Source organism: Variovorax multivorans, from assembly GCF_051216835.1.
Taxonomy (GTDB): Bacteria; Pseudomonadota; Gammaproteobacteria; order Burkholderiales; family Burkholderiaceae_C; genus Variovorax.
On the sequence record NZ_JBPJZL010000024.1, the window covers coordinates 1 to 56,423 of the forward strand.

Below are 56,423 nucleotides of genomic sequence, written 5' to 3' on the forward strand. Positions count from 1 at the left end.
CCACCGTTCACTGCGATGGCCGCGCATGGCGCGTGGCGTTCGCTCTGCTTCAGAACGTCACCGACATCACGCCCTAAACCATCCAGCCGTCAACAACGGCCTCGAGCGGACTATTACGATGGACAGGGCCAGATCGACCGAATCAAAAGATCATTCACTCCTGTGATCGTGCTAGTCTAGGGCCCGTGATTGACCGCTGCTCGAATCTGAGGAAGAACCCCCTGCGGGGTCCCCTTGTCTGAGAATGCGTTGAACAGTATTTCACGGAGCCAGCGGATCGCGGGGTCGTTATGAACTCTCTTGCTCCAATGAAGGTGCGTCTCAAACACAGGTGATCTAAATGGCAAATCGAGCCGGATCAACTGCTTCTTCTCCGAAAACGATTCCGCCAATGCCTTCGGGACGGAGGCCAGCATATCGGTCTGCGAAATGAGTTCAGCGATGCACATGAAGTGGGGGGTGGTAAAAACAATGTGCCGCTCAATTCCTCGCTGCTGCATGTAGCGCTCCAAAAGCCCCTGTGTTCGCCCTGGCGCCTCGACCACAACATGTCGAGCCGCGCAGTACGTCTTGAGGTTGAACGCGTTTATTAGACGCTTGTTGTCTGCACTGCAAATGCAGACAAAAGAATGTTGTCCAACTTTGCGACGAACAAATTCACTGGCGACCAGATCTGGCAGATAGCCGAGAGCCAGATCGACTTGGCCTTCAGACAAGGCTCGTTGAAGCTGAAGTTGGGGGAGTTCCACGGATCGCAGCCGAACGTGCGGGGCAGCAAGGTTCACAGCGTTCAACACGCGCGGCATATAGATCGCTTCAGCCACATCAGACAGTGCGATTGTGAATTCACGTGTGGCAGTCCATGGATCGAAATCGGACCTACCAAGAATTCGTCGATCAATGCATACGATCATTTCGCGTACGGGGTCGATCAGCTCCCGTGCACGGGCCGTCGGTTGCATACCCGTGCTGGTGCTAATGAAAAGTTGGTCGTCCAGTATCACCCGCAGTTTGGCGAGGGTTGTGCTGACACCCGATTGACTCATGCGCAGAGTGCGTGCTGCCAGAACGACACTCCCTAGGTCGTACACCGCTGCAAAAATTTTCATCATCACGAGGCTGAAATTGGCTGGCATATGCGATCCCACACGATGGCTTGAGTGTTGACCGAGCGGTGATCAGAGCTGCCTAGGGTTACCTCTTAGAAATCAGAAATTGAGATTTTGCTTATCGTGTTTTACGAGACAAGGCGACCTTAGAGTCATGGCAACGAAGATGAAAACCGTCGAATGCCAAGGGGTGGTAGTCCGAAAGCAGACCCCTGCTATGGCCCCGCTAGCACGCCAATCAGCGCTACGGCGCGGTCGGCAGGTCGCGCGGACTACTCGGTGAGTAGAACCCCGTCTGCTCTCGGACGTCGGGGAGCGAGGTAGAGCAAACCGCTTGTATCGAGAAAGTCTGTCTCGTGAGGCTTTGCGAACCGGCTGAAAGACAGAGGATGTAGCGAGATTCCACCTCAGAGGTTTGACCTCATTTCTGCACAGGAGACGCAGTGGATACCAGAACCAAGAATGCTTCGCAGGACATGGATGCCAACGAGTACAAGCTCATCAAGGTCGAACCCCTGACCGGCGTTATGGGCGCTCAGATCGGGGGCGTTGATCTCCGGTCACCGATCGAACCCAAGGTGTGGAGAGAGATCAGGCAGGCATTCGGGACGTATCAGGTCATCTTTTTCCGCGACCAGAAGATCTCGGACGAGGAACATCTCGCCTTCAGCAGGAATTTCGGCTCTATCCTGCGCGTGCCGCAGTTGCACGGTGTTGAAGGGCAGCCTGATGTTCAGATCATTCGTCGCCTGGCCAGCGACACCGGCCGAGTGGTCGGCGAGAACTGGCACGCGGACAGTACCTATCTCGAGGAACCACCAGCGGCTGTCGTGATGCGCGCAGTCGATGTTCCGGCTTTCGGGGGCGACACCGGATTTCTGAGCATGTATGCGGCATATGAGGCACTGTCGCCTGGCCTGAAGGAAATGATCGACCAGATGCAAACGGTCCACAGCGCGACGCGCATCTTTGGCTCGGCATACCTTGCTCAGGGAAGAAAGTTCAGTTCCGTCAGCGCGAAAACCGATCTGGGAGTCGAATTGGGTGATCGTGAGCAACTACATCCATTGGTCTGCACCCACGAATTCACCGGGCGCAAGTTCCTGTATGTGAACAAGACTTATGTCCAGAGGATCCATGGACTTACAACAGAGGAAAGTTCCCCAATCCTCGCTTATCTATACGACCACTGTGCACGGTTTGATTTCACCAGTCGCGTCCGATGGGAGAACGATCAAGTCCTTGTTTGGGACAACCGGTCCACCATGCATCGTGCCATACCTGACTACGCAGGCAAGGACCGGTATCTCACGCGTGTGACCATCGCGGGCAACCGGCCCGTTCGCTGAGTGAAGGAGAAAACAATGAAGCGACGAAGCTTGTTGAAGGTGCTCTCGCTAGGTGGCTTACTCGGTCAAACGGTGGCCCGTGCACAGGAATTCCCCAGGACGGGGAGACCGATCAAGGTGTTGGTCGGCTTCGCCGCTGGCGGGCCGACTGATCTCCAGGCACGATCCATTGTTCTGGAGTTGGCGAAGGTTTTGGACACCGTCGTGATCGTGGCGAACAAGCCGGGAGCCAGCGGCGCGCTCGCAGCCGCGGAGGTTGCTCGAGCTGAAGCCGATGGCCACACGCTGCTCTATACGGTGGATGGGCCACTAACGCAAACGCCTCATTTGCTCAAGCAGTTGCCCTATGACGCCTTAAGGGACTACAAGCCAGTTATCCGTTCCGCTGTTGGAGGCGTGGTTCTCGTCGTGCATCCGTCGATTGGCGTGAACAACGTCAAGGATCTGATCGCATACGGCCGTGCCAATCCCGGCAGGCTGAGCTATGGCTCATTTGGGGCCGGCACGGTGTCGCACATTTACGGCGCAGTGCTTGCGCAGAAGACCGGCATCGACCTGGTGCACATTCCCTACAAGGGCTCGTCGGATGCAATGCGCGACCTGATCGCCGGCCGTGTTCAGATCATGTTCGATGCGCCATCGGTCGTGTCTCAATATGCAAGCGATGGCAGGCTGAAGCTGCGTGGAGCGACAGGTGCGACGCGCCGCTCGACCATGCCCGAGGTGCCCACGCTGCTCGAACAAGGATTGGTGGGTTTCGAGTTGCGCAGCTGGAACGGATTTTTCGCGCCTGCCGCCATCCGCCCGGACACACTGCAAAGGCTTCACGATGCCATTCGCACGGCGCAGCGGACAAGCTCTGTTGCGGACGTCTACCGAAATCTCGGCTTCGAAGTGCCGGAAGAATCGCAGAAGCAGTTCGCCGACCTCGTGCGCCGCGATTACGAGGCTTGGGGAAAATATGTCGATGCCCTAGCCATCAAGATCGAATGAGCATCCATACGAGGATCAACAAAATGCGAGAGTTCAAGCTTCTGATCGATGGTGTCCTGGTTCCCGGTACCTCGGTGATGGCAGTATTGAATCCTGCAACGGGAGCGGTCATCGCTGAGTCGCCGGTTGCTGACGAGGCGCAGCTAGACGGCGCCGTGTCAGCGGCTGGGCGGGCTTTCAGGACCTGGGCTGCGACCTCGTGGGCGCATCGTCAGCGGTTGCTCGGATCGCTCGCGGATGCACTCGATGGACGGGCCTTGGAGTTCGCGGAACTGCTCACCTCCGAGCAGGGCAAGCCGCTCCGGAATGCCAAGGCTGAAGTAGCGGGAAGTGCGAAGCGCATTCGCGAACTTGCAGGCCTCGAGATTCTTGAGCAAGTACGTGAAGCCACGTCGGCATCGCGCATCATGGACCAGGTTCTTCCGCTCGGTGTGGTTGCGGTCATCACACCGTGGAATTTCCCTCTCGCTCTGCTCGTCAACAAGCTGGCGCCGGCCCTGGTCGCAGGTAACTGCGTGGTGATAAAGCCAGCCCCAACGACGCCGCTCACAACGCTGCTGTTGGGGGAACTCTGCAGCGCGATTTTTCCTGCTGGCGTGGTGAACGTTATTGCGGACCGAAACGACCTAGGCCAGCGGATGACGGAGCATCCCGACATTGCCAAGGTGAGCTTCACTGGCTCGACGGCGACCGGCCGTCGCGTCATGGCAGGTGCTGCGGGGTCGATCAAGCGCATCACGCTGGAACTCGGCGGCAACGACGCCGCGCTGGTGCTGGAGGATGCGGATGCCAAGGATGCGGCGGGCAAGGTGTTCGCCGGTGCCATGGTGAATTCCGGTCAGGTCTGTGTGGCGATAAAGCGCGTCTATGTTCCTGACAGCCTCTATGAGGAGTTCAACCTAGAGCTCACGCGGTTGGCCGATGCGACGGTGGTCGGCGACGGGATGGATCCGGCGTCGCAGTTGGGCCCGGTTCAGAATCGAGCCCAGTTCGAGCGCGTGAATGCCATGATCATTGCAGCTTCGAAGCATGGCCGAGTCCTCGCCGGTGGCGCGCCGCTGGATCGACCGGGCTACTTTATCCCGCCGACGATCGTTGCCGAACTGGATGACAGCTCTTCTCTTGTCTCCGAGGAGCAATTCGGCCCAGTCCTTCCCGTGCTTCGCTACGGCAAACTGGACGATGCGATTGACAGGATCAACAGCAGTCCTTACGCGCTGGGCGCCACCATCTGGACGACCGACCCTGCGTGGGGCGCAGAGGTCGCTTCCCGCGTGCACGCCGGCACCGTGTGGGTCAACCACCACATGGCGATGCGGCATGACGTGCCTTTCCGCGGGTTGAAGCAATCCGGCTTCGGCGCCGAGTTGGGTATGGAAGGGTTGGAGGAGTTCGTGCAGCACCGCATCGTGAACGTGCGGTTGTAGTGAATGCGGTCTACCGCAGCCGGACATCAGAAGCACACAACGGAGACTCTATGAAAAACAAGATCTATCTATTCGCCATCTGGATCTGCGCTGCGCTTGGTTCGTTTGCGGCGCATGCGCAGGACTTCCCTCTGCCGACAAAGCCGATCAAGATCATCGTCCCCTATCCGTCAGGCGGGCCTACTGACGCCCAGGCACGCGTGCTGGCCAAGGAACTGAGCTCGGCGATGAGTGCCGTCGTGATTGTGGACAACCGTCCGGGTGCTGGTGGCGCGATCGGCGCGGCGGAGGTCTCGCGAGCGCCAGCGGACGGCTATACGCTGCTGTACACGGTAGACGGCTTGGTCACGCAGACGCCGCATGTCATGAAGAGCTTCCCGATCGATGCCCTGAAAGGGCTCACGCCGATTGCGCGCGCGGCGAAAGGCTCGTTCGCATTGCTGGCGCGACCGGGTTTACCAGCCCAAAGCATGAGCGCATTCGCGACTTACGCCAAAGCCAATCCGCGCAAGCTGACCTATGCTTCAGCCGGCATCGGTACGGGGTCCCACATCTACGGTGAGGTGTTGAATCAGGTGGCTGGAATCGACCTGGTTCATGTCCCATACAAAGGCAGCGCGGCCGCCCTCTTGGATCTTCTCGGAGGACGCGTCGATATCATGTTCGATTCGCCAATGACGGCCATGAACTACGCCCGTGACGGGCGCCTGATGCTGCTGGCGGCCGCGGCACCCCAGCGTTTCTCTCAGTTTCCTGATGTGCCGACCCTGGGAGAAGTCGGCCTGAAGGGGCTCGACCAGGGCAGTTGGCTCGGCCTGTTTGGCCCGGAAAACCTCGATCCCAAGGCGCATGCCAAGTTACAACAGGGCGTAGGCAAAGTCACCCGAAGCACGGTCTGGAAAGAGACCGTTCAGGCGATGGCGCTCGAGGCCATTCCCGAGGAGCCGGCCAATGCGTTCGCAGCCGCGGTGAAGAGCGAGAACGAGCGCTGGCAAAGGTACATCATCAAGGCGAACATTCAGACGGACTAAGCCTGCCCAGAGGGCCAGCAACATTGGGCTCCTCGTAAGGGCCTCGCATCACAAATGAAGAAGAACGATGATCGAAACTACGCACCCTATGCTGATCGGCAACTATGGACCGATTCAGGAAGAGCTGAATGTGCCGGACCTGCGGGTTGTGGCTGGCGTGATCCCTAAGGGCCTCTCAGGCGCGCTCTATCGAAACGGGCCCAATCTGCTGTTTCCTCCCTTGGCCGACAAGCATCATTGGTTCATGGGGGAGGGCATGATTCATGCCATCCATATCGGCCGCGGCCGCGCGTCCTACACAAACCGCTGGGTGAGGACAGAGCAGTTCAAGGCACAAAAGGTCGCAGGGCGCCGTTTGGTGCCAACGTCCTACGAGGAAGTGTTCGATGCGGCAGTGGCGACGGTGATGCTGCAGGACAGGGGAAAGCCTGCCACCGAGAAGCCGCAGAAGCTGCCCATGCAGTGGGCCGGAACGAATGCCGTGTGGCACGGCGGCCGGCTCTATGCCTTGGGCGAGACCAACTTCCCGGTGCTGCTCGATGGTGATTCGCTCGAGACGCTCGGTACGACCGACTTCGACGGTCGCTACACGGGCCCCATGACAGCGCATCCCAAGATTGATCCCGAGAGCGGCGAGATGCTCGCGTTCGGGTACCAGGCGGCAGGACCGGGAACGCGAGAAATTTCCTACTCGGTCATCGATCGTGACGGGAACTTCGTTCGCCAGGAGAGATTCGAGGCTCCCTATTGCAGCGCAGTTCATGACTTCCTCGCGACCCGCGAGCACATCGTTTTTCCGGTCTTTCCCGCGACCATCGATCTGGAGCGCGCGGCTGGAGGTGGTCCCATTTGTGCTTGGGACCCACGTTTGCCTACTCGGATCGGCATCATGCGGCGCGATGCCGGCGTCGGGTCGATGCGATGGTTTAGCGGTCCCCCGTGCTTCGTCTTTCACCCGATGAATGCATACACGGCGAAACGCGACGGCCGCACCTTCGTAGTCGCCGACGTGATGAAATTCGAGAAGCTGCCACTCTTTCCGGATGTCTCCGGTGGCAACGTGCCACCTTGGATCAAGGACGGCATGGCCAAGCTCGTGCGCTGGACGTTCGATATGGATGCCGAAAGCGAAGGGTACGTCGAAAAATCTCTCTGCGGCGTCGAGGGAGAGTTTCCTCGAATCGACGAGCGATTCTCGGGCCTGGCTTACCGGCACGCCTTCTACGTCGCGCGGATCGGTGCCTACACCCCAGGCTGTTCGTTCGATACGCTGGTGCATGCGAATGTCGAGACCGGCGAGATTCGCACATGCACGCCGCCTGGCGATCTCGGCCTGCTCGAGCCGGTCTTTGTGCCGCGAACGCCTTCCAGTCCCGAAGGCGAGGGCTGGATTCTCACGATTGCGTTCGATCCCTCACGAAACGTCAGCGATCTGTTGATCTTCAATGCTCTCGATATCGAGAAAGGGCCTATAACGCGTGTTGAGTTGCCAACGCGGGTGCCTTACGGTTTTCACGGAGGATGGCGTTCGCATGCGCAATGATAAGAGGGGGCGGCGGTGCACGAAGGAGCATGAGCCGATTCTGGAAATGAACTGCTGACCAAGGCGCCGGCAAATTCATGGAGCCTCGATCTCGTGGTCGGAGGCCGGGTTTTGCGACAGAGGTCTCTCGCTGGACAAGATGGGCTGTTCGTCGCCTTTGTGCCGCGCTTGGCGATCTGCATCGTGATGTGTTCGCCCAGTGCAGCGGCGCGTAGAACACCTCATACAGGTTCACCGTCGTCGGCTTGTTGCGTCCGCCCACATCGCGCAGTGTTGGCTCGATCTCAGCAAGCATCTCTCGATGGATGTCACTGGCATATTCGTTCTCGTCATTTGGGCATTGCCTGTCCTCGAGAGATCGCATAGCCCCTTCAGCGTTTGGCGGCGCAGTGGATGCTCGTTATCGCCTGCATCGTTTTGCCAGTGACGGCGCGGGTGTTTCGGGCAGCACTGCCTCGTCAAGTAGCCAAGAGCGAAACGCCTGAACGATGGGCCGCTCTAGAGCCGGGAGTGTGCAGACGATGTGGTATTTGAAAGGGCATGGCATTGCGTGGTCCCAGGCAACCACAAGCTTTCCAGCATCGAGCGCCGTCTGTACTATCTGTTTACTGGCAAGCAAGACCCCCTGGCCGGTCATTGCAGCTTCGAGCGCGAGCAGTCCGTTTCCGAACCGTTGCTCACGCAATCCTTCAGGTATGGGAAGTCTTGCCTGGCGGAACCATTCGGTCCAACCGAACCGTTCCGGTGAGCGATATATCGTGCTGTCGCTCAACAGCGGTTGATTTAGCAAGGCCGAGGGCGCTCTGTCTGAAAGGGACTCGCACAGGCTCGGCGCGCACACAGGGACGAACGTCACCTCCAGGAGCTTTCGGCTGTCCAAGCCAACGTACTCTCCGTAGCCAAAACGCACCGCCAAATCGATGCCGGCGCGTCGAAACGTTGCGGCGCTTGCCGGGCCGCCTCTGACCGTGTCCACAGAATTGAGGCTGGCTTGCAGCCGAACCTCGGCGTCGGGGCAACCGGCATAGAACCGATGCAGGCGGGGAACTAGCCACTTGGTCGCGAACATCGGCTCTGCACAGACGGTGATGACCCACTTGGATTCGCTGTGCGAACGCAACTGTTCAACTGCATCGGCGAGTGCGGAGAATCCGTCCTGCAGTGTCGGCAGAACCATTTGCGCCGCCGGCGTCAGATTGACCTTGCGATGTTGGCGCACGAACAACTCCACCCCAAGAAGCTCTTCCAGTGATTTGATCTGATGGCTGACAGCTGCTGGAGTCACATGAAGTTCTTTGGCGGCAGCCACAAAGCTCTTGGTTCTGGCCGCGACTTCGAAATAGGAGAGCGCAATCAGCGATGGCAGGCGTCGTGCACCATCCGTCATGAGACGGGATCGCGCCGACGTTTCCGCGCAATGATCCATTCCGTCAATGGCAGATGGCGTGTTGCATGACGGCGGCGCTACCTGCTGTTCGACGGGCGGTGAAGGTAAGAGGGGTTGCTTGGCCATGTAAAGGCCTGCTAGTGTGCGTGGGCGACGGCGTGAACTTGCAGCATGCGGGCATAGCTTCGGAGCACTGGCTTTTCGATCAGCTTTCCCTCGAAGACCAGCAGCCCACCATCGCTCTTCGCAAAGGCGTCCAGCACTCGCCTCGCGTGCTCGACGCTGGCGTCATCTGGCGCGAAGCATGCGTTTATGTCAGGAATCTGTTTGGGGTGGATTGCGCCTTTGCCGGTGAAACCCAGTTCGGCGGACAGCGCGGCTTCGCGCAACATGCCTTCGCGATCGTTCAGGTCCAGGTACGGCACGTCGATCACATCCAACCCGGTGGCGGCTGCAGCGTGGACGATGCGTGATCGCGCGTACTGCAGGGCCATCCAGGTTGATTTGCAGCGTAGATCAGCGGCCATGTCGACACCTCCAAAGAACAGGGCCTCGATGCGCTCACTGGAGCGCGCAATCTCATGGGTCGCCTCCAGGGCTTCATTGGTTTCGATGATGACGTGCAGCCGAGTCGAAAGCTTGTATTCCGTGAGAAGGTCGCTGAGATTGCGGATCTCTTCCGGCCCCTTGACCTTCGGCAGCATGATTGCGGGGATGGGCTCTGCGGACGTGAGCAAGGCTTGTACATCTTTCATGCCGTCCACCGTGCGAAGGCAGTTGATCCGGATAATGCGTTCGACGCGGTCTGGACCCTCTGCTACGGGAAGTTGCGCGAACGCATGCTGTCGGGCCTGTTGCTTTTCCTGGGGCGCCACGGCGTCTTCCAGATCGACACAGACGATGTCGGTACCGCAGCACAGTGCCTTCGGGAACATGTCTGGACGCGTGCCGGGTGCAAAGATGAAGCTGCGCCGGGCGCGGATTTTTCGTTCAATCATGCTCAAGGGATTACCTCTAAAAAAACTATACAAAAGCCACATCTTGAGGAGTTCCTCCGGCCGCTGGCAGTTTTAGCTACCGCCACCTGTTGCGATCGGGAATTCTCATCGGTTCATGTCAAGTGGCGTGCAGTGGGTGAACACAAGCTGCCAGTCTCCGTCTTGCTAGTGCGACGTCGACTGGGCGGCTCCCAGGCCGGTTTGGGCGCGCACCCATTGGGCATCGAATGCCGCTCGTTCGCTTCGGGCCCGTGCACTTTCGTCGGACTTCGAGAATAGCCATGCGCAGATGAAAGCCAGGGGCATCGAGAACAGCGCCGGATGTTCGTAAGGAAAGATTGCCTGTGCGTGATGCAGGACATCAACCCACACGGCTTTCGAAAGTACAACCAGGAGCAGTGCCGACCCAAGGCCGGCTATGCCTCCCGCCAGAGCGCCGTGTGTTGTCAAGCCTCTCCAGTAGATCGCCAGCACCAACACGGGAAAATTGGAAGATGCCGCGATGCCGAAGGTCAGGCTGACCAAGAAGGCTACGTTCTGGTTCTCGAACAGAATCCCCAGCCCGACAGCGACGACACCTAGTGCGAGGGTCGCCCAGCGAGAGACTTTCATCTCTCTCTTCTCGTCGGCATTGCCGCCGCAGAGAATGTTGCCGTAGATGTCGTGCGCGATGGCGGATGCACCGGCCAGGGCCAATCCGGCCACGACGGCCAGGATTGTTGCGAAGGCCACTGCCGACAGGAAGCCGAGGAACAGACTTCCGCCCACCGCAGAGGCCAGATGCATCACCGGCATATTGCCTCCACCGAGCAGCTTCCCGCCGATGATCCCGTTTTCATAGAACCGGGCGTCGTTTCCCACAATCACGATGGCACAGAGTCCTAGCAGACACACGATCAGAAAGAAGAAGCCGATGAGCCCGCTGGCCACGAAGACACTCTTGCGGGCCTCTTTGGCGTCGGACACCGTGAAGAAGCGCATCAGAATGTGCGGCAGTGCCGCCGGGCCAAACAGAAGGCCTAAGGACATGGAGACGGCTGAAACGGGATCGGCCATCAGGCTGCCCGGCCCCATGATCGCGAGGCCATCGCGGTGAACGGCCACAGCCTGCCGGGCAAGTTCCTCAAAGTTGAAGCTGAACCTCGACATGGCCAGCAGCATGAGGGTGACTCCACCGGTCAGCAGGAGCGCCGCCTTGATGATCTGCACCCATGTGGTGGCGATCATCCCGCCGAACGTGACGTACACCACCATCAACACCCCGACGACCAGCACCGCATATTGGTAGTCCAGTCCGAACAGAAGCTTGATCAACTGGCCGGCGCCTACCATTTGAACTACCAGGTAGAAGCACACGGTAGTGAGCGAACCCAACGAGGCGAACAGACGTACCTGAGTCTTGTCGAGCCTCGACGAGACAATGTCGGCAAAGGTGTACCGTCCCAAGTTACGAACTGGTTCGGCGAGCAGGAATAGGATGATGGGCCAACCGACAAAGAAGCCGATCGTGTAGACGAATCCGTCAAAGCCCTTGGCAAAGACGAGGCTCGACAATCCGAGCAAGGTGGCGGCCGACATGTAGTCGCCCGCGATGGCCATGCCGTTCTGGCCTCCGGTGATGCCGCCGCCAGCGGTGTAGAAGTCCGACGTCGAGTGGGTGCGCTTTGCGGCCCACCATGTGATCCCCAGCGTCCCAGCGACGAACAGAAGGAACATGAAGATGGCGGGAAGATTGATGGGCTGGCGTTCCACCAAGCCGACAGTCGGGGCGGCGGTGGCGATCCCGGTGCCTGCCGTGGTGGCGAAAACCACGGCGGTCTTGAAGGTGTCGGCGTACTTCATGGCTTCACCTCGGCGAGCAGCCTGACGGTGATGCCATCGAAGTCCCGATTGGCGCGGTAGACGTAGAGCCCTGTCAACAGCCACGACAGCACGATCACGGATACTCCGATGGGCCACGCGATGGTGCTCACCCGACCGGCGTCGAGTGGGATGCGCAGCAGTCCGGGCAGCAATGCCACCGCCATCATGAATCCATAGTAGGTAACCAAAACAGTGCCGGAAAGCAGTAGCGCGAAGCGTGTTCGCCGTTTCACCAAGTCGCGGAACAGGGGGTGTGAAGCGATGCGGATGTGATGAGGGATCGTCATGTTGTCTCCAATTTTTGTGTTGTTCACGGCTCTTGGCGCGGCCGAGTCCGTGCGATCAATGGCCTGAGGCAGGGACTTTCTCCTTCAGTTGTCTGCGAAGGGCAAACTTCTGGACCTTTCCGGTCGAAGTCCGCGCCAAGGGGCCGAAGACGAATTTCTTGGGCACCTTGAAGCGCGCCAGGAGATCCTTGCAATAGGTGGCAAGGTCCGCTTCGCATAGAACCGCGTTGCCACGGAGTTCGACGAATGCAGCCGGAACCTCTCCCCACTTCTCGTCGGCCATGGCGACGACGGCGGCCGACTGGATTGCCGGATGACGCTGCAGAACTTCCTCTACCTCCAGCGACGAAATGTTCTCGCCCCCAGAGATGATCACGTCCTTTGATCGGTCCTTGATCTTCAGGTAGCCGTCCGGCTGCACCACAGCCAAGTCGCCAGAGTGAAACCAACCACCGGCAAAGGCTTCTTCCGTGGCTGCCGGGTTCTTCAGATAGCCCTTCATCACGATGTTCCCGCGGAACATCACTTCGCCGATGGTCTGGCCGTCGAACGGAGTGGGCTCCATCGTCAGGGGATCGAGTACTGCAACGGCTTCCTGCAGGTGATACCGTACCCCTTGGCGGCTGTTGCGCTCCACGCGGTTGCTCAGCGGCAGGTCGGCCCATTCAGGCTGCTTGGCGCACACGGTTGCTGGGCCATAAGTCTCTGTCAGACCATAAACATGGGTGAGATTGAAGCCGATGTGTTCCATGCGTTCAAATACGGCAGCAGGCGGAGCGGCACCGGCGATCAAACCGTTGACCTTGTGGGTGATCCCAGCTCGGCTCTCCTCGGGTGCGTCGGCCAGCATGGCGTGCACAATCGGAGCCCCGCAGTAGTGGGTCACGCGGTGCGTCCTGATCTGGTCGAAGATGAGTGCCGTGTCAATGCGCCGCAGACAGACGCTGGTTCCAGCGACCGCTGCCAGCGTCCAAGGGAAACACCAGCCGTTGCAGTGAAACATTGGTAGGGTCCACAGGTAGACGCAGTGCGACGGCATCCCCCAGGACAGCACATTGCTGACGGCGTTGAGATAGGCGCCCCGATGGTGGCTGACAACACCCTTGGGGTTGCCCGTGGTGCCTGAGGTGTAGCCCAGCGCAATCGCATCCCATTCATCCTCTGGCAACTGCCAGAGAAATTCGGGATCGCTCTCTACAAGAAGTTGCTCGTACTCCACTCCTTCAAGTGACTTTCGACCGGGGATGGTTGCGGCCGACACGAGGATGACGAAAGGCTTCGGCCCCTTCATGGCAGACAGCGCATGTGAGACCACATCGGCGAACTCGGGATCGGTCAGCAGTACCATCGTCTCGCTGTGATCGAGCATGAAGGCGATGGCTTCGGCATTCAATCGGACATTCATCGCGTTGAGAACGGCGCCAGTCATCGGCACACCAAAATGAGCCTCGTACATGGCGGGCACGTTGGGCAGCATGGTCGATACAGTGTCGCCTCTCCCCACGCCGACGCGGCGCAAGGCGGAGGCCAGGCGGCGGCATCGTTCGTACGTTTGTGTCCAGTTCCACTGGCGGTCGCCGTCAATGAGTGCGAGCTGGTTTGGATAAACTTCGGCGGCACGCTGCAGGAAGCTCAGCGGGGACAGCGCAGCGTGATTTGCTGCAGTCTTGCCGAGGCCCTGTCGGTAGGGGTTGGTTTCTTTCATTGTTTGGTCTCCTCTGTACGTATAGTGGGAACTACCAAGCACTCAGGCGTGCGTCAACGTCAGGAGCGCCATGTAGGCTGGCGCTTTTCCAGGAACGCGTCGATGCCCTCGCCAGCGTCCTCTTCCATCATGTTGCGGGCCATAGCGTCGCTGGCGTATTCGTACGCGTCAGCCAAGGCCATTTGACGTTGCCGATAGAACATCGACTTGCCATAGCGCACCGCAGTCGGACTCTTGGAAAGGATCTGGGAGACCTTCTGCGCGATGGCGGCATCAAGTTGGTCTTCGGGCACTGCCGAGTTGATCAATCCCCAATCCACGGCGGTGGCGGCGTCGATGAAGCGCGCTGTGACCAGCATGTCGAAGCTTCTTTTAGGCGAGACGTTTCGGGACAGCGCTACCGACGGTGTCGCGCAAAATAAGCCAACGTTGATGCCGGAGACCGCAAACTTTGCTGTTTCCGCACCGATGGCTAGGTCGCAGCTGGCGACCAATTGACAGCCTGCCGCCGTGGCGATACCTTGCACACGCGCAATGACTGGCACAGGCAAAGCCTGTAGACCTTGCATCACGCGGCTACATCGGGCGAACAGGGCCCTGTAGTACGCCAGACTTGGCTGCGCACGCATTTCTCGCAAGTCGTGGCCGGCACAGAAGGCCTTGCCGGCGCCGGCCAGAACGACACAGCGCACGGACGGATCCGCTGCGATGGCATCGAACTCGTGTTGCAGCGCATCCAGCATGGCTTCGGAAAGCGCATTGAATTGCAGCGGACGGTTCATGCGCAGGGTGGTCACGCCGTGGCTGTCTTCGCGCACTAGCAATGCCTCTTGGATGGAAGGTGGCGGCATCCCCCCAGCCTCGTCAATCGATGCGTGCATTGACATGGTTCACGCCGTGACCTCATCGGTCACCACGCTCACCTTGGCGGTGATCGAGTTGCCAATGAAGCAGTTCTTGTGCGCGCCGGCATGCAGCCGAGCCAGCGCAACTGCATCGGGGGTTTTGTCACCGCTGAACGTAATCTTGGGCGACAGATCGATGTGGGTGATGGCCATGCCGACGCCCTCGACTTTTTCAAGGTAGCCCACGGCATGGTCTTGATAGGTTTCCACCCGGTACTTCTGAAATTCCGCGATGGCCAGGAAAGTCAGCATGTGGCAGCTCGCCACTGCGCTGACCAGCATCTGCTCGGGATCCGCGCAGACCGGATCGCCTTTGAACTCCACGGAGGCTGAAACGTTGACGGATTGCTCACCTGCGAGCGATGCCACGTGGTTGCGCGAGTAGGTGCGTTCGTCTTGCGGGTGGGGCGACCGCTGCCATTGGATAGCGGCTGAGTGTTGGGACATGAAGGCTCCTCTTTGGTGTCAAGAAAATCGATACTTGCCGGACGCAAAGAACTCACGTCTCAGTCCGGCAAATCGTAGAAGGAGGCGCTCCCTACGTAAAACGATGTTTTTTGAGCCCATGGCTTAGCCGAAGTAAGCCAAAGATCTTGGGTGACTCGGCTTCTACCGGAGTGCTTCTTACTGGCGAGCTCAGTTATGTTTGGCCACTTGTCCCAAACGGCTTTCATTTCGCAGCGAGCGCCTGCATTTCCGAAGCGCCATGGCTAGACGGTCTCGCCGCGCCGGTTGCTCCGCAACGGTGCCATGCATCACGCAGATGCGGCCCTGAAGCGCGCAATGCCCTTTTGCAGGTCGGCGATCAGGTCGACCGGATCCTCCAGGCCGATGTGCAGGCGGATCAGGTGGCCTGGCTCGTTCCAGACGGTGGCTGTGCGGATCTTGCGGGGATCCACCGTCAACGCGAGGCTTTCGAATCCACCCCAGGAGTATCCCAGCGAGAAGAAGGAGAGGCCATCGAGCATGGCCTGCACGGCCTTGAATGGGGCCGCCCTGGTCACGAAGGAGAACAGGCCGCTCGCCCCGGAAAAATCACGTTTCCACAAATTGTGACTGGGGTGCGAGGGCAGGGCTGGATGAAGCACGCGCGCGACTTCTTCTCGACTCTCAAGCCAACGCGCGATTTCAAGTGCGCTCTGCTGGTGCCGCGTCAGACGAACCTCCAGCGTGCGCAGGCCTCGCAGCGCGAGATTAACATCGTCCGGCCCTACGAACATGCCGAACTGGAAGTGAAATGCCTTGAGCTTTTCCCAGGCGCGGGGTCCGGCCGCGACCGTGCCGAGCATGGCGTCGGAATGACCCACGATGTACTTCGTGGCAGCCATCAGAGAAAGATCGACACCGGACGGTATGGCTTTGAAGAACAGGGGGGTAGCCCACGTGTTGTCCATGATGACGAGCGCCGCGTGTCGACGCGCCACTTCGGCGATCGCGGGAATGTCCTGGATCTCGAACGTGTGAGATCCCGGCGACTCGGTGAACACCGCTTTGGTGTTGGAGCGAAACAGGACTTCGATGCCTGCGCCAATCGACGGGTCGTAGTAGGTCGTTTCGATTCCGAATCGCTTGCCAGCGGTCTCACAGAAATGACGCGTGGGCGCGTAGACACTGTCAGGGACCAGGAGGTGGTCCCCGGCACCGGCGACGGCCAGGATCGCAGTGGTGCACGCCCCCAGACCTGAGGGGCAAAGCACCGTGCCCTCGGCGCCTTCCAGCGTCGTGATGGCTTCGGCCAGTGCGGCAGTCGTTGGATTGCCCCACCGACCGTAGCCAAAGCGCTGGGTGCCGCTCTGCATGGTAGCCACGTCAGGAAATACTACCGTCGATCCGCGGTAGCTCGGAGGATTTACGAAGCCGTGATGGTCTTCAGGGTGGATTCCGGCATGCGCGAGTACCGTGCCGGCACCTAGGCCGGAGTCGTCCAAGGTCATTTCAAATCTTTCAGAGGTTGGTTGTGAAATGCGTCGATCAGTTCAGCAAGGACCGACGTCGCGCATAGCTGAAATAGACCGCAAGACCGATGACCAGCCAGACTACAAATGCCACCCACGTCATGGCCTCCAGATATGTCATCAGGGTCACGCAGAAGGCGATTGCCAGCAAGGGCACGGCAGGTACCCAGGGACAGCGAAACCCGCGCTTCAGATCGGGACGCGTGCGGCGCAGGATCATCACGGCGATCGAGACGAGGGTGAACGCGGCCAGGGTGCCGATGTTGATCAACTCGGTCAGCACGCTCAGCGGGACCAGTGCCGCAATCAATCCGATCGTCAGGCCTACCGCCCAGGTGGTGAAAAAAGGAGTCCGATGCTTGACGTGGATCGAGGACAGCTTCAATGGCAGGAGACCATCCCGCGACATGGCGAACACGATGCGGGTCTGTCCATAGAGCATCACAAGGATCACTGTGGTCATTCCCAGAATGGCGCCCAGATCCACGAACCCAGCGACCCAGTTCTCGCCGGCGTGTTGCAAGGCCAAAGAAATGGGATGGTCCACGCCCAGGAACTTCTGATACGGAACGATGCCGGTCATAACCGCCGATACAACGACGTAAAGGACTGCGCATACGAACAGCGATCCGATGATGCCGACGGGCAGATCCCTCTCGGGACGTTTGACTTCCTCCGCCGCAGACGTGACCGCATCGAAGCCGATGAAAGCGAAGAAGACCAGCGCTGCAGCGCTGAGAACTCCCTGATGGCCGAACGGCATGAACGGCTGCCAGTTCTCGGGTCGCACATGACGCGCGCCAACCGCGATAAAGAGCAATACCACGCCGACCTTGATAGCAACCATCACGTTATTGATGCGGGCAGACTCCCGCATGCCGAGCGAGAGCATGGTTGTGAGCACCAGCACGATGAGCAGCGCGGGGAGGTTGAACCAAGTCTTCACGCCAGGCAAGGCGCCTGGGGCGGCTGTCAGTACGGTGGGCAGACTCGAGTCAAAGCCGGAGATCAATGACTGGAAGTATCCCGCCCAACCGACTGCGACGGCGGCAGCGGCCAGGCCGTATTCGAGCATCAGGTCCCAGCCGATCATCCAGGCCACCAGTTCTCCCAGCGTGGCATAACTGTATGTGTAGATCGATCCCGCGATCGGAACGGTCGAGGCAAACTCGGCGTAGCAAAGTGCGGCGAAACAGCAGGCCAGTGCCGCTATCACGAAAGAGATCGTGAGTGCAGGGCCGGCGGTGAGCGCACCCGTGCCGGTCAGAACGAAGATGCCGGTACCGACAATGGCTCCGATGCCCATCAAGACCAGATCGAAAGGGCCCAGGACCTTCTCGAGGCCCCCTGGAGCACGACTGGCTGCAACCATTGCATCCAGGTTTTTTGTTCTAAACATGCTCATGCGCGTCTCCGTTTTCTTATGAGAGTTGAGTGGCCGGTGCGAACCGTAAGGACCTCTTTGGCCGAACTTTGCTGATGGCTGGCGTTGGCGCGAAGATGCAAATCGCTGACCTCGGTAGTCGATAAGTATCATTGCCGGCGCGAAAAATAGGATTAACGTAGTTAGCCAATATCAGGGAGTCAAGGAAATATAATTAGTCAATTGGCCTTGTTTTTGTTGATCTGGAGAGCTTCTATGGAGCTAGACGAAATCGATCGCGCCATCCTGCAGATCCTGCAGACGGATGGCAGGTTGGCCAACGCGGAGATCGCGGGTCGGGTTTCGCTATCGCCACCTGCATGCTGGAAACGGCTGAAGCGATTGGAGGAGCACGTCATCCTTGGCTACCATGCCGCGCTCAATCCGCAGGCGCTGGGGTTGGGGTTGTTTGCATTCATCAGCATCTCGCTCGACAGCCACTCGGAGAAGGCGATGCGAACCTTTGAGGCGGGAGTGATGGCCTTGCCCAGCGTCGTTGCCTGCCACAACGTGTCCGGCAAATACGACTACCTTCTGCAGGTTGTTGTCAGGGACATGGAGGCGTTCCATGAGCTGGCGATGCACCGCATTCGCACGCTCGGCAACATCAAGGAGATGTACACCGGGTTTTCGCTCAGGGAAATTAAACGCTCAGCAAGTCTGCCCGTGTAGTGCGAACCCGCTTTCTGCGGTGAAGGGAGATGTTGAACACCAGGTGCCAGTTGACCCCCTTTGAGCATTGTTTCGCCATCGCGCCAACCAGCGCCGCTTCCCGCGTCGAGATCTGAGGTCCCGTCGCCGGTGCCTACGACCACGTGTCAGAGATCGCGTTCGGGATCCTGAGCTGGGTGAGTAGCTGGACCGTTCTTGACTTGCGGAATTCAGAGATGGTTAAGGCTCTTCGAGTAACTTTGCTAGCTTTGCTTGGCGAGAATGACGAAAGTGCTCGCGGGGGCGGCAGTGAGTGCAGCTGTCTTCCTGGTGCTCTCAGTATGGAAGGCTCGCCTCCGGCGATGGATCGCGATCATTGTCCTATTGCTTGTTCTGGCCTGGGCTGCAATGGCCAAGGGAGTCCAGCTCTCTACGACATGCCGTGTCAGTAGGCGACATTTGATGGTCGGCCTTCTAGTTTAACTAAGCTAGGTTCATTTGATCGACCAGTATGGATGGCGATCTCACGTTGGCGCGGCCGACGTGGAGGGCCGCGGTTCCATTGGGGCCCCGGCGTCTCAGGGCGCCGGGCGGGCGGCCGCGCTCAGGCGCGGCGCAGTTTCATGCTGAAGCGGAACTTGTCTGCCGGATAGAGGTTGACCGACAACTCCGCGATCTTGCCTGCTGTCGTCAGGTAAGTTCGCGTCACCTCGACGACGCTCGAATCCGGTTCGACCTTCAAGCCTTCGGCGAGCGCTGCTGGCACCACGCGCACGCGCAGCGTCTGCTCCACTTCGACCAATCGCTCGCCGTACATGTCTTCGATGAGCCGCCAGATGGGCCCGCGCTGACGGTTCATCATGCGTTCGACGCCAGCGAATTCGGCAGCGACGAAGACCTCGGTCCAACAGATAGGGGGCGTGGCAGGTTCGTCGCCCAGGCGAAAGCCCTCCAGTCGCAGCCAGCGCTGCTTCGGCGGCAGCTCGAGCGCCTCGGCGGCCACGTCCTCGCTGGTGACGACATTGGTGCGCTCGACCACGTAGCGGCTCGCGGCGGCGTAGGCAATCAACTCGTCGATGGAGGCGACGCGGTGCACGTTGAAGGGCGTGCTCGGCTGCGGCGGCATCACCGTCGTGCCGGAGCCCTGGCGTGAAGCGACCAGGCCATCGGTGCGCAGTTGGCGCAAGGCCTCGCGCACCGTGTGCCGGCTGACTGAGAAGCGCTCTGACAGCTCGCCCTCGGTTGGCAACTGCGAACCCACCGGGAAAAGGCCGCGCATGATGTCCGCCCGCAGCGACTGCACGACTTGTCGGTACAAGGGCTCGCCGGCAGCCGGAGAGAGCGCCGGCAGGACGCGCGCACGTGCGCGCTTGCGTGCGGGCATCGCTTTCGATGCGGGGGCTTGGACCTTCTTTGCAGTTCTGGGCATGCGAACGATTCTGCATCACGTGCAGTTGTCCGTACCCGCAGCCCGCGCCAGGCCCTCGGGCTTTTGAAAAGCGACTCAGTCCTCGATGCCGTGGCCACGCTTGGGCACCAGCACGGTCCGCTCGAAGCTGATGACCTCGGTGCCGTCTGCCTTTATTCCGATGGTCTTGACGGTCACGATCCCCTGCGTAGGCCGGCTGGCCGACTCGCGCTTGTTGAGCACGCGCGACTCCGCATACAGCGTGTCGCCGCAAAACACCGGGCTCACCAGCTTGATGTCGTTCCAGCCCAGGTTGCCGATCGCCTTCTGGCTCACGTCGCTCACACTCATGCCGACCACGATGGACAGGGTCAGGCAGCTGTTCACCAGCGCCTGGCCGAACTCCGACTTGGCGGCATAGGCGTTGTCGAAGTGCAGCGGGTGCGTATTCATCGTCATCAGCGTAAACGCGATGTTGTCGTTCTCGGTGACGGTGCGGCCGGGGCGATGCTCGTAGACGTGGCCGATCTCGAAATCCTCGAAGTAGCGCCCGAAGCTCTCCCGGAAGCGGCCAGGGGAGATTTCGACGACGGTGCGGGTCATGGCGTGGGTTCTTTCACAAGTGCGTGGTGTTCGTCGAGCCGCGGCGACGCCAGACAGGGCGTGGACGGCTCGTGGAGAAAGCGGATCGGACTGGCGATGTGCCGACGGCCTTCCGCGTCTAGCAGCACCATGCCCCGGGCGACAACCTGCGGGTCCTGGAAGGCCTCGGGCAGGCTGTTGATGGCGCCGAAGCACACGTCGAGCTTGCCGAGCCGCTCCTCCCACTCCGCGCGCGTGGCCTGCAGAAAAGTGTGCGCCAGGAAGTCGACCACGGGCCGCTGATGCAGGCCCGGCCCACGCAGGCACAACGGGGCCAGATCGGGCCGGTCGAGCGCGCCGAGCAGCGCATGGATGAACTTCGGCTCCTGGCCGGCCAGCGCGATACGCCCGCCATCGCGCGTGCGATAGATCCGGTAGAAGGCGCTGCCGCCGGTGGTGCGCTCATGCTTCGGATTGGGCTGGCGGCCCTCGGCAAAGGTCGGTCCGGTCACGTTTCGAAGCGCGCCGACCATGCAGTCCAGCATCGAGATGTCGATGCAGTCGCCCCGCTTCGTCGTCTGGCGGCGCAGCAGGGCCATCAGCACGCCGTTGAGGCCCTGCAGACCGCTCAACAGGTCGGCCACCGGGATGCCGGGTATGGCAGGACTGTCATCGTCGCCGAGCGTGAGGCTCAACGTGCCGCTGAGGGCTTCCACGGCGAGGTCGTGCGCCGGCCGGTCGCGGTAGGGGCCGGCCTGGCCGAACGCGCTGATCGAGCAGTACACGATGCCCGGGTTGCGCGCTGACACGGCTGCGTAGTCCACCCCGAGGCGCTTGGCCACGTCGGGACGAAACGACTCGACGAAAACATCGGCCGTGGTGGCCAGGTCGAGCAGGGCCGCCCTGTCCGCGTCGTTCTTCAGGTCGAGCATGACGCTCTTCTTGCCGCGGTTGAGGTTGCGGAAGAACACCGTGTGCGGCCCGTCGGCAACGCCGATGTGGCGTCCGGGATCGCCTTGGCCGGGTTGCTCAATCTTGACGACCTCGGCGCCATGATCGGCCATCGCGAGGGTGAGGTAGGGGCCCGGCAGGAAGTTGGACAGATCGAGGACGCGGATTCCCGTGAGCTTCATGGCGCGCTTCCCTCGATTGTCATGGCCGAAAGGATTTCCTCCGTATCGGCGCCCAGCGCGGAGCAGGCCCGCAAGGAGGGGCGCTGCCCGTTGAACTTGAGCGGGTTCGCGAGCACCCGGAGCTGGGGTTTGGCCGGATGCTCCACTTGTGCCAGCATGCCGCTTTCGCGGACGAAGTCGCTCTCCAGCGCCTCGGCCAGACCGCGCACGGGGGCGACCGGAAGCACGCCCTCGAGCCTGGACAGCCAGTAGCGGGTCGGCTGGCCGGCGAACTCCGCGTCCAGCAGGGCGCTCAGTTGCGCGCGGTTCCTGTGACGTGCGTCGGTGGTCTCGAATTCCCGCAGCGCGCGCAGGTCCTCGCGCCCGATCGCCCTCAGCAGCGCCTCCCAGAACTTCTGGGTCATGCACATGATGAAGATCCAGCCGTCGGCCGTGGGAAAGGTCTGCACCGGCGAGACGGATTGGTGCCCACTGCGCTCCTGGCGTTGCGACACGTGCCCTTCGTTGAGGTACCACGTGGCCGCATAGCCCAGCTGGTGCAGGGTGACGTCGAACAGGCAGGTGTCGACGTCGCAGCCTTCGCCGGTTTCGCGTGCGCGCAGCAAGGCGGCCAGCAAACCGATGATCGACGTGATCCCCGTCATGTGGTCGACGATGGAGGGCGCGCCGATGCGCGCGGGCGGCGTGTCCGGCTCGCCCGTCAGGTGCATGAGCCCGCTCTCGGCCTGCATGAGGTAGTCGTAGCCCGGCCACGACGCGCGACTCGTGGCGCGGCCGTAGGCCGAGATGTGCACGCAGACCAGCGCCGGATTCAGATCCGAGAGCGCGGCGTGGTCCAGTCGCAGTTTCGCGGGCTGGTCGCCGCGCAGGTTGTTCAGCACGACGTCGGCGTCGCGCGCCAAAGCTTCGAATGCCGCGCGGCCCTCGGTCGACTTGAGGTCCAGCGTGACGCTGCGCTTGTTGAGGTTCCAGCCCTGGAAGTACTGGCTGTCGTCCGGGCCGAGCAGATGGGGTCCGGTGCGCCGCGAGGGGTCGCCCTGGCTCGCGGGGTTCTCGACCTTGATGACGTCGGCGCCAAGGTTTGCGAGGAACATGGTGCCGTAGGGGCCGGCGCCGAACTGTTCGACCGCCAGGACCCGCACCCCCTGCAGCGGAAGGTGTGCTGGCCGCGGTGCGCCGCGGGCCCGCATCGCGTCGTGCGGCGCGCTCATTCGGCCGGGTTCCGCTTGATCCACTGTTTCGCGATGATGATGCGTTGCATCTCGTTGGTGCCCTCGCCGATGCAGGTGAGGGGTGCGTCACGGTAGAGCCGTTCGATGTCGTATTCCTTCGAATAGCCGTAGGCGCCATGGATGCGCATCGACTCGGTGCTGTTTTCCAGCGCGGCTTCCGAGGCGAAGTACTTCGCCATCCCGGCCTCCATGTCGCAGCGCTCGCCGCGGTCGAAGATGGCCGCCGCATCCAGCGTCAGCAGGCGCGCGGCGCGTGCGCGGGTCGCCATCTCGCCGAGCTTCAGCGCAATGGCCTGGTGTTCGGCGATCGGCTTGCCGAAGGTGTGGCGTATCTGCGCGTATTGCGTCGCGAGGCGCAGCGCGCCTTCTGCGAGGCCCACGCCGCGCGAGGCGACGTTGATGCGCCCGAGCTCGAGGCCGCCGGTGGCCTGGTAGAAGCCCTGGCCTTCCTCACCGCCTATCAGGTGGTCGGCGCCGAGCACGTAGTTGTCGGCGATCAGCTCGCCGGAATCGATCGCCTTGTAGCCCAGCTTCTCCAGCCTGCGACCACTTGTGAAGCCCTTGCCCTTGGGGGCGATGAAAAGACTCATGCCTTTGTGGCGGGGTTGTGCCCCGGGGTCAGTCTTCACAAGCAACGCGAAACAGCTGCCTTCCACCGCGTTGGTGATCCAGGTCTTGGCACCGTTGATGACGTAGCGGCCGCCCTCGCGGCGGGCTGTCATGCGAATGCCCTGCAGATCGGTGCCCGCGTCGGGCTCGGTCAGCGCGAGGCCCCCTCGCACCTCGCCCGAGGCGAGCTTCGGCAGCCACTCGTCTTTCTGAGCCGCTGTTCCAAACTTCTCGATCGCCAGCGCGAGCATGAGGTGCGAATTGAAGATGCCGGTGATCGACATCCAGACCGAAGAGATGCGCATCACGATCTTGGCGTACGTGCTCGCCGGCAGGCCCAGCCCGCCGTATGCGGTGCTGACGGTCGCGCCGAACAGGCCCAGTTCCTTCATCTCTTCAACGATCTGGGCCGGATAGCGGTCAGCATGGTCGAACTCGCGGACCACTTCCGGCTTGAGCGAACGCTCGATCCAGCGGTCGATGGCGGTGATGAAGGCTGCTTCGTCTTCGGCCGAGATGGTGCGTTGGTGTTGCGTGATTGTCATTCGAGGCCTCTTAGATGTACGTACAACTATAAAGAATGAAGAATGAGCTTGTCAACACACAATGTTGTTCTGTCTCGCGCTCGCCAAAGTCGGATTGCCAACGAAGAAGCGATGCGAGATTTAGGTGTTAACCCGGGCCTTTTGCACGTGCTGATCTGTTAGATTATGTTGTCCGTACAAATAGTGCGATGCAGCATGAGAAGCTTCGTGCCAGTCGAAAGGAGTTCGTTCGTGACAACACTTGCAGATGCGCCTTCCAAGGCGTCGGAACTTGTCTTCTCGATGCGCAACCTGCCCCTGCTCGAGGGCGGCGCGACCATGGAGCTGCTCGGCCTGGCGCCGATGCTCTGGGCGCACTCGAAGGTCTATTCGAGCGGCGGCGAGAACGCGCTTCATAGCCATGACATCGAGGACCACGTCTTCCTGGTGCTTCAGGGCGAGGCAAGCTTCTCCTTCGGAGATGGCAGCACGTCCTCGGTGCGGGCCTTCGAAGGCGTAATGGTGCCGCGCGGCACCCAGTACCGCTTCCACGCGAACGAGGCGGGCGGCAACCTTGTGATGTTCAGGGTCGGCGCGGGGCCGGTAAAAGATTCCACCGATCTCGATCCGAGGTTCTCGATCCCGCGCGAGGCGTTGAAGAGCCGCAAGGACCCTGGCGGTCAGTACGCGGCAGGCGACGCCAAGGCGAACGGCGTCGCTGCACAACCGACGGTGTTCAAGGCGGGCGCGTTCTTCGCTCCCGACTGAGACCTGCACACAACTGGAGACAAGACAATGGACCGTCGCACCTTCTTGCAGGCAACGGGGCTCGCCCTCGTCGCACCTTCGGCCGGGCTGAGCTTCGCGCAGGCCTTTCCTTCGCGCCCGATCACGCTCGTCGTCCCGTATGCCGCCGGTGGCAACGCCGATCTCACGGCGCGCCTCTTCGCGGATGCGCTGTCCAGGACGATCGGGCAGTCGGTCGTGGTGGACAACAAGGGCGGCGGCGGCGGCGCCGTCGGGGCGACGCACGTGGTCGGCTCGCGCGCGGATGGTCACACGCTGCTGTTTTCTGCGCCCAGCGTCTTCTCTGTCACGCCGCACCTGGTGAAGGTGGGCTATACCTTGTCCAACGTCAGGCCCGTGTGCCTCGTGAGCAAGACGCCGCTCGTGCTGGTAGTGAAGAAGGGCAGCCGGTTCAAGTCACTCGCCGATGTGGTTCAACTCGCCAAGGGGAGTCCGGGCGCGGTGTCGATGGGCTACAGCGGTCTCGGAACGCCGAACCACCTGGCCATGCTGGACCTCGAAATGGTTGCCGGCCTGAGCTTTAACGGCATCGCCTACAAGGGCTCCGGCCCGATGCTCCAGGACATGCTCGCCGGTCAGATCGAAGTCGCCGCGGACCAGGTCTCGACCTCCAAGCCGTACATCGAATCCGGTGATCTGATCCCGCTGGCGGTGTTCGGCGCACCGCTCGAACAACTTCCGGGCGTGCCATCCATCTCCACCCTGGGCAAGGAGCCGTTCGACGTCACCACCTACCTCGGCATCGCGGCGCCCAGCGGCACGTCCGACGCGGTGGTGGCGACGCTCCAGAGCGCGGCCAGTGCGGCCGTCGAAGACGCACGCTTTAAGGCGGGAATGCTCAAGGTCGGTTCGTCCGTTTTCTGGGGGACGGCGCAGGTCTACGAACGCACGATGCGCGCAGAGAACGACTTCATGCAGAAGATGGTGGCGGACGGGCGCATCAAGGCAGGCTAGTTGGAGGAGGGCGCGTTTCGCATGGCTTCATCGCATGGGCAGGAGCGGTTCCAGGTCGATCCCGCGGCGGATGCCTTTCCGCACCCGCCGCGCCGCTACCGCCTCCCCGAAGGCGCCGTCGACACGCATGCGCATGTGATCGGCAGCGCATACATCGACGAGCGCAGCTATACGCCGCGGCCTGCACCTGAAAGTGCCTACCTGCGGATGCTCGAGGCGACCGGGCTGGCCCGAGGCGTTCTCGTGCAGGTCAGCGTGCATGGCACCGACAACAGCCTGATGCTGCGAACGTTGCAGGCGCATCGCGAGCGCTTGCGCGGTATCGCCGTCATCCGCCCGGACCTGCCGGACGCCGAACTGCACCGCCTTCAGGAGGCCGGCGTCGCCGGGCTGCGGCTGAACACGACCACAGGCGGCGGCGTGGGCATTGCCGATCTCGGGCGCTACGAGGCCCTGTGCGCCGAGCTCGGCTGGCACCTGCAGTTCCTCGTCGAGCCCGGCCAATTGATGTCCCTCGCCGCGAAGATGGCCAGGCTGCGTGTGCCGGCCGTCTTCGACCACATGGGTTATGTGAATGCGGGTCCGGGCATGGAGGAGGGCGCCCGCGCCTTGCTGCAAATGGTGCGCGACGGTGCATGGGTCAAGCTCTCTGGAGGCTTCAGGTTGTCGCGCGCGGGGCCGCCCTACGCGGACACGGTCCCCCTCGCTCAGGCGCTGGCCGAAGCCGCGCCTGAGCGCTGCGTCTGGGGCTCGGATTGGCCGCACGTCAGCTTCCGCGGGACGATGCCGAACACGGGCGATCTGCTCGATCTGTTGGCCGACTGGGTGCCCGACCCGCGCGCGCGCGAGGCGGTGTTGGTGCACAACCCGCAGCGTCTCTACGGGTTCAAGGATTGAGGGCGCGGCGCCGAGCGCGCCAGCTCCAATTACGCGCCCGCGCGGGCAAGCACGGCGCGCGCGCGGTCCATCACGGGCTTGTCGATCAACCTGCCTTCGTAGGTCAGCGCACCGGCCGAGGTCGCGGCCGCCGCAGCCAGGACGCCCCGTGCCCACGCGATCGTCTGCGAATCGGGTTCGAAGGCTTGCCGGATCGGCGCGACCTGCGAGGGGTGAATGCAGAGCTTGGCGCCAAAGCCGAGACGCCGCGCGCGCGTTGCGTCCTGACTGGCCTGCGCCGCATCCTTGACCGCGAGCGTGACGCCGTCGACCGGCGCACCGATCTGAGCGAGGCGCGAGGCAAGCACCAGCTGCGAGCGTGCGAAGAGCAGCTCGTCGCCGTCGCCCTCGATCCCGAGATCCTGCTGGAAATCGATCGATCCGAATGCGAGCCTGAGCACGCTGCGGCATTCGGCGAGGCGCGAGGCATTGGCCAGCCCGCGCGCGGTCTCGATCAGGGGAATGAGATGCACGGTGCCCTTTGCTGCAGCGGCGGCCGCAGCCAGCGCCTCGGGGCCTTCGGCCTTCGGAAGCATCACGCATGCGACGCCCGGGAGCGAGAGGAGGCGAAGGTCTTCCTGGAACCACGGTGTGTCGATGCCGTTGATGCGGACGCAGGCCCTGCGCGCAGAGTCGCCAAGCGTCTCGGCCACGCAAGAACGTGCGACAGCCTTATGGTCCGCTGCAATCGCATCTTCGAGGTCGAGCACCACGGTGTCCGCGCCGCTCGCCCACGCTTTGTCGAAGCGCTCCGGCCTGTCGCCGGGAACGAAGAGATAGGTGGTTGAAAGTCTTTCTGCCAGCACGAATTGCCTTCGACAAGTTGTACGTATAAAAAAAGAAAGCCACGGGTTCACACTATGGTTTGCCCTATGAATTTGCAAACGGTGCTTGACCAGTGCACGCCATGAAGTTTAACATAGTTGTGCGTACAACTTCTGGGTAGACACGGAGCCAAAGACCCCATGTGCAAGCTTTTCCGCGCCTTCCTTCTGGGCTTTCTTGTGATCGCCGCGTGGCCGGTGCAGGCCGACACCTACCCCTCGAAGCCCGTGAAGATCATCGTGGCCTTCGGTCCGGGCAGCGGCGGCGACATCCTCGCGCGGCTGATCGGCCAGTACCTTCAGCCCGAACTCAACACGCCGGTTGTCATCGAGAACAAGGTCGGCGCGCTGGGCCAGATCGCCACGATGGCGCTCGCAAAGGCGCCCCCCGACGGCTATACGCTGGGCATGGGGAGCTCTTCCACGCACTCGACGAGCTTCTTCCTCACCAAGAACCTGCCTTACGACCCGATCAAGGACTTCACCGCCGTCGGCGGCCTCAACACGTACACCTTCGTGCTGCTGGTGAATGCGAACTCGCCGGCGAAGACGCCTGCAGAACTGGTCGCGCACGTGCGCAGGAAAGGCTCGGCGTTCTACGGCTATGGGAACGCGTCTGGGCGGGTAGGTGCCGCGCATTTCAAGCGCCTGGCCCAGCTCGATGCCACGGAAGTTTCGTACAAGAGCTCTCCCGATGCGGTGACCGACCTGGCGGCCGGGCGGGTCGACTTCATGTTCACCGACTGGGGCTCCGCGCGCTCCTTCGTGGAAGGTGGGCGAGTGCGTGCCATTGGGGTGATGGCGGACGAGCGTTCGCCGGTGCTGCCTGAACTCGCTGCCGTGGGCGAGGCATTCCCTGGCTTCAACTTTTCCAACTGGGGCGGCCTGCTCGCCCCGGCCGGTACACCGACCGATGTCGTGAACAAGCTCAACGCCGCATTGACCAGGGTCCTTGCCAATACGGAAGTCGGCCAACGCATGGCTGCGATGGGCCTGGAGGTTCGGCCCAGCAGCCCGAAGGAACTGTCCGAGCTCGTCGCCGCGCAACAGCGCGCGTGGGGCGCCGCCGTGCAAGGCGCGGGCATCAAGCCGGAGTGATTCGTGAGCGAGCGATTCGCGCCGGTCGGGCGCGCCTTCGCCCCGAAGCAACAACTTGCAGGAGAGATAGAGACATGTCCATGACCACAGATGCCGACCACGCATTCGACAACCACATCGGCGGCCGCGCCGTGCCGGCCCGCAGCGGCCGGCGCTTCGCGAGCATCAACCCGACGACCGGCGCCGAATGGGGAAGCTTTGCCGACTCCAACGGTAGCGATGTGGACGCGGCGGTGCAGGCCGCGCACGAGGCGCTGTCCGGTCCCTGGGGCAAGCTGTCCGCCACGCGCCGCGGCCGGCTGCTGATGGCCTGGGGCGAGAAGATCGCAGGCCGGGCCGAGGTGATTGCCCAGCTCGAGACGAGCCAGAACGGCAAGCTGCTCGCCGAGATGCGGACCCAGGCCAATATCGCCAAGGAGTGGCTCTACTACTTCGGGGGCTTGGCCGACAAGATCGAAGGCCGCGTCGTGCCACTGGAACGGCAGAGCGTCCTCAACTACACGCTGCGCGAGCCGCTGGGCGTGGTTGGCGTGATCGTGCCCTGGAACTCGCCGACCTTCCTCACCATCATGAGCTGTGCGCCAGCGCTGGCGGCCGGCAACACGCTGGTGCTGAAGCCGTCCGAGGTGACCTCGGCCTCGGCCTTCGAGCTGGTTCGTCTGGCCGAGGAGGCCGGCATTCCGTCGGGCGTGCTGAACGTGGTGACCGGTGCACGAAGTGCCGGCGAAGCACTGGTCGACCATCCCATGGTTGCCAAGATCTGCTTCACTGGCAGCGATGGCGCGGGCCGCGTGATTGCGTCTCGCGCCGGTGCGCGCCTGGCGAGCTGCACGCTGGAACTCGGCGGCAAGAGCCCCAACATCGTGTTCGCGGATGCCGCGCTCGACAACGCCGTGGTCGGCCTGTTGTCGGGAATCTTTGCCGCGGCCGGTCAGACCTGCATCGCAGGGTCGCGCGCCTACGTGCACGAGAGCATCTACGACCAGGTCGTGGAGCGCGTCGCGCAGCGCGCCAGGGCCATCAAGCTGGGTGACCCGTTGCTGGGCGACACGCAGATGGGTCCGGCGGCTACGTCGGTACAGCTGCAGAAGAACGAGGCCATGGTGGCGAAGGCGGTGAATGCCGGTGCCGAGGTGCTCTACGGCGGGCGTCGCGCCAGCGTGCCCGGCCTGGAGCAGGGCTTCTTCTTCGAACCCACCATCCTCCACCGGTTGAAAGCCGACAACCCGCTCATGCACGAAGAGGTGTTCGGTCCGGTGCTCGCAGTGACGCCCTTCCTCGACGACGACGAGGTGGTGGCGCTGGCCAACGGCACCAAGTTCGGCCTGGCCGCGGGCGTGTGGACGCGCGATCTGCGCCGCGCACACACCATGGCCAAGCGACTGCAGGCCGGCACGGTCTGGGTCAATACCTACCGCGCGATGGCCTTCAACTCGCCCTTCGGCGGCTACAAGGACAGCGGCATCGGCCGGGTCAACGGCATGGAATCGGTCGACCAGTTCCTGCAGACGAAGAGCGTCTGGTGCGAGCTGTGCGACGAGATCCAGGACCCCTTCGTGCTGAAGGTCTGAACAGCATGGCGACGTCGCACATCACCGTGGCCTCGGTCGTAGCGCAGGTCTGCGCGTGGCACGGCGTGAAGAATGCTTTCGGCGTGCCCGGGGGCGGCAGTTCGCTCGACCTGATTGAGGCCTTGGCCTGCCAGGGCATCGCGTTCCGGCTGTGCCGGACCGAGACCGCCGCGGTGCTGATGGCCGCGGCCGATGCCGAGATCCGCAACGGCTTCGGCGTGGCGATCACGACGCAGGGGCCCGGTACCGCGAGCGGGATGAATGGCGTGGCCCATGCCTCGCTGGACCGCGCGCCGGTGCTGTTCGTCAGCGATGGCTGGACGACCCGCCAGCAGGCCTTCGACACGCACCAGGTATTCGACCAGCGCGCCATGTCGGCACCGGTGGTGAAGGCGAGTTCCCGTCTCGAATCCGACGACCCCGCAACCGAGCTCGAAGCGCTGGTGACTACGATGCTTTCGGCGCCGTGGGGTCCGGTGCACATCGAGCTGACCGGCGAGAACGCCCGCCGCCCGGTCGCCACGGCCGAGGTCCGCAACCGGTTCATCGACGAAGCAGCCTCTTTCGCATTGAAAACCACGGTCGTCGGCGACGCACCCGCATTGCTGCGCGCCGCAAAGCGGCCGGTGCTGCTCGTGGGCCTCGAGGCGCGCGACGAAGGCGCACCGGCGCAGGTCCTCGCGCTGGCGCAGCGCCTGCGCTGCCCGGTGCTCACCACCTACAAGGCCAAGGGAATCGTCAGCGACGAGGCCGAATGGGTGGTCGGCCATTTCACCGGCGGCGCGGCCGAGGGCGAGTGCATTGCAGCCGCAGACCTGATCGTGCTGTGCGGGCTCGATCCGGTGGAGCTCATCGGACGCCCTTGGCCGTACACCGCGCCGGTGATCGACATCGCGCTGGTGCGGCACCCGGTCCATTACGTCGAAGCGGCAGCCGGACTCTACGGACGCCTTGCTTCCGGCGTCGAGTCGCTGCTCCCGACCTGTGGCGCGTCGGATTGGCGTCACGAGGAGATCGCGTCGTTCAAGCATGACATGAGCGCACGCCTGGCCTACCCCGGCGGAGGCCCCGGGCTGACCCCGCCCCAGGTCGTGGAAATGGCGCTCGCGGCCGCAGGGGCCGCGGGCGCTTGCATCACCGTGGATGCCGGCGCGCACATGTTCTCGGCCATGGCGTTCTGGCGCGCGCGTTCGCCCGGCAGTGCGCTGATCTCGAACGGGCTCGCCACCATGGCTTTCGCGCTGCCTGCCGGCATCGCGCGTGCGCTGAACACGCCGGAGGTGCCGACCATCGCCTTCACCGGCGACGGCGGTCTGATGATGTGTGCGGGCGAACTCGCGACGGCCGCGCAGTGCGGCGCGAGGCTTTGCGTGATCGTCTTCAACGACAGCGCGCTGTCGCTCATCGCCTTGAAGCAGCGCAACCGCAACATGGCCGAAGCCGGTTTCGTCTGGCCGAGTGCGGACTTCGCCAGCGTCGCGCGCGGCTTCGGCATGACCGCATTCACCGCGCGCACGGCCGAAGCGTACGAACAGGCCCTCGCATCCGCACTTCAGACCGATGGGCCATGTCTCATCGACGTGCAGGTCGACCCCTCGGGCTACCGCGCCCAGGCCGAGGCGCTCCGGGGATAGGCCCCGCGGTTCGCGTCGAACAAAACAACCCACCAAGGAGACACCATGAAGACGAGATTCCGCATCTGGCTGGCGGCGCTGATCGGCGCCACCATGCTGTCCGCGCAGGCCCAGCCGGCGCAGTGGCCCAATCGTCCGGTCCGCTGGATCGTGCCCTTCGCGGCCGGCGGCACAGCCGACGCGACCGCACGCAACATCGCGCAGAAGCTGAGCGACCGCTGGGGCCAGCAGGTCGTGGTCGACAACAAGCCTGGCGCGAATACCGCCATCGCTGCGGTCGAAGCAGCGCGCGCAGCACCCGATGGATACACGCTGTTCCAGGCCATCAATTCCACGCTGACGCTCAATCAGTTCACGTTCTCGAAGCTTCCGTACGACGTGTCGCGGGACTTCACGCCCATCAGCGTGATCGCCTCCGTACCACTCATCTTCGTGGCCAACGAATCGCTGCCCGCGAAGACCATGGCGGAACTCATCGCTTATGCGAAGGCGCACCCCGGCGTGGTGACGATCGGCAGCGGCAATGTGGGCATTCAGCTGGGCGTCGAGCGCTTCATTCGGGACGCTGAATTGAAGGTCACCTATGTGCCGTACAAGAGTGGGGCGGACGTCACCAAGGGGCTGCTGTCCAGCGAGATTCAGGTGGGACTCGATGGTGTGCCGGCTTATCCCTCATTCCTGAAGTCCGGAAAGCTGCGTGCGCTGGCGACCAACAGCGCCAAGCGGATCTCCCTGCTTCCCGATGTACCCACCTTGGCCGAAATCGGACTCAAGAATTCGGAGACCCCCGTGTGGCACGGCGTTCTCGCCCCTGCTGGCCTGCCTGTGGAGATTCAGAAGAAGATCGCTGCCGATCTGCAGGCGGTTCTGGCCATGCCTGATCTCAAGGAGCGCATGGCAAGCCTTGGCCTGGAGCCGATGTGGCTCGGTGCCGAGGACTTCAAGCGGCTGATCAAGTCCGAGAGCACCTACATGGGGCCGCTGGCCAAGGATCTCGGCATCAGGATGGACTGAGGAGACGTCATGTATTCACCGCCACCGCGAAAGACTTTGGAAGTCTTTGCCGACGTCCCCGAGAAATTTCATGTTCGCGGCAAGTCCTCGACCTGGGTGAACGTGCAGTTGCACGGCGCCGAGACACCGGCCTTTCTGGAGGGGCCATCCTTTGATGCGCACGGCAACCTGTGGGTGGTCGACATTCCCTGGGGACGGCTGTTCAAGATCGATCCGACCGGGCTGATGAGCTGCGAGCTCGAATACGACGGAGAACCGAACGGACTCGCCTTCCACGCGGATGGCCGCGCTTTCATCTGCGACAACAAGAACGGCATCATGGTCTTCGACCCCGCCACGGGCAAGGTCGAGCCTTACCTGGACCGCGCGCTCGTCCAGCGCTTCAAGGGCGTCAACGACCTGAGCTTCTCCTCGACCGGCGATCTCTATTTCACCGACCAGGGCCAGACGGGCCTGCACGACCCCACGGGCAAGGTCTATCGGCTGACGGCCGAGGGCCGCCTCGACTGCCTGCTGTCCAACGTGCCCAGCCCGAACGGCCTGGTGCTCAGTCTGCATGAAGACGTGTTGTTCGTGGCAGTGACGCGGGCCAACGCGATCTGGCGCGTGCCGCTCGTGGAGCAGCACGGGCTGGTCACCAAGGTCGGCACGTACATCCAGCTGTCCGGCGGCGGCGGTCCGGACGGGCTCGCGCTCGATGCGACGGGTGGCATTGCGGTGTGCCATGTCGGGCTCGGTGCCGTGTGGATCTTCGACGAGGTCGGCCAGCCGGTCTTGCGGCTCGACGCGCCCCGAAGCCGGATGACGACGAATTGCGCCTACGGCGGCCGCGACCGCAAGCGCCTTTTCGTCACCGCCGGCACGCAGGTGCTCGTGGCCGATGTCGACACGGCCGGCGCGCCGACGCAGGTCCAACGGACTTCGTCCTGACGCCATGGCAGCCAAAGCAAACAAGTGCCTGAGCATCGGCGACCTGCAGGCGCAGGCCCGCGCCTACCTGCCGCGCGTCATCTACGACTACTTGGAAGGCGGCGCGGACGACGAGGAGTGCCTGTCCGAGAACTCGATGCGCATACGCCAGCGCAAGCTGCGGCCGCGCTACTTGGTCGACATCTCCGCGCGCTCACAGCAGGTGATGGTCTTCGGCCGCAGCTACGCGTCGCCCATCGGCATCGGGCCGATGGGCATGCTGGGCATGGTCCGGCACGACGGCGACCTGGTGCTCGCCGAGGTGGCGGCCAAGGCCGTCGTTCCCTTCGTGCTCTCGGGCGCGAGCAACGGCTCGATCGAAGACGTCGCCCGCCGCTGCCCCGACAGCTGGCTGCAGCTCTACCCCTGCAAGGACCCGGAGATCGAGCGCGATCTGCTCAAGCGCGCGAGCGCGGCCGGCGTCCGGACGCTCGTCGTCACGGTGGACGTGCCGCTGCATTCCAAGCGCGAGCGCAACATCCGCAGCGGCTGGGTGCGGCCGTACAAGCCGACGGCGGGCATGATCCTGGAGTCGCTGAAGCATCCCGCGTGGGTCGCGCGCTATCTGCGAAACGGCCTTCCGGTGATGCGCAACTTTGTTCCTTATGCGCCGCCGGCCACGAGCGCACGCGAGCTGACCGCCTTCTACGCCACGCAGGTGCCGACGCTGCATCGGTGGGCGCTGATCGAGCGGCTGCGCGCGCAATGGCAGGGCAAGCTGGTGCTCAAGGGCATCCTGACCGCGGAGGACGCCAGCCTTGCGGCCGCAGCCGGCGTGGACGGTGTGATCGTGTCGAACCACGGTGGGCGGCAGCTGGACCGCAGCGTCGCGGCGATCGATGCGCTGCCCGAGGTCGTTGCCGAGGTCGGCGAGAAGCTGGTCGTCATGTTCGACAGCGGCATCCGCCGCGGATCCGACATTGCAGTGGCGCTCAGCCTCGGCGCCAAGATGTGCTTCGCGGGCCGCGCCGCGGCCTATGGCCTGGCCGCCTTCGGCGCCGAAGGCGCGCAGCGGGCGCTGGATATCCTTCGCGGCGAGCTGGACCTGACACTCGGCCAGATCGGATGCCCGCTCGTCACCGACCTCGGCCCGCGCTACCTCTGGAATCCGTCGGTCGCACCGACAGTTGCCGTGCAATTGCGTCCTGCGTGATGCGCACGAACTCGGGGATCCGATGCTCGATCCTCATCATCGGGCCCGCCACCAGCACCGCGAACTGCCGGTCGGGCAGGCGCAGGGGCAGGGCGACGCCGCCGAGGTCGTTCGTGAACTCGCCGCGCCCCTCGAACCAGCCCAGCTTGCGCGAGGCGTCGACTTCTTGCTCGACCGCATCCGCCGTCATCAGCGTTGTCGCCGTGTAGCGCTTGAACTCGGCCTTGCGCAAAATCGCCGCTCGGTCCTCGGCACTCATCTGCGAAAGCAGGGCGCGCCCGGTGGCGGTCACGTGCAACGGTACCAGCTTGCCCGGCTGCGCCGTGTAGCGAATGGCATGGGGCGACTCGATCACGTCCAGGAACAGCGCATGCGCCCCGCTTGCCGCCGCGAGCACGGCCGTCTCGCCTGTCTCGCGAACCAGTGTTTCCAGCAGGCCGTGAAGTTCGGACGGAATGGGCTGGGCGGCTTCGATCTCGCGGATCAAGGCCGCCCACATCGGCGCCGGGTAGTAGCCGCCGCGGGCGCGCGGCTCGTACAGGAACCCGCGCGCGGCCAGCGTGCCGAGCAGATTGAAGGTGCTGGAGCGCGGCCAATCGAAGTGCTTCGCGATCTCGGCCAGCGTGGCCGGACGGCGGTGCGCCGCGAAGAACTCGATGAGGTCCAGGACGTTGGCGGCTTGCTTGACGATCACTGCGTAAAAGCCCGCGCGAAAGGCGAGGGCGCGGGGTGGAGAAGCGGGATGCGCACTGTACCCGACGCCTTTCGCGGCGCTGCGCGGAAGCTGCCCCAGGCCCTCATCGGGGTATCTCCGGATCGCGGCAGCCTTGTGCGTGTGTTCATGTGTGCGTATGATTTGTTCACATACATGAATGATAGCGATGGCCGTCACGACAGTGGCGGCCACGCCAGGAGACCATGGGACCACTTGCCGGAATCAAGGTGTTGGACATGACGTCCGTGCTGATGGGGCCCTTCGCCTCGCAGGCGCTGGGCGACATGGGTGCGGACGTGATCAAGGTCGAAGCACCGCAGGGCGACCTGGTGCGGCAGATCGGTCCGGTGCGCCACGAGGGCATGGGCCCGGTCTTCCTCAACGCCAACCGCAACAAGCGCAGCATCGTTCTCGATCTCAAGCGCGCAGACGGTCTGGCGGCGCTCCGGCGCCTGATCGCCGACGCAGATGTGCTGATGTACAACGTGCGGCCGCAGGCCATGGCCCGTCTGGGCCTGAGCTACGAAGACGTGGCCGCGATCAACCCGCTGATCGTCTATGCCGGCCTGTTCGGCTTCGGCCAGGATGGCCCCTATGCCGCCCGGCCCGCCTACGACGACTTGATCCAGGGCGGCGCCACGCTGCCCCACCTGATCGCCCGCGCCTCGGGCGGCATCCCGCGTTACGCGCCCACGGCGCTGGCCGACCGCATCGTCGGCCAGACCGCGGTCGGCGGCATCCTGGCGAGCCTGCTGGCGCGCCACCGCACCGGCCGGGGCGATCGTGTCGACGTGCCGATGTTCGAGACCATGGTCGCCTTCGTGCTGGGTGACCACCTCGGCGGACTGACCTTTGAACCGCCGCTGGACGCGGGGGGCTACGCGCGGCAACTTTCTCCCGAGCGACGCCCGTACCGCACGAGCGACGGCTACATCTGCGCCCTGGTCTACAACGACAAGCACTGGAAAAGCTTCCTGGACGCGGTCGGTCGCGAAACGCTGCTGCAGGACGAGCGCTTCGCCACCTACGCCGGCCGCTCGCGCCACATTGACCACGTGTATGGCGAACTGGGTGCGATCTTCGAAGAGAAGTCGACCGCCGAGTGGATCGAGATCCTCGAGCGGGCCGACGTGCCGTTCATGCCGATGCACGACCTGCAGAGCGTCCTGGACGATCCGCACCTGAAGGCGACCGGCTTCTTCTCGACGGTCGAGCACCCGAGCGAGGGGCCGATCCGCACGATGCGCATGCCGATCACCTGGCAGCACAGCCAACCCCTTGTCGCACGCGCAGCCCCGCGCCAGGGCGAACACACACGCGAAGTGCTGCAGCAGGCCGGCTACACGGCCGACGAGATCGACGCGCTGCTCGCCGCCGGCACCGCGGCCGAAGCGGCGCAGCCCGCGGCTGTCGTGTAGCGGCCCGCACCCCCTTGTCCTCTTCGCAAATCTGGAGACCTTCCACCCATGATCCGCTCGCTGCTCTACGCCCCCGCCAACCGGCCCGAACTGGTCGCCAAGTTTCCCCGCTTCGGCGCGGACTGCTGCGTGATCGACCTGGAGGACGGCACGCCCGACGCCGAGAAGGACAAGGCGCGGCGCATGCTGGCCGAGACGGTGCAGCAGGTGCGCGCGGCGGGCCTGGCCGGCATGCTCGCCATCCGCGTCAACGTGCCCACTTCGGTGCACTATCTCGCGGATCTCGAAGCCGCCTTCGCCTGCGACATCGACGCGGTCGTGATCCCGAAACTCGAGTCGCCGGACCAGGCCTTCCCGGTGGTGCACTGGATCGGGCGACGCGATGCGGAAGCGCCGCGTGCGCGTCCGCGCATGATCATCGGCGGCATCGAGTCGGTGCGCGGCGTGCTGAACGCCGTGAAGATCTGCGACGAGACGCCGCACCTCGCGGCCATCTATTTCGGCGCGGAGGATTTCGCGGCGGACATCGGCGGGCGCCGCACGCAAGGCGGCGACGAGGTCGCGACGGCGCGGTCGTGGGTGGTGATGGCGGCGCGTGCCGCGGGCCGCATCGCCATCGACCAGGTGGTGCTCGACATCCGCGATGACGCGCTGTTCCGGCAAGACGCCGCGCGGGGCCGCGACCTCGGCTACCAGGGGAAGATGTGCGTCGCGCCGGGGCAGGTCAAGCTGGCCAACGCGGCCTTCTCGCCGACGCCGCAGGAGCGGGCCTACGCCAGGCGCCTGGTGCAGGCGTACGAGGAAGCTACCGCGCGCGGCATCGGCACCATCGACTTCGAAGGCAGGATGGTCGACGGCCCCTTGCTGAAGCATTCGCTCGCCGTGCTGGCCTCGCCGGAGGATGTCTGAGATGGCGCGCGTCGAATCCCTTGCTGGCATCGACCTGGCCACCTACATCCGGCCGGGCGACGGCATCGTGTTCGGCCAGGGCACCGGCGAGCCGCTGAGCCTGACCGAACAACTGGTCGCGCAGCGGGCGGGCTTCAGCGGTGCGGGCATCTTCTTCGGCTCCGGCTTCTCGAGCACCTTCAAGCCCGAGCACGCCGACCATCTGCGCTTCAAGGGCATCGGCGGCATCGGCACGCTGCGCAAGCTGTCGAGCGCCGGCGTGCTCGACCCGGTGCCGTGCCACATCTCCGCGGTAGCCGACCTGATCGAGAAGGACCGAATCCGCACCGACGTCGTCATGCTGCTGGTGAGCCCGGCGAATGAACGCGGTGAGCACAGCTTCGGCCTGGTCAACGACTATGTGCGCACCGCGATCTCGCGCGCCCGGGTCGTCATCGCCGAGGTCAGCAGCCAGGTACCGTGGACGCCGTGCGACGCACCGCTCAAGGACGACGAGATCACGGTGGCCGTGCACACCGACCGGGCGCCGCTGGAACTGCCCGCCGCAAAGTTCGGCGAGCTCGAACGACGCATCGCGGCGCATGTCGCCGACCTGATTCCCGACCGCGCCACGTTGCAGATGGGCATCGGCGCCGTGCCGGAGGCCATCGTCTCCTTGCTGATCGACCGGCGCGATCTCGGCGTGCATTCCGGGATGGTCGGCGACTCGCTGGTCGACCTGGTGGAGAGCGGCGCCGTGACCAACGCCCACAAGGGCATGGACGAAGGCGTGAGCGTGACCGGCGTGCTGTTCGGCACGCAGCGCCTGTACCGCTTCGCGCACCGCAACCCGCAGCTGCGCCTGTGCCCGACGCGCTACACGCACCACATGGCGACGCTGTCGCGCGTGAAGAATCTGGTGTCGGTCAACTCCGCGCTCGAGGTGGACCTCACCGGGCAGGTGAACGCCGAGGCGATCGGCCCCGACTACATCGGCGCCGTTGGCGGGCAGGTGGATTTCGTTCGCGCCGCGGTGCAGTCCGAAGGCGGCGTGTCCATCGTCGCACTGGGCGCGACCGGGAAGACCGGAGACAGCAAGATCGTGGGCCGCCTGTCCGGCCCCGTGACGACCGCACGCAGCGACGTCGACGTCATAGCGACCGAACACGGCATCGCGCGCCTGCGCGGGCTCGGCCTGCGCGAGCGGGTTAAGGCCATGGTGGCCATCGCGGCGCCGGAGCATCGGGACGCCCTGATGCGCGAAGCGCGCGACCTGCAGGGGACGACATGCTGACCGATGAAGTCGACTACGAGGTCGTCGACGGCTGCATCGCCGTCGTCACCATCCAGCGCCCGGCGCAGCGCAACGCAATCAACCGCGGCGTGGTCGAAGGCCTGCGGCAGGCTTGGCGTGCGATCGAGCAGGACGATGCGGTGCGCGTGGGCATCCTCACCGGCAGCGGCGACCGGGCCTTCTGCGCCGGCATGGACCTGAAGGAAGCCGCGGCGATGATGCTGCAGGTGCCGCCACGCGACATGCTGCCGGTGCTCGGCGATGTCGAGCACGTGAGCAAGCCGATGATCGCGGCCGTCAACGGCGTGGCCTACGCGGGCGGCTGGCTGTTCGCGCAGATGTGCGACCTGTGCATTGCAGCGGAGCACGCGAAGTTCGGCATCACCGAAGCCAAGGTCGGGCGCGGCATGCCCTGGGCCGCGCCGCTAGTGCACATGCTGCCGCAGCGCATCGTGATGGAGCTGCTGCTCACCGCGCAACCGATGTCGGCGCAGCGTGCCCTGGCGCTCGGCTTCGTGAACGACGTGGTCCCGATGCACCAGTTGCGCGAGCGCGCACTCGAGATGGCACGCACCATCGCCGCCAACGCGCCGCTCACCGTCAAGGCGGCGCGCGAGCTGGTCTACCTGTCGTCGGAGATGGGCCGCTCGGCCGGCCTGCGTGTGGCCCAGCGTCTCTTCGAGAGCGTGTATCGGAGCGACGACGCGCAGGAAGGCCCGAAGGCCTTCGCAGAGAAGCGGACCCCGCGTTGGACCGGCCGATGAACCCCACCCATTTCGCTTGCCGCGAGCTACCCCATGAACTTTGAACCGACCCCCGAACAGCAATCGATCCGCGAAGCGGTGAAGGCCCTGTGCGAGCGCTTCCCCGAAAGCTATTGGCGCGAGCGCGACACCGATGGCGTGTTCCCGCATGCCTTCTACGACGCGATGGCCAAAGCCGGCTGGCTCGGTTTGGCGATCCCCGAGGAATACGGCGGCGCGGGCCTGGGCGTGCAGGAGGCCAGCATCATGATGCAGACCATCGCCGAATCCGGCGCCTGCCTGAGTGGCTGCTCGAGCATCCACATCAACGTCTTCGGGCTCATGCCCATCGCCGTCTTCGGCACGCCGGAACAGAAGCGCCGGATGCTGCCGCCCATTGCCAAGGGCGAGGTCAAGGCCTGCTTCGGGGTGACCGAGCCGGATGCGGGATTGAACACCACCAAGCTGAAGACGCGCGCGGTGCGCCAGGGGGACAAGTACGTCGTGCACGGCCAGAAGGTCTGGATCTCCACCGCGCAGGTGGCCGACAAGATCATGCTGCTGGCGCGGACCACGCCGATCGACGAGTTGCCGCCCGGCAAAGGCTCTTCGGGGCTGTCGCTGTTCTACACCGACCTCGACCGCAGCAAGGTCGACGTGCGGCTGATCGAGAAGATGGGCCGCAAGTGCATCGACTCCAACGAGCTCTTCATCGACGGCCTGGAGATTCCGGTGGAAGACCGCATCGGCGAGGAAGGCAAGGGCTTCAAGTACATCCTCCACGGCATGAACCCCGAGCGCGTGCTGCTCGCCGCCGAGGCCGTGGGTGTCGGCCGCATCGCGCTGCAGAAGGCCGCCGCCTATGCGCGTGAGCGCGTGGTCTTCGATCGCCCCATCGGCCAGAACCAGTCGATCCAGCATCCGCTCGCGACCAACTGGGTCGAGCTCGAGGCCGCGCAGCTGCTCACGATGAAGGCCGCATGGCTGTATGACAACGGCAAGGACTGCGGTGCCGAGGCGAATGCCGCCAAGTACTACGCGGCCGAGGCCGGCTTCCGCGCCTGCGAGCGCGCCATCCTCACGCACGGCGGCATGGGCTATTCGAAGGAGTTCCATGTCGAGCGCTATCTGCGCGAAATCATGATCCCCCGCATCGCACCGGTGAGCGCCGAGATGATCCTGAGCCACATCGCCGAGCGCGTGCTCGGCATGCCGAAGTCCTATTGATCCGGTCCTCATGAATTGCCAGAAGGAGATGGTATGGACGCCTCCCTCCCTGCTGATCGACTGCGAAGTTTGGGAGGGGTGGGGCTGATGAAGGGGGCCTCGCAGTCGACGGCATCGAGTGCCAAAGTGGAAGTTCGATCTACCCACTTACAGACGGAGGCCCCGAAATGGATCGTACGACGTATGGCTTGGACATTGCAAAGAACGTGATGCAACTTCATTGGGTGGATGGCGAGACAGGCGAGATCGGGCGCAGGAAGCTCCCACGGGCCCGGCTGGGCGAATTCTTCGCACAGCGGCAGCCGGCACGCGTGGCGATGGAGGCGTGCGGCAGTGCACACCACTGGGCGCGCGTGCTGGGAGGTCTCGGATACCAGGTGGAGTTGCTGCCGGCGCGACAGGTGCGCGCGTTTGTGCGCAGCAACAAGGACGACGCTGCCGATGCGCGTGCGATCTGGCTGGCGGCGCAGCAATCGGACATTCGTCGCGCACCGATCAAGACGGTGGAGCAGCAGGCGGTGATGTCGCTGCACCGGGCACGTTCGCACTGGGTAGGCGTGCGCACGGCCACGCTCAACATGCTGCGCGGCTTGTTGTACGAGTTCGGCGTCGTGCTGCCCGGCGGGAAGAAGGCCGGACTGAAGACGATGGGAGTCAAGCGCGCCGAGATCGACGAGCAGTTGCCGCCGTTGACGCGTCGGCTGATCGACCTTCAGCTCGAAACGCTCAAGGAGGTCGAGCGCAGCATCGATCAGCTCGAAGCCGAGCTCGCCGAGCAGCAACGCCGGATCGACCGGGCGCGCACGCTGCGCGAGGTGCCCGGCATCGGCGTGCTCGGCGCGACAGCGCTGGCCGCCACGCTGGGAGATGCGAGCGGCTGGCGCTCGGGGCGGGAGTTCGCAGCCAGCCTGGGGCTGGTTCCTGCGCACAGCGGCACGGGCGGCAAGACGCGCGTTGGCCACCTGAGCAAGCGCGGCGACCCCTACCTGCGGACATTGCTCATCCACGGCGCACGCGCGGTGATCACCAAGGCGAAGCTCAAGCCCACGTGGCTGGAGGAACTGCTGCAACGCCGGCCGCTGAACGTGGCGGTGGTGGCGTTGGCCAACAAGATGGCTCGCACGGCCTGGGCGCTCTTGGCGCACGGGCGGGCGTACCGATCGGAGTGGAAGAGCACTCCACCAAGCGGCTGCGGCGCGCAAGCGCAGGCGGCTTAGTTCAACAACCTGAGACAACACAACCATAGGAGTGGATGCCGCAAAGAGTGCGTGAGTCGAGTCGATGAAGTGATGGTGAAGCGGTCGGACCGCGGGTCGGGTAAAGCTGAATGGTTGTCCGGGCAAGCCTTGTGCGAAGCCCACACCGGAGATGAGCACCGACCCCGCGCATGCCCATCAAGGCCAGCGACGGGCTTCGGTCCGATCTGCACCAACAGGCCGGATATAAGACCGCAGTCATTACCGCCAGCCGGAACTTCAAGAACTCGCTTGCCACACGGGAGGCGTCCATATAAGACAACCATGCTTTCAGCGCTGAGAGAATTTTTGGCGGGCCGCGCTTCACGGGGCGTGCAGGCTGCCGTGACGATGGCCTTGGTCACCAGTTTCGCCACACCGGTGCTCGCGCAGCCGTGGCCGACCAAGCCGGTGCGCATCGTCGTGCCGGCCGCACCCGGTGGCAGCGCCGATCCGCTCGCCCGGCTCATCGCGGAGGAGCTCGGCAAGGCCGTCGGTCAACCGGTCGTCGTCGAGAACCGGCCCGGCGCAAACGGCAATCTTGGCGGTTCGCTGGTCGCGAAGTCGCCGGCCGACGGCTACACGCTGCTGATGGGCTGGACCGGCAGCGTTGTTTCGGCGGTGACGCTTTACGACGCGAAGCCCTTTCATCCCTTGAAGGATTTCGATCCGGTGGTGTTGGTGGGATCGATCCCGAACGCCATCGTGGTCAACCCATCCATCCCGGCCAAGAATCTGAAGGAACTGACGGAGCACGCCAAGCTGAACCCGGGCAAGCTGAACTTCGGTTCGACCGGCAGCGGCAGTTCCTACCATCTGTCTGGCGAGCTGTACAAGAAGACCTTCGGCGTCTTCATGGTCCATGTTCCGTATACCTCGCCGGGAGCGGTGTTTACGGACCTCCTGGGCGGCCGGCTGCAACTCGCATTCCCGGGCGTCGCAGCCGCGGCGCCTTTCGTGAAGGACGATCGGCTCCGCGCCCTCGCCGTCATGTCCGACAAGCGTTCGGTGGCCATGCCCAACGTGCCGACGACCAAGGAGCTGGGCTTTGCCGCCTTGGCGTCGGAGACGTGGTTCGGGCTGCTCGCACCGAAGGGCACACCGTCTGAAGTGACCCAGCGCATCAACAGCGCGTTGAACGGTGCACTGAACACGCCGGCCTTCAAGGAGAAGATCGAACAGATGGGCTATACGCCGCTTGGGGGCAGCCCGGATCGCTTCGTGGCGGCCATCAAGGACGACATCGTGAAATGGGGCGAGGTGGTGAAGTTTTCCGGCGCGAAGGTCGACTGATGCCGCGGGGCGAACAGACGCCCGTGTCGCGCCGACGGCAGGAGCAGATCTCAATGTGTTCAACCACTTAACGAGGTTGACGCACTATGAACAGGCCGTTGCGATCGGCCGGATGGTAAGTCGGCCTGTCAAGTCGCCCCCCCCGGGCCCTGCATTCGATGTGCCGTCGCTACAGTCCCGCACCGTTCTCGGACGGCCGTGCCGCGTTGGCCGCTTTCCAGCGCTCGCGAGTCGTTCGACGTGGTGTTGACCGACGAGGTGATGCCCGGCCTCACCGGTAGCAGGCTTGCGCAGGCGGTGCATGAACTCAGGACCAACCTGCCCATCGTGCTCGAGAGCTGCTATGCCGGTCCGATGCTCACGCAACTTGCGCTGGGAGCGGGCGTCAGCGAAGTTCTGAAGAAGCCAGTCCAATCGCGCGAGCTGGCAGCGGCGCTCGCGCGGGCCCTTGGACGGGCTGGATAGTTGACCGCTCTGTTTCAGGCGTAACGCAACCTTGGCTGGTCGGAACGCCTGCCAAACATGACGAGGCGAACCTGGGCTTGTCATGGATGCGCTTGCGTTCTCTTTTGCGTGGCTCGTCGCGCAGCTGCGGCTGCGCCTCGGTCAATGGATGAGCATATGGAATCGCGACGGTCGCAAGGAGGGTTCAAGTGCGATCGCGTGACGCCGTCCGTGCCATCGCCGTGTTCGAAGCGGCCAAGGGGGCTTTAAATCGCCGACCTCGACAGCCGACAAGTATCATTTCCAGCGCTAAAAATAGGATTAACGTAGTTGCCAAAAAGTGGCATATATAGGAAATATAATTAGCTAGATGGTCCTGTTTTGGTTGATCTGGAGTAATTCATCGAGCTAGACGAAATCGATCGCGCCATCCTGCAGATCCTGCAGACGGATGGCAGGTTGGCCAACGCGGAGATCGCGGGTCGGGTTTCGCTATCGCCACCTGCATGCTGGAAACGGCTGAAGCGATTGGAGGAGCACGTCATCCTTGGCTACCATGCCGCGCTCAATCCGCAGGCGTTGGGGTTGGGGTTGTTTGCGTTCATCAGCATCTCGCTCGATAGTCACTCGGAGAAGGCGATGCGAACTTTTGAAGCGGGGGTGATGGCCTTGCCCAGCGTCGTTGCCTGCCATAACGTGTCTGGCAAATACGATTACCTTCTGCAGGTTGTTGTCAGAGACATGGAGGCATTCCATGAACTGGCGATGTATCGCATTCGCACGCTCGGCAACGTCAAGGAGATGTACACCGGGTTTTCGCTCAAGGAAATCAAGCGCTCAGCGAATTTGCCGGTGTAGTGGGACGGAGAGCAATCAGGGCGTGCCGTATGCACGAGCGCTGGAGAACGGACTGCCCGCGCCTTCAACCGACTTCGGTGATCACCGAATACCAAGTTGCGACCACGCATCGCTGGGAAGTGGGGCTCAGAGGAGCGCAACCAGATTGGCACGTCCACGAAGTCGCTGTCGCGCACTGTGTGTCCATCGATCGGCGCCGGTGGGGCCGATGATTCGATCGGTCGGAGCCCGCGGTCACACGTTGAGGGTTTCAGAGGGGCCTTGCAGCCAGTAACCGGCCTCGTCACCCAACTGCTCGCGTGCCCATGGCCCCGAAGGAGTCCGCGGTGTGGCCCAGATGTGCGTGTCGTACGGGGCGCCGGCCAGTGCGCTGGTCAGGAGTTCAAGATCGATCACCCCAGAACCCTGCAATAACTGTTACGGCGTGCTATCGCCGCGCGATGCTGCCTCGCGCTAACGGCTTTGGACAGGCGCCGCATCCCTTGAGATGCTCTTCGTCGCCTGACATGCTTCGATCCTCCGTGCGCAGGTTCGGACAGGTCAAAAGCTAGAACAACACATTCACCCCACGTACGCCACGCCACGCCACGATGGGTGTGCCGTGCGGCGCCTCGATTCCAGAATCCTACATGTGCAGTGTCATCGTGGCATTCGCGTGCTGGAACCAATAGTCGAAAGAAGTGGGCGATGGCGAAGTCAGCGACAGGCATTTTGTTCGGTCAAATCATTGTGGTTCTCGGCGTTGCCGTGGGCGGCGTGTGGGCGGGAACACAGTGGACCGCGCGTGCGCTCGGCTACCAGACACGGTTGGGGTCTGCATGGTTCGAGATTTCCGGGGCACCTGTCTACGAGCCTTGGAAGCTTTTCGAGTGGTGGTACTTCTACGATGCCTACGCGCCGGAGGTGTTCCTGCGCGGAGGAGCCGTCGCCGCATCGGGCGGCATCGCCGCTGCTGGCGCCGCGATATCGATGGCCGTGTGGCGCGCACGCCATACGAAGCATGTCGTGACCTACGGTTCGGCGCGCTGGGCCGAGCCTGGAGAGATTGTCAAGGCCGGTCTGATGAACGCGGTGGGCGTTTTCTTGGGAAAGTTTAAGGGCAAGAAGAGCAGGGACGGTGACTACCTGCGTCACGACGGACCCGAGCACATCCTCGCCTTCGCGCCGACACGTTCGGGCAAGGGTGTTGGCCTGGTCATTCCAACCCTCTTGTCTTGGCTTGGCTCTGCCGTGATCCACGACATCAAGGGCGAGAACTGGAATCTCACTGCCGGCTGGCGCGCGCGTTTCTCGCATTGCCTGCTGTTCAACCCGACGGACGCGAGGTCGGCCGCGTACAACCCGTTGCTCGAGGTTCGCCGCGGCATGCACGAGGTGCGCGACGTGCAGAACATCGCGGATATCCTGGTAGACCCTGAAGGCGCGCTGGAACGTCGCAATCACTGGGAGAAGACCAGTCATGCCCTCCTGGTTGGCGCCATCCTGCATGTGCTGTATGCCTGCGAGGAAAAGACGCTGTGCGGTGTCGCCAACTTCCTGTCCGATCCGGCCTGCCCATTCGAGGTCACGCTGCACCGGATGATGTCCACGCGGCACCTGGGCGAATCAGTGCATCCGGTCGTCGCGTCCGCGGCGCGTGAAGTCCTCAACAAGAGCGACAACGAGCGCTCCGGAGTGCTCTCCACGGCCATGAGCTTTTTGGGCCTCTACCGCGATCCCACAGTGGCCAAAGTCACTTCTCGCTGCGACTGGCGCATCGCCGACCTGATTTCTGCGGAGCATCCGGTAGCGCTTTATCTCGTGGTACCGCCTTCCGACATCAGTCGCACCAAGCCGTTGGTCCGTCTGATCCTCAACCAGATCGGTCGTCGCTTGACCGAATCGCTCGACGGCTCGGACGGTATCGCACGCAAGCACAAGCTGCTCCTGATGCTCGACGAATTTCCGGCGTTGGGCCGACTGGACTTCTTCGAGTCAGCTTTGGCTTTCATGGCTGGCTACGGCTTACGTGCCTTTCTGATCGCACAGTCCCTGAATCAGATCGACAAGGCCTACGGCCAGAACCATTCGATCCTCGACAACTGCCATGTGCGCATCGCATTCGCGACCAACGACGAGCGAACGGCCAAGCGCATCTCGGAGGCGCTCGGTACTGCGACGGAGCTGCGCGCGCAGCGCAACTATGCAGGCCACCGGCTGGCGCCATGGCTCGGCCACCTGATGGTGTCGCGCCAGGAGACGGCACGACCGCTGCTCACGCCCGGCGAGGTGATGCAGCTGCCGCCCGATGACGCCGTGGTGATGGTCTCGGGCCATCCACCGATCAAGGCGAGGAAGCTGCGGTACTACCAGGATCGAAACTTCATCCCTCGCGTTCTGCCCGCACCGACTCTCGCTGCGAATGTCTACGCGGACCGACCCGCGGTGCGCCCGGACGACTGGGGCGGACTCGCTCCGCTGCTCGCCCCCGAGTCATCGCCTGCTCACGATGCCGGCGGCTTTGCCGACGAGGGTGGCCGTCAGCTGAAGCCTGAGCTGGATGCCACAGCCGACACGCTGGCATTGCCGGATGACGATGGGCTGCTGGTGCTCGACGACGATGACGACATACCCGTGCGTCCACAGGACGCCGACAGGCAGCTGATGCGCACCGCTCGGCTCGCGGCCCTGGACCCTGACGACGGGATTGCGCTATGACCCGTGCGCGCCTGAACATCTTCCTCGAGCCAGACCATGCGAAACGCCTGGACCGGGTCGCTGCGCACAAGGGTGTGTCGAAGTCCGCAGTGATCGCAGCGGCGCTGGCCTCATTCCTCTCGCCCGACGCCCAGGACCAGCGTGAGGCAGCGCTGGCGAAGCGCCTGGACCGCCTCTCGCGCCAGTTCGATCGACTCGAACGCGACCAGAACGTGTTGATCGAGACGCTCGCCCTGTACATCCGCTATTTCCTCACGGTCTCGCTGCCCGTGCCCGAGGGTCAGCAGGAGGCCGCTCGTGCGCAGGGGCGCGCCCGCTACGCGCAGTTCATCGAGCAACTCGCTCGCCACATCCAGCGCGGACGCAGCCTGGTGCGCGAAGTCCATGAAGACATCGCACCCGCTGCGTCCGAGGCGCCAGCTGCATATGCGGCTTCCCCAACCGAATCGCAGGAAATAGACCGTGAATCCGACGCCTGAACCGAATTCCGTGGACGCATCGTTGGCGCGGCGCATTCGCATGTTGCGCACGGCCATGGGGCAAGAGATCGCGAAGGCGCTTGAGGATCCGGAGGTCGTGGAGGTGCTGTTGAATCCGGACGGCTCGCTGTGGGTAGACCGGCTTGGAACTGGCCGGGAGCCCACTGGTACCGCAATCCCGCCACCCGTGGCCGAGCGGATCATCCGGCTGGTGGCAGCGCACGTGCGCACCGAGGTACATGCGGGGGCTCCAATCCTCTCGGCCGAATTGCCCGAGACCGGCGAGCGCTTCCTTGGCGTATTGCCACCCGTGGTTCGCGCGCCGTCCTTCGCCATCCGCAAGCGGGCGCTGCGGATCATGAATCTCGCGCGCTATGTGGCGGACGGCATCTTGACTGCAGATCAAGCCGAGTTTCTGCGGCGAGCTGTTCGCGAGCGCCAGAATATCGTGGTGGTCGGCGGCACCAGCACCGGCAAGACCACGCTCGCGAATGCGCTGCTCGACGAGATCGCCGAGACGCGCGACCGCGTGCTCATCCTCGAAGACACCGTGGAGCTGCAGTGCCGGTCCGATGACCATGTCGGCATGCGCACCGAGCCGGGTGTCAGCACCATGGCCGACTTGGTGCGCGCCACCCTGCGCTTGCGGCCTGATCGCATCGTGGTCGGGGAAGTGCGCGGCGCCGAGGCGCTGGACCTGCTCAAGGCCTGGGGCACCGGCCATCCAGGCGGCATCGCCACGGTGCACGCCGGCTCTGCGGCCGGCGCGTTGACGCGCCTCGAGCAGCTTGTGCAAGAGGTCTCGGTGACGGTGCCGCGCGCTCTCATTGCCGAGACGGTCAACGTCATCGTCTTCATTGCCGGCCGTGGTCGCGCCCGCCGCGTGCGCGAGATCGCACGCGTCATCGGCCACGACAGCCAAGGCTATCAGCTCGATACCTCGCTGGTGCCCGGGTTCCCTTTGTTCTCTTCATCCACCTCTGTTCCTTCATCCGATCCCGGAGCACCGTCATGACGCATCCACGCATTTCCGTAAAACCGGTTCTGTACCTTGTCACCCTAGCGGCGCTGCTGCTGGCCGTCGCCTCGCCTGCGCATGCGGCCGGCTCGAACATGCCCTGGGAAGCACCGCTGCAGTCGGTACTGGAGTCCATCCAGGGGCCGGTGGCCCGGATCATCGCGGTGATCATCATCATCGCGACAGGGCTGACGCTGGCTTTCGGCGACACGTCGGGTGGGTTTCGCAAGCTGGTGCAGATCGTGTTCGGCCTGTCGATCGCGTTCGCCGCCTCCAGTTTCTTCCTGACCTTCTTCAGCTTCTCGGGCGGGGCGGTGCTGGCATGAACGCGCTGAACGCCTTCTCGGCGAGCTCTTCGCCGGGCCTCGCGCCCGGCTTCGAGATTCCGCTGCACCGGTCCCTCACCGAACCGATCCTGCTGGGCGGCGCGCCGCGCACTGTGGCGATCGCCAACGGCACGCTGGCCGCTGCCGTGGGACTGGGACTGCAGCTCTGGCTGCCCGGCGTCGCGCTCTGGATCGTCGGCCACGCGCTGGCTGTCTGGGGTGCGAGGCTGGATCCGCAGTTCATGCAGGTCTTTGCGCGGCACATCAAGCAGCGTTCGCTGCTGGACGCGTAAGGCGGGAAGGGGAGACGCGATGCTGAATCTCGCCGAATACCGAAAGCGGCCGGCGCTGCTGGCCGACTGGCTGCCCTGGGCCGGCCTGGTCGCGCCCGGGGTCGTGCTCAACAAGGATGGATCGCTCCAGCGCACGGCGCGGTTCCGCGGGCCGGACCTGGACAGCGCGACGCAGGGCGAGTTCGTCGCCACCTCGGCGCGTTTGAACAACGCGCTACGGCGGCTCGGCTCGGGCTGGGCGCTGTTCGTGGAGGCCGAGCGCCGCGAGGCGGCCGGCTATCCAGAGTCGTCGTTCCCGGAGCCTCTGTCCTGGCTGGTCGACGAGGAGCGCCGCGCCGCCTTCGAGGAGGACGCCAGCCATTTCGAGAGCTGCTATCACCTGACGCTGCTGTACCTGCCGCCCGAGGAATCGAAGGCGCGCGCCACGGACCTGCTCTACGAGAACGCCGGGACGGAAGACAAGTCGGGATCGGATGCCTCGAACGGATCGGACTGGAGAGGACGGCTGGAAGCTTTCGTCTCCGAGACAGAGCGCTTCCTCGGCCTGCTCGAAGGTGTGATGCCCGAGATCGGCTGGCTTGACGATGCCCAAACGCTGACCCACTTGCACGGCTGCGTGTCCACCCGCCGGCATGCGGTCGCCGTGCCCGAGGTGCCGACGCACCTCGATGCACTGCTGGCCGACGAGCCGCTGACGGGCGGGCTGGCGCCGATGCTCGGCAGCCGTCACCTTCGGGTGCTGTCGGTGCGGGGCTTCCCGACCTCGACCTGGCCGGGCCTGCTCGACGACCTGAACCGCCTGGGCTTCACCTACCGCTGGAGCACGCGCTTCCTGTGCCTGGACAAGGCGGAGGCGGAGAAGGAACTCGTGCGGCTGCGCCGCCAGTGGTTCGCCAAGCGCAAGAACATCGTGGCGCTGCTGCGAGAGACGATCTTCCAGCAGGAGAGCCCGCTGGTCGACTCGGACGCCTCGAACAAAGCAGCCGATGCCGATGCGGCGCTGCAGGAGCTCGGCAGCGACCAGGTGGCTTTCGGCTATGTGACCGCCACGGTGACCGTGCTCGACGCCGACGCGGCGGCGGCCGACGAGAAGCTGCGCGCGGTGGAGCGCACGATCCAGGGCCGGGGCTTCGTCACGATCCCCGAGACGCTGAATGCGGTCGAGGCCTGGCTGTCGTCGATCCCGGGCCATGCCTACGCGAATGTGCGCCAGCCCATCGTCTCGACCTTGAACCTCGCGCACATGATGCCGGTGTCGGCCGTGTGGGCAGGCCCCGAGCGCAATGCGCATCTGGACGGACCGCCGTTGATCGTCACGCGCACCGATGGCGCCACGCCGTTCCGGCTGGTCACCCATATCGGCGACGTCGGGCACATGCTGGTGGTCGGGCCGACCGGCATGGGCAAGTCGGTGCTGCTCGCCACGCTGGCGCTGCAGTTCCGCCGCTATGCAGGCTCGCGCATCCTGGCTTTCGACATGGGGCGCTCGATGCGCGCCACGGTCCTCGGGCTGTGCGGCGAGCACTACGACCTCGGTACCGATGGAGAGATCGCCTTCCAGCCGCTCGCGCGCATTGACCAGGACAGATACCGCACCTGGGCGGCGGAGTGGGTGGAAGGGCGGCTTCGGCAGGAGGGCCTCGAGGTCGGGCCGGCCGAGCGGGAGATGGTGTGGTCCGCGCTGGCCAGCCTCGCCACCGCGCCGCTGGAGCAACGCACGATGACGGGCCTCGCGGTGCTGCTGCAGTCCAATACCCTGCGCCAGGCGCTGGCGCCCTACGTGCTCGGCGGTGCGCACGGGCGGCTGCTGGACGCGGACCGGGACCGGCTGGGGGCCTCCTCCGTCCAGTGTTTCGAGATGGAGGAGCTGATGCACAGCAAGGCCGCGGTGCTGGCCGTGCTTGGCTACCTCTTCGAGCGCTTCGACGAACGCTTCGACGGCGCGCCGACCCTCCTGATTCTCGACGAGGCCTGGCTGTTCCTCGATGACCCGGTGTTCGCCGCGCGCATCCGCCAGTGGCTCAAGACACTGCGCAAGAAGAACGTCTCGGTTGTCTTCGCCACGCAGAGCCTGGCCGACATCCAGAACTCCAGCATCGCGCCGGCGATCGTGGAGAGCTGCGCGAGCCGGATCTTCCTGCCCAACCCGCAGGCCACCGAACCGCAGATCCGCGTGATCTACGAGGGCTTCGGGCTCAACAGCCGGCAGATCGAGATCGTCGCCACGGCGCAGCCCAAACGCGACTATTACTACCAGTCGCGCCTTGGCAACCGGGTCTTCGAGCTCGGGCTCGGGCCGGTGGCGCTGGCGTTTGCCGGCGCGGGCTCGCCCGAGGACCAGCGCGCGCTCGACCGCGTGCAGGCCTCGGTGCTGCAGTCGCCGTTCGCGCGCATGCCTTCGGTCTTCGCGGCCGCCTGGCTGCGCCACCGCGGGCTCGGCTGGGCGGCCGACCTCATTCCATCGTTTCCATCTGCATCCCCATCTCTTTCCTCAACCCCGCAGGAGCCAATGCCATGAACCTCCAGTCTTCCTTCAAACCCCGGATCGCCGCGCTGGTTGCGGTCAGTGCGATCGCTTTCGGTGTGGCCCCGCCGGCGCATGCCATCTTCGGCGTCGGCGACACCGTGTTCGATGCGTCCAATTTCATCCAGAACATGCTGACGGCGGCCCGCGCGCTGGAGCAGATCAACAACCAGGTCGAGCAGCTGCAGAACGAGGCGCAGATGCTGCGCAACCAGGCGAGGAACCTTCAGGGCCTGGACTTCAGTGCGCTGTCCGAGCTCAAGTCGACGCTGGCGGCGACGAACCAGCTGATCCAGCAGGCGCAGGGGCTGGCCTTCAACGTCTCGCGCATGGAAGAAGAGTTCAAGCGGCTGTACCCCGAGTCGTTTTCGGCGGCGATCTCCGGTGCGCAGATGGCGGGCGATGCGCGCCAGCGCTGGCGCAACTCGCTGGAGGCTCTCCGCACCGCGACGCAGGTGCAGTCGCAGGCGATGCAGAACTTCGCCGCCGACGAGCGGGCGCTGACCGATCTCGTGAATCGCAGCCAGTCGGCCACGGGCGCCTTGCAGGCGATGCAGGCGACTAACCAGCTGCTGGCGCTGCAGTCGCGCCAGGCGATCCAGGCGCAGCAGCTGCAGATCACGCAGGACCGCTCCGCGGCGCTGGAACAGGCGCGGCAGGTGGCCGTGCAGGAGCGTGCGCGCGAGGTGCGGCGCCGCTTCATGGGCAGCGGCACTCCGTACACGCCGTACAGCGTGAACTTCTATGGAGACTGAGGGGCAGCCCGTGAAGAACCTGCTTTTCATCATCACGGCCACTGTGGCGCTGGTGCTCACCGGCTGCGGCAAGCCCGAGCCGACCCAACCCTCGATCGAGTCCATCGAATCGCTGGTCGCCAATCCCGAGCGGCTGAAGGATCTGCGCGCGCAGTGCAAGGCCGACCATGCCCGGATGGGCGACGCACAGTGCCAGGCGGTGGCCGAGGCCACGCGCCAACGCTTCATGAGGGGCGGCACGTCGCCCTATGCGAGCGACCCGGTCCCGCCACCGGCCGCACCCGCCTCATCGCCAATCGGCACGGGCGCCAAGGACTGACGCGATGGACGATGTCGCGGTCATCGATCGCTTCCTCGACGTCTTCTCGCGCTACATCGATTCGGGCTTCGGCCTGCTGCATGGCGAGGTGGCGTTCCTCACGGCCACGCTGGTCGTGATCGACATGACGCTGGCCGGGCTGTTCTGGGCCATGAGCTATGCGAGCGGGCAGGGCGACGACGTGATCGCTCGGCTGATCCGGAAGGTGCTCTACGTGGGGGCGTTCGCTTTCATCATCGGCAACTTCAACCAGCTCGCCGGCGTCCTGTTCCGTTCGTTCGCGGGGCTCGGCCTGGTAGCGTCAGGCTCCGGCCTGACGCAGGCGCAGTTCCTGCAGCCCGGCCGGCTCGCGCAGGTCGGCATCGAGGCGGGGCGGCCGATCATGGAGCAGATCGGCGAGATGACGGGCTTCCCCGAGACCTTCGCCCACCTGGACACCATCGCGGTGCTGTTCCTGGCCTGGCTGGTGTTGATCGTGAGTTTCTTCGTGCTCGCGGTGCAGCTTTTCGTCACCTTGATCGAGTTCAAGCTGACGACCCTCGCGGGCTTCGTGCTCGTGCCCTTCGCGCTGTGGAACAAGACCGCGTTCCTGGCCGAGAAGGTGCTGGGCAACGTGGTGTCCTCAGGCATCAAGGTGCTGGTGCTGGCCGTGATCGTGGGGATCGGCACGGGCCTCTTCGCGGAGTTCCGCACGCCACCGGGGGCCGAGCCTTCCATCGACCATGCGTTGACCGTCATGCTGGCGGCGCTCGCGATGCTGGGGCTGGGGATCTTCGGCCCGGGGATCGCGACGGGGTTGGTTTCGGGCGCGCCGCAGCTCGGTGCGGGCGCGGCGGCGGGAACGGCCTTGGGTGCGGCAGGCCTGGCCGTTGCCGGTGGCGCGGCCGTGGCGAGTGCGGGTTCCGCCGTGGCCGCGGGGGCGCGCATGGCGCCCGGCGCGGCGCGTGCAGCCATCGGTGGCGGCGCGGCGGCCGCTCGCTCGGCCAGCGGCCTGGCGAGCGATGCGAAGTCGGCCTACCAGGCGGGCGCCGCGACATCCGGCGTTGGGGGCGTGCGCGCGGCCGGCGCCGGTCTCGCCCATCTCGCGAAATCCGGTGCTGGCACTGTCGGCCAGCGCGTCGCGTCCGGCGCCAGGACCGTGAAGGGCCGCGTGGCGAGCTTCGTGGCCGATGCGGTTGCGCCTGCGATGACGGGGAATGCGGCATCTCCCGGTGCGGGCGAGGCCGGTGGACCAACCCCCGAACCGGCATGGGCCCGGCAGATGCGCCGCAAGCAGCAGCTGAGCCATGCGGCCTCGACGACGGCGCACGTGCTGCGCTCGGGCGACCACGGCGGCAGCGGCGCCGGCCCGAGCCTGCGCGACGACTCCAACGCCTGATCCGGTTTCTTTTGAGGAGAACCATCCATGCGATTCAAGCGACCCCAGGTGCGGTACTCGGACACGCCCGAGCCCGTCACGCCGTACCAAGCCGCGGCGCAGGTCTGGGACCAGCGCATCGGCAGCGCGCGCGTGCAGGCGAAGAACTGGCGCCTGATGGCCTTCGGCTGCCTCTCGTTGGCGCTGCTGATGGCCGGTGGCCTGGTCTGGCGCTCGGCGCAGTCCATCGTGACGCCCTACGTCGTCGAAGTGGACAGCGCCGGCCAGGTGCGCGCCGTCGGCGAGGCCGCCACGCCCTACAAGCCCAGCGATGCGCAGATCGCGCATCACCTCGCGCGCTTCATCACCGACGTGCGCTCGCTGTCGATCGATCCGATCGTCGTGCGGCAGAACTGGCTCGAGGCCTACGAATACACGACGGACCGCGGCGCCGCGACGCTGAACGACCACGCGCGCGCCAACGATCCGTTCTCGCGCATCGGAGAGAGCTCGGTGGCGGTGCAGATCAACAGCGTGGTGCGCGCGAGCGATTCGTCGTTCCAGGTGCGCTGGACCGAGCGGCGCTACGTCAACGGCGAGGCGGCCGGGCTGGAGCGCTGGACCGCGGTGCTCGCGATCGTGCTGCAGGCGCCGCGCACCGAGGAGCGGCTGCGCAGGAACCCGCTGGGCATCTATGTCAACGGGCTGTCCTGGAGCCGCGAGCTCGATGCGACGGACACAGCGAAAGGAACCAAGCCATGAGGACTGATTTCCGTAGAGGCGTATCTGCGCCGATCTTGCTGAGCGTAGTGGCGGTCGCCGCGGGCTGTGCCACGCAGGGCAAGGCACCACCGGCAATCTCGCTGGACGAACCGGTGGCCGCCGCCGCGCAGCTGTTGCCCGAGCCGGCCCCGCCCGTCGAGGTGGTGGAGGTACCAAAGCTTCTTCCGCTGCCTGGGCAGATGAAGGCGCTGCCGAGCGCGCAGGAGGCCAAGCCAGTGCCGGAACCCGCCGACGAGAAAATCCGTGTCTCGCGGGCCAACGAAGAGGCCCGCGTCGCGCCGACCCGCGAGGGCTACGTCAATGCGATCCAGGTCTGGCCGTATGCGGACGGTGCGCTGTATCAGGTCTACACCAGTCCGGGCCGCGTCACCGTGATTGCGCTGCAGGAGGGCGAGGAACTGGTGGCGGTTTCGGCCGGCGACACGGTGCGTTGGATCGTGGGCGACACGGTCAGCGGCAGCAGCGCGAACCAGCGTGTCCATGTGCTCGTGAAACCCACGCGCGTGGGCCTGAAGACGAACCTGGTCATCACGACGAACCGGCGCACCTACCTGCTGGAGCTGTCCTCGACGCCGCAGGCCTGGATGGCGTCGGTGTCCTGGGACTATCCGAAGGACCGGATGCTGGCGCTGCAGAAGCAGACGAGGGAGGCGCAGGCTGCGGCACCGGTGGATGCGGGGCTG

The 56,423-nt window shown here is 64.1% G+C and carries 53 protein-coding genes (1 of these 53 running past the window's edge); 35 read left to right on the forward strand and 18 right to left on the reverse strand.

The annotated features are described in order from the left end of the window. Positions 1-176: 176 nt before the first annotated feature. The gene (locus ACSFCA_RS34260; RefSeq protein WP_435462643.1) at positions 177-1,136 is read right to left on the reverse strand and encodes a LysR family transcriptional regulator; all 960 of its coding nucleotides are present in this window, start codon (positions 1,134-1,136) and stop codon (positions 177-179) included. A gap of 416 nt (positions 1,137-1,552) precedes the next feature. On the opposite strand from ACSFCA_RS34260, the gene ACSFCA_RS34265 reads away from it, so the two are divergent. From ACSFCA_RS34265 to ACSFCA_RS34285, 5 genes are all read left to right on the forward strand, one after another. Then, complete coding sequence (locus tag ACSFCA_RS34265; protein WP_435462644.1) at positions 1,553-2,458, forward strand: TauD/TfdA dioxygenase family protein; 906 nt, start codon at positions 1,553-1,555, stop codon at positions 2,456-2,458. 15 nt (positions 2,459-2,473) lie between these two features. Further along, a complete protein-coding gene (locus ACSFCA_RS34270; RefSeq protein ID WP_435462645.1) occupies positions 2,474-3,451 on the forward strand; it encodes a Bug family tripartite tricarboxylate transporter substrate binding protein in 978 nt (325 codons plus the stop codon). Beyond that, entirely contained in the window at positions 3,448-4,878 is a 1,431-nt protein-coding gene (locus tag ACSFCA_RS34275) for an aldehyde dehydrogenase family protein (RefSeq protein WP_435462646.1), read from the forward strand. Before ACSFCA_RS34270 ends, ACSFCA_RS34275 begins: the two co-directional genes overlap by 4 nt. Before the next feature lie 50 nt (positions 4,879-4,928). Further along, positions 4,929-5,909, forward strand: coding sequence for a Bug family tripartite tricarboxylate transporter substrate binding protein (locus ACSFCA_RS34280; protein WP_435462647.1), 981 nt, complete (start codon positions 4,929-4,931; stop codon positions 5,907-5,909). Positions 5,910-5,976: 67 nt separating this feature from the next. Then, on the forward strand, positions 5,977-7,452 hold the full coding sequence (locus ACSFCA_RS34285; protein ID WP_435462648.1) for a carotenoid oxygenase family protein: 1,476 nt from the start codon (positions 5,977-5,979) through the stop codon (positions 7,450-7,452). Between the two features lie 400 nt (positions 7,453-7,852). On the opposite strand, the gene ACSFCA_RS34290 is transcribed toward ACSFCA_RS34285, so the two are convergent. From ACSFCA_RS34290 to ACSFCA_RS34330, 9 genes are all read right to left on the reverse strand, one after another. After that, positions 7,853-8,965 (reverse strand): LysR substrate-binding domain-containing protein, encoded by a 1,113-nt coding sequence (locus ACSFCA_RS34290; protein ID WP_435462649.1) that lies wholly within the window; start codon positions 8,963-8,965, stop codon positions 7,853-7,855. Between the two features lie 11 nt (positions 8,966-8,976). Next, complete coding sequence (locus tag ACSFCA_RS34295) at positions 8,977-9,837, reverse strand: HpcH/HpaI aldolase/citrate lyase family protein (RefSeq protein WP_435462698.1); 861 nt, start codon at positions 9,835-9,837, stop codon at positions 8,977-8,979. A gap of 165 nt (positions 9,838-10,002) precedes the next feature. Next, on the reverse strand, positions 10,003-11,679 hold the full coding sequence (gene actP / locus ACSFCA_RS34300; protein ID WP_435462650.1) for a cation/acetate symporter ActP: 1,677 nt from the start codon (positions 11,677-11,679) through the stop codon (positions 10,003-10,005). Further along, the gene (locus tag ACSFCA_RS34305) at positions 11,676-11,987 is read right to left on the reverse strand and encodes a DUF485 domain-containing protein (protein ID WP_435475059.1); all 312 of its coding nucleotides are present in this window, start codon (positions 11,985-11,987) and stop codon (positions 11,676-11,678) included. The genes actP and ACSFCA_RS34305 overlap by 4 nt, the downstream gene beginning before the upstream one ends. Before the next feature lie 55 nt (positions 11,988-12,042). Next, positions 12,043-13,692, reverse strand: coding sequence for an acyl-CoA synthetase (locus ACSFCA_RS34310; RefSeq protein ID WP_435462652.1), 1,650 nt, complete (start codon positions 13,690-13,692; stop codon positions 12,043-12,045). 59 nt (positions 13,693-13,751) lie between these two features. Beyond that, complete coding sequence (locus ACSFCA_RS34315; protein WP_435462699.1) at positions 13,752-14,543, reverse strand: enoyl-CoA hydratase; 792 nt, start codon at positions 14,541-14,543, stop codon at positions 13,752-13,754. Positions 14,544-14,582: 39 nt separating this feature from the next. After that, positions 14,583-15,044 (reverse strand): OsmC family protein, encoded by a 462-nt coding sequence (locus ACSFCA_RS34320; RefSeq protein ID WP_435462653.1) that lies wholly within the window; start codon positions 15,042-15,044, stop codon positions 14,583-14,585. A gap of 308 nt (positions 15,045-15,352) precedes the next feature. Beyond that, positions 15,353-16,531, reverse strand: coding sequence for a cystathionine beta-lyase (gene metC / locus ACSFCA_RS34325; protein WP_435462654.1), 1,179 nt, complete (start codon positions 16,529-16,531; stop codon positions 15,353-15,355). 37 nt (positions 16,532-16,568) lie between these two features. After that, a complete protein-coding gene (locus ACSFCA_RS34330) occupies positions 16,569-17,957 on the reverse strand; it encodes a branched-chain amino acid transporter BcaP (RefSeq protein WP_435462655.1) in 1,389 nt (462 codons plus the stop codon). Positions 17,958-18,191: 234 nt separating this feature from the next. On the opposite strand from ACSFCA_RS34330, the gene ACSFCA_RS34335 reads away from it, so the two are divergent. Further along, a complete protein-coding gene (locus ACSFCA_RS34335; RefSeq protein ID WP_435462656.1) occupies positions 18,192-18,647 on the forward strand; it encodes an Lrp/AsnC family transcriptional regulator in 456 nt (151 codons plus the stop codon). Positions 18,648-19,230: 583 nt separating this feature from the next. Here ACSFCA_RS34335 and ACSFCA_RS34340 read toward each other — a convergent pair. The 5 genes from ACSFCA_RS34340 to ACSFCA_RS34360 all read right to left on the reverse strand — a co-directional run bounded on the left by ACSFCA_RS34340 (position 19,231) and on the right by ACSFCA_RS34360 (position 24,135). Continuing rightward, complete coding sequence (locus ACSFCA_RS34340; RefSeq protein ID WP_435477475.1) at positions 19,231-20,010, reverse strand: GntR family transcriptional regulator; 780 nt, start codon at positions 20,008-20,010, stop codon at positions 19,231-19,233. A 120-nt stretch (positions 20,011-20,130) separates the two neighbouring features. Continuing rightward, entirely contained in the window at positions 20,131-20,637 is a 507-nt protein-coding gene (locus ACSFCA_RS34345) for a MaoC family dehydratase (RefSeq protein WP_435462658.1), read from the reverse strand. Then, complete coding sequence (locus tag ACSFCA_RS34350) at positions 20,634-21,749, reverse strand: CaiB/BaiF CoA transferase family protein (protein ID WP_435462659.1); 1,116 nt, start codon at positions 21,747-21,749, stop codon at positions 20,634-20,636. Before ACSFCA_RS34350 ends, ACSFCA_RS34345 begins: the two co-directional genes overlap by 4 nt. Beyond that, entirely contained in the window at positions 21,746-22,960 is a 1,215-nt protein-coding gene (locus ACSFCA_RS34355; RefSeq protein WP_435462660.1) for a CaiB/BaiF CoA transferase family protein, read from the reverse strand. Before ACSFCA_RS34355 ends, ACSFCA_RS34350 begins: the two co-directional genes overlap by 4 nt. After that, complete coding sequence (locus ACSFCA_RS34360) at positions 22,957-24,135, reverse strand: acyl-CoA dehydrogenase family protein (RefSeq protein ID WP_435462661.1); 1,179 nt, start codon at positions 24,133-24,135, stop codon at positions 22,957-22,959. Before ACSFCA_RS34360 ends, ACSFCA_RS34355 begins: the two co-directional genes overlap by 4 nt. A gap of 282 nt (positions 24,136-24,417) precedes the next feature. On the opposite strand from ACSFCA_RS34360, the gene ACSFCA_RS34365 reads away from it, so the two are divergent. Genes ACSFCA_RS34365 through ACSFCA_RS34375 form a run of 3 tightly spaced genes read left to right on the forward strand, consistent with a single transcriptional unit; the run spans position 24,418 to position 26,772 of the window. Then, a complete protein-coding gene (locus tag ACSFCA_RS34365; protein WP_435477476.1) occupies positions 24,418-24,882 on the forward strand; it encodes a cupin domain-containing protein in 465 nt (154 codons plus the stop codon). 27 nt (positions 24,883-24,909) lie between these two features. Continuing rightward, a complete protein-coding gene (locus tag ACSFCA_RS34370; RefSeq protein ID WP_435462663.1) occupies positions 24,910-25,875 on the forward strand; it encodes a Bug family tripartite tricarboxylate transporter substrate binding protein in 966 nt (321 codons plus the stop codon). A 21-nt stretch (positions 25,876-25,896) separates the two neighbouring features. Beyond that, positions 25,897-26,772 carry an amidohydrolase family protein gene (locus tag ACSFCA_RS34375; protein ID WP_435462664.1) on the forward strand — a complete coding sequence of 292 codons (876 nt, stop codon included), beginning with the start codon at positions 25,897-25,899 and terminating at the stop codon, positions 26,770-26,772. A gap of 29 nt (positions 26,773-26,801) precedes the next feature. Here ACSFCA_RS34375 and ACSFCA_RS34380 read toward each other — a convergent pair whose 3' ends face one another. After that, a complete protein-coding gene (locus tag ACSFCA_RS34380) occupies positions 26,802-27,668 on the reverse strand; it encodes an HpcH/HpaI aldolase/citrate lyase family protein (RefSeq protein WP_435462665.1) in 867 nt (288 codons plus the stop codon). Positions 27,669-27,776: 108 nt separating this feature from the next. Here ACSFCA_RS34380 and ACSFCA_RS34385 point away from each other — a divergent pair, with 108 nt between their 5' ends. The 6 genes from ACSFCA_RS34385 (at position 27,777) to ACSFCA_RS34410 (ending at position 35,074) form a co-directional block, all read left to right on the forward strand. Further along, on the forward strand, positions 27,777-28,733 hold the full coding sequence (locus ACSFCA_RS34385; RefSeq protein WP_435462666.1) for a Bug family tripartite tricarboxylate transporter substrate binding protein: 957 nt from the start codon (positions 27,777-27,779) through the stop codon (positions 28,731-28,733). Between the two features lie 74 nt (positions 28,734-28,807). Then, a complete protein-coding gene (locus ACSFCA_RS34390; RefSeq protein WP_435462667.1) occupies positions 28,808-30,304 on the forward strand; it encodes an aldehyde dehydrogenase in 1,497 nt (498 codons plus the stop codon). A gap of 5 nt (positions 30,305-30,309) precedes the next feature. Next, positions 30,310-31,938: a thiamine pyrophosphate-binding protein gene (locus tag ACSFCA_RS34395; protein ID WP_435462668.1), complete on the forward strand. Its 1,629-nt coding sequence runs from the start codon at positions 30,310-30,312 to the stop codon at positions 31,936-31,938. 45 nt (positions 31,939-31,983) lie between these two features. Continuing rightward, complete coding sequence (locus tag ACSFCA_RS34400) at positions 31,984-32,952, forward strand: Bug family tripartite tricarboxylate transporter substrate binding protein (protein ID WP_435462669.1); 969 nt, start codon at positions 31,984-31,986, stop codon at positions 32,950-32,952. 9 nt (positions 32,953-32,961) lie between these two features. After that, entirely contained in the window at positions 32,962-33,882 is a 921-nt protein-coding gene (locus ACSFCA_RS34405) for an SMP-30/gluconolactonase/LRE family protein (protein ID WP_435462670.1), read from the forward strand. A 4-nt stretch (positions 33,883-33,886) separates the two neighbouring features. After that, a complete protein-coding gene (locus tag ACSFCA_RS34410; RefSeq protein ID WP_435462671.1) occupies positions 33,887-35,074 on the forward strand; it encodes an alpha-hydroxy acid oxidase in 1,188 nt (395 codons plus the stop codon). Here ACSFCA_RS34410 and ACSFCA_RS34415 read toward each other — a convergent pair. Beyond that, complete coding sequence (locus ACSFCA_RS34415; RefSeq protein ID WP_435462672.1) at positions 34,998-35,768, reverse strand: IclR family transcriptional regulator; 771 nt, start codon at positions 35,766-35,768, stop codon at positions 34,998-35,000. The genes ACSFCA_RS34410 and ACSFCA_RS34415 overlap by 77 nt on opposite strands. Positions 35,769-35,992: 224 nt before the next feature. Here ACSFCA_RS34415 and ACSFCA_RS34420 point away from each other — a divergent pair, with 224 nt between their 5' ends. From ACSFCA_RS34420 to ACSFCA_RS34460, 9 genes are all read left to right on the forward strand, one after another. Continuing rightward, a complete protein-coding gene (locus ACSFCA_RS34420; protein WP_435462673.1) occupies positions 35,993-37,207 on the forward strand; it encodes a CaiB/BaiF CoA transferase family protein in 1,215 nt (404 codons plus the stop codon). Positions 37,208-37,255: 48 nt separating this feature from the next. Next, entirely contained in the window at positions 37,256-38,116 is an 861-nt protein-coding gene (locus ACSFCA_RS34425; RefSeq protein ID WP_435462674.1) for an HpcH/HpaI aldolase/citrate lyase family protein, read from the forward strand. A gap of 1 nt (position 38,117) precedes the next feature. After that, positions 38,118-39,389, forward strand: coding sequence for an acetyl-CoA hydrolase/transferase family protein (locus ACSFCA_RS34430; protein WP_435462675.1), 1,272 nt, complete (start codon positions 38,118-38,120; stop codon positions 39,387-39,389). Then, complete coding sequence (locus ACSFCA_RS34435; protein WP_435462676.1) at positions 39,383-40,153, forward strand: enoyl-CoA hydratase/isomerase family protein; 771 nt, start codon at positions 39,383-39,385, stop codon at positions 40,151-40,153. The genes ACSFCA_RS34430 and ACSFCA_RS34435 overlap by 7 nt, the downstream gene beginning before the upstream one ends. A 33-nt stretch (positions 40,154-40,186) precedes the next feature. Then, positions 40,187-41,359, forward strand: coding sequence for an acyl-CoA dehydrogenase family protein (locus ACSFCA_RS34440; protein WP_435462677.1), 1,173 nt, complete (start codon positions 40,187-40,189; stop codon positions 41,357-41,359). 167 nt (positions 41,360-41,526) lie between these two features. Next, entirely contained in the window at positions 41,527-42,576 is a 1,050-nt protein-coding gene (locus tag ACSFCA_RS34445; protein WP_435462678.1) for an IS110 family RNA-guided transposase, read from the forward strand. 303 nt (positions 42,577-42,879) lie between these two features. Continuing rightward, positions 42,880-43,887 carry a Bug family tripartite tricarboxylate transporter substrate binding protein gene (locus ACSFCA_RS34450; RefSeq protein ID WP_435462679.1) on the forward strand — a complete coding sequence of 336 codons (1,008 nt, stop codon included), beginning with the start codon at positions 42,880-42,882 and terminating at the stop codon, positions 43,885-43,887. 198 nt (positions 43,888-44,085) lie between these two features. Further along, positions 44,086-44,352 carry a response regulator gene (locus tag ACSFCA_RS34455; RefSeq protein WP_435462680.1) on the forward strand — a complete coding sequence of 89 codons (267 nt, stop codon included), beginning with the start codon at positions 44,086-44,088 and terminating at the stop codon, positions 44,350-44,352. 381 nt (positions 44,353-44,733) lie between these two features. After that, complete coding sequence (locus tag ACSFCA_RS34460; protein WP_435462700.1) at positions 44,734-45,189, forward strand: Lrp/AsnC family transcriptional regulator; 456 nt, start codon at positions 44,734-44,736, stop codon at positions 45,187-45,189. Between the two features lie 234 nt (positions 45,190-45,423). Here ACSFCA_RS34460 and ACSFCA_RS34465 read toward each other — a convergent pair whose 3' ends face one another. Next, the gene (locus ACSFCA_RS34465; RefSeq protein ID WP_435462681.1) at positions 45,424-45,585 is read right to left on the reverse strand and encodes a hypothetical protein; all 162 of its coding nucleotides are present in this window, start codon (positions 45,583-45,585) and stop codon (positions 45,424-45,426) included. Between the two features lie 291 nt (positions 45,586-45,876). Here ACSFCA_RS34465 and ACSFCA_RS34470 point away from each other — a divergent pair, with 291 nt between their 5' ends. The 11 genes in view from ACSFCA_RS34470 to trbG are tightly spaced (at most 40 nt apart) and all read left to right on the forward strand, a layout consistent with a single transcriptional unit that may run on beyond the window. Further along, complete coding sequence (locus ACSFCA_RS34470; protein WP_435462682.1) at positions 45,877-47,886, forward strand: conjugal transfer protein TraG; 2,010 nt, start codon at positions 45,877-45,879, stop codon at positions 47,884-47,886. Continuing rightward, positions 47,883-48,365, forward strand: a complete 483-nt coding sequence (locus ACSFCA_RS34475) for a CopG family transcriptional regulator (RefSeq protein ID WP_435462683.1) — start codon at positions 47,883-47,885, stop codon at positions 48,363-48,365. Before ACSFCA_RS34470 ends, ACSFCA_RS34475 begins: the two co-directional genes overlap by 4 nt. Before the next feature lie 40 nt (positions 48,366-48,405). Continuing rightward, positions 48,406-49,380, forward strand: coding sequence for a P-type conjugative transfer ATPase TrbB (gene trbB / locus ACSFCA_RS34480; RefSeq protein WP_435462701.1), 975 nt, complete (start codon positions 48,406-48,408; stop codon positions 49,378-49,380). Then, positions 49,377-49,709: a TrbC/VirB2 family type IV secretion system protein gene (locus tag ACSFCA_RS34485; RefSeq protein WP_435462684.1), complete on the forward strand. Its 333-nt coding sequence runs from the start codon at positions 49,377-49,379 to the stop codon at positions 49,707-49,709. Before trbB ends, ACSFCA_RS34485 begins: the two co-directional genes overlap by 4 nt. Beyond that, entirely contained in the window at positions 49,706-50,002 is a 297-nt protein-coding gene (locus ACSFCA_RS34490; protein WP_435462685.1) for a VirB3 family type IV secretion system protein, read from the forward strand. The genes ACSFCA_RS34485 and ACSFCA_RS34490 overlap by 4 nt, the downstream gene beginning before the upstream one ends. Positions 50,003-50,021: 19 nt before the next feature. Next, on the forward strand, positions 50,022-52,520 hold the full coding sequence (trbE, locus tag ACSFCA_RS34495; protein WP_435462686.1) for a conjugal transfer protein TrbE: 2,499 nt from the start codon (positions 50,022-50,024) through the stop codon (positions 52,518-52,520). Then, positions 52,517-53,281: a P-type conjugative transfer protein TrbJ gene (trbJ, locus tag ACSFCA_RS34500; RefSeq protein ID WP_435462687.1), complete on the forward strand. Its 765-nt coding sequence runs from the start codon at positions 52,517-52,519 to the stop codon at positions 53,279-53,281. The genes trbE and trbJ overlap by 4 nt, the downstream gene beginning before the upstream one ends. Positions 53,282-53,291: 10 nt before the next feature. Beyond that, positions 53,292-53,600, forward strand: a complete 309-nt coding sequence (locus tag ACSFCA_RS34505) for an EexN family lipoprotein (protein WP_435462688.1) — start codon at positions 53,292-53,294, stop codon at positions 53,598-53,600. A gap of 4 nt (positions 53,601-53,604) precedes the next feature. Then, complete coding sequence (trbL, locus tag ACSFCA_RS34510; protein WP_435462689.1) at positions 53,605-54,978, forward strand: P-type conjugative transfer protein TrbL; 1,374 nt, start codon at positions 53,605-53,607, stop codon at positions 54,976-54,978. Positions 54,979-55,005: 27 nt separating this feature from the next. Next, positions 55,006-55,719: a conjugal transfer protein TrbF gene (gene trbF / locus ACSFCA_RS34515; RefSeq protein ID WP_435462690.1), complete on the forward strand. Its 714-nt coding sequence runs from the start codon at positions 55,006-55,008 to the stop codon at positions 55,717-55,719. Further along, positions 55,716-56,423, forward strand: the 5' portion of a protein-coding gene (gene trbG, locus ACSFCA_RS34520) for a P-type conjugative transfer protein TrbG (protein WP_435462691.1). The gene runs 336 nt beyond the window's last position; only the first 708 of its 1,044 coding nucleotides appear in the window; the start codon lies at positions 55,716-55,718; its stop codon lies off the right edge, out of view. Before trbF ends, trbG begins: the two co-directional genes overlap by 4 nt.

What these genes read in the sequence shown, in the direction of transcription:
- ACSFCA_RS34430 (WP_435462675.1), top strand. Translation starts at nt 38,118, where the DNA reads ATGGCGCGCGTCGAATCCCTTGCTGGCATCGACCTGGCCACCTACATC.
- trbF (WP_435462690.1), top strand. Translation starts at nt 55,006, where the DNA reads ATGCGATTCAAGCGACCCCAGGTGCGGTACTCGGACACGCCCGAGCCC.
- ACSFCA_RS34425 (WP_435462674.1), top strand. Translation starts at nt 37,256, where the DNA reads ATGATCCGCTCGCTGCTCTACGCCCCCGCCAACCGGCCCGAACTGGTC.
- ACSFCA_RS34335 (WP_435462656.1), top strand. Translation starts at nt 18,192, where the DNA reads ATGGAGCTAGACGAAATCGATCGCGCCATCCTGCAGATCCTGCAGACG.
- ACSFCA_RS34445 (WP_435462678.1), top strand. Translation starts at nt 41,527, where the DNA reads ATGGATCGTACGACGTATGGCTTGGACATTGCAAAGAACGTGATGCAA.
- ACSFCA_RS34340 (WP_435477475.1), bottom strand. Translation starts at nt 20,010, where the DNA reads ATGCCCGCACGCAAGCGCGCACGTGCGCGCGTCCTGCCGGCGCTCTCT.
- ACSFCA_RS34345 (WP_435462658.1), bottom strand. Translation starts at nt 20,637, where the DNA reads ATGACCCGCACCGTCGTCGAAATCTCCCCTGGCCGCTTCCGGGAGAGC.
- ACSFCA_RS34355 (WP_435462660.1), bottom strand. Translation starts at nt 22,960, where the DNA reads ATGAGCGCGCCGCACGACGCGATGCGGGCCCGCGGCGCACCGCGGCCA.
- ACSFCA_RS34360 (WP_435462661.1), bottom strand. Translation starts at nt 24,135, where the DNA reads ATGACAATCACGCAACACCAACGCACCATCTCGGCCGAAGACGAAGCA.
- ACSFCA_RS34275 (WP_435462646.1), top strand. Translation starts at nt 3,448, where the DNA reads ATGAGCATCCATACGAGGATCAACAAAATGCGAGAGTTCAAGCTTCTG.
- ACSFCA_RS34420 (WP_435462673.1), top strand. Translation starts at nt 35,993, where the DNA reads ATGGGACCACTTGCCGGAATCAAGGTGTTGGACATGACGTCCGTGCTG.
- actP (WP_435462650.1), bottom strand. Translation starts at nt 11,679, where the DNA reads ATGAAGTACGCCGACACCTTCAAGACCGCCGTGGTTTTCGCCACCACG.
- trbL (WP_435462689.1), top strand. Translation starts at nt 53,605, where the DNA reads ATGGACGATGTCGCGGTCATCGATCGCTTCCTCGACGTCTTCTCGCGC.
- trbE (WP_435462686.1), top strand. Translation starts at nt 50,022, where the DNA reads ATGCTGAATCTCGCCGAATACCGAAAGCGGCCGGCGCTGCTGGCCGAC.
- ACSFCA_RS34315 (WP_435462699.1), bottom strand. Translation starts at nt 14,543, where the DNA reads ATGCCGCCACCTTCCATCCAAGAGGCATTGCTAGTGCGCGAAGACAGC.
- ACSFCA_RS34405 (WP_435462670.1), top strand. Translation starts at nt 32,962, where the DNA reads ATGTATTCACCGCCACCGCGAAAGACTTTGGAAGTCTTTGCCGACGTC.
- ACSFCA_RS34450 (WP_435462679.1), top strand. Translation starts at nt 42,880, where the DNA reads ATGCTTTCAGCGCTGAGAGAATTTTTGGCGGGCCGCGCTTCACGGGGC.
- ACSFCA_RS34365 (WP_435477476.1), top strand. Translation starts at nt 24,418, where the DNA reads ATGCGCAACCTGCCCCTGCTCGAGGGCGGCGCGACCATGGAGCTGCTC.
- ACSFCA_RS34295 (WP_435462698.1), bottom strand. Translation starts at nt 9,837, where the DNA reads ATGATTGAACGAAAAATCCGCGCCCGGCGCAGCTTCATCTTTGCACCC.
- ACSFCA_RS34485 (WP_435462684.1), top strand. Translation starts at nt 49,377, where the DNA reads ATGACGCATCCACGCATTTCCGTAAAACCGGTTCTGTACCTTGTCACC.
- ACSFCA_RS34470 (WP_435462682.1), top strand. Translation starts at nt 45,877, where the DNA reads ATGGCGAAGTCAGCGACAGGCATTTTGTTCGGTCAAATCATTGTGGTT.
- ACSFCA_RS34370 (WP_435462663.1), top strand. Translation starts at nt 24,910, where the DNA reads ATGGACCGTCGCACCTTCTTGCAGGCAACGGGGCTCGCCCTCGTCGCA.
- ACSFCA_RS34330 (WP_435462655.1), bottom strand. Translation starts at nt 17,957, where the DNA reads ATGAGCATGTTTAGAACAAAAAACCTGGATGCAATGGTTGCAGCCAGT.
- ACSFCA_RS34390 (WP_435462667.1), top strand. Translation starts at nt 28,808, where the DNA reads ATGTCCATGACCACAGATGCCGACCACGCATTCGACAACCACATCGGC.
- ACSFCA_RS34305 (WP_435475059.1), bottom strand. Translation starts at nt 11,987, where the DNA reads ATGACGATCCCTCATCACATCCGCATCGCTTCACACCCCCTGTTCCGC.
- trbJ (WP_435462687.1), top strand. Translation starts at nt 52,517, where the DNA reads ATGAACCTCCAGTCTTCCTTCAAACCCCGGATCGCCGCGCTGGTTGCG.
- ACSFCA_RS34310 (WP_435462652.1), bottom strand. Translation starts at nt 13,692, where the DNA reads ATGAAAGAAACCAACCCCTACCGACAGGGCCTCGGCAAGACTGCAGCA.
- ACSFCA_RS34435 (WP_435462676.1), top strand. Translation starts at nt 39,383, where the DNA reads ATGCTGACCGATGAAGTCGACTACGAGGTCGTCGACGGCTGCATCGCC.
- ACSFCA_RS34290 (WP_435462649.1), bottom strand. Translation starts at nt 8,965, where the DNA reads ATGGCCAAGCAACCCCTCTTACCTTCACCGCCCGTCGAACAGCAGGTA.
- ACSFCA_RS34490 (WP_435462685.1), top strand. Translation starts at nt 49,706, where the DNA reads ATGAACGCGCTGAACGCCTTCTCGGCGAGCTCTTCGCCGGGCCTCGCG.
- ACSFCA_RS34320 (WP_435462653.1), bottom strand. Translation starts at nt 15,044, where the DNA reads ATGTCCCAACACTCAGCCGCTATCCAATGGCAGCGGTCGCCCCACCCG.
- ACSFCA_RS34385 (WP_435462666.1), top strand. Translation starts at nt 27,777, where the DNA reads ATGTGCAAGCTTTTCCGCGCCTTCCTTCTGGGCTTTCTTGTGATCGCC.
- ACSFCA_RS34260 (WP_435462643.1), bottom strand. Translation starts at nt 1,136, where the DNA reads ATGCCAGCCAATTTCAGCCTCGTGATGATGAAAATTTTTGCAGCGGTG.
- ACSFCA_RS34410 (WP_435462671.1), top strand. Translation starts at nt 33,887, where the DNA reads ATGGCAGCCAAAGCAAACAAGTGCCTGAGCATCGGCGACCTGCAGGCG.
- ACSFCA_RS34475 (WP_435462683.1), top strand. Translation starts at nt 47,883, where the DNA reads ATGACCCGTGCGCGCCTGAACATCTTCCTCGAGCCAGACCATGCGAAA.
- ACSFCA_RS34395 (WP_435462668.1), top strand. Translation starts at nt 30,310, where the DNA reads ATGGCGACGTCGCACATCACCGTGGCCTCGGTCGTAGCGCAGGTCTGC.
- ACSFCA_RS34270 (WP_435462645.1), top strand. Translation starts at nt 2,474, where the DNA reads ATGAAGCGACGAAGCTTGTTGAAGGTGCTCTCGCTAGGTGGCTTACTC.
- ACSFCA_RS34280 (WP_435462647.1), top strand. Translation starts at nt 4,929, where the DNA reads ATGAAAAACAAGATCTATCTATTCGCCATCTGGATCTGCGCTGCGCTT.
- ACSFCA_RS34440 (WP_435462677.1), top strand. Translation starts at nt 40,187, where the DNA reads ATGAACTTTGAACCGACCCCCGAACAGCAATCGATCCGCGAAGCGGTG.
- ACSFCA_RS34350 (WP_435462659.1), bottom strand. Translation starts at nt 21,749, where the DNA reads ATGAAGCTCACGGGAATCCGCGTCCTCGATCTGTCCAACTTCCTGCCG.
- ACSFCA_RS34400 (WP_435462669.1), top strand. Translation starts at nt 31,984, where the DNA reads ATGAAGACGAGATTCCGCATCTGGCTGGCGGCGCTGATCGGCGCCACC.
- metC (WP_435462654.1), bottom strand. Translation starts at nt 16,531, where the DNA reads ATGACCTTGGACGACTCCGGCCTAGGTGCCGGCACGGTACTCGCGCAT.
- trbB (WP_435462701.1), top strand. Translation starts at nt 48,406, where the DNA reads ATGTTGCGCACGGCCATGGGGCAAGAGATCGCGAAGGCGCTTGAGGAT.
- ACSFCA_RS34375 (WP_435462664.1), top strand. Translation starts at nt 25,897, where the DNA reads ATGGCTTCATCGCATGGGCAGGAGCGGTTCCAGGTCGATCCCGCGGCG.
- ACSFCA_RS34285 (WP_435462648.1), top strand. Translation starts at nt 5,977, where the DNA reads ATGATCGAAACTACGCACCCTATGCTGATCGGCAACTATGGACCGATT.